The following is a 57,671-nucleotide window of genomic DNA, read 5'->3' on the forward strand; positions in this document are numbered from 1 at the left end:
AAGAGATGAAAGCAATTCGTGCGAATGCGCGAGAGACTATTCTGAAGCGTTATGATTTGGCGAAACTATTACCACAGCATTTGCAATGGATGTTCGCTGGGAAAACTTCTGATAGTTTGAAAAAGCGTCCAAGTTCTAAAGGATTTGGCAAAAATTAGTCATTAGTCACTTGTACTGAGCGTAGTCGAAGTATTGGTCACTTGCATAAATATTTTTTGCCTTAAGCAAAGGTGCAAATAAAAGCCTGAAAAGCAAGACTTTTGCGAGAAGCAAGCATATTAATCATTAGTTATAATTATGGGTCAATAAAAAATGATAAATGACCAATACAACTATTTGAGAGGCTGCGCCAACTACTAAGCTTAGTACAAATGACCAATGACCAATGACCAATGACCAATGACAATTAAATACAAAATCGATATGTAAAATGCGAATTATTTTTACTATTGCCCATTTTTTCAAACCTAGTAATGAGGGTCGTCATGCCTCCCAACGCAAAAACCCACAACCCCGCTTGGAAGCGTTAACTAAAAGCATTACTGCTTTACATCAATTATTTGGCAAATCTCAAAGTATTATCAACATTGCTCAACGACTAGCTTTCCCTGCTAATCAGCCGCAGTCTCACGAACTAGATATTGTTATTTGTACAACTAAAGATAATCATCTTCTGAATCAGCTTCCCTTACCATCCCATTTATATAAGCATCATTCTACTAATGTAGAACCTCTAGTTTTGGGGTTTGAGTGCCAAGCTGTTCTGCAAAGTTGTCTCGGTAAGTATGATTATTACTGCTTTCTTGAAGATGACTTAATTATTCACGATCCTTGGTTTTTTATCAAATTAAACTGGTTTACCCAACAGGCGGGCGATTTAAATTTGCTTCAGCCAAATCGTTATGAAGTCTCTTCCCACGGTTTGGTTCATAAAGCTTATATTGATGGGGATTTGGCTTTGCGAGTAACTGCTCCTTTTCAAAATGTGCAAGAGCAACAGGAACTCAATGGTGCAATTATGAATGCACCAATTACCTTTCGTCGTGCCCTCAATCCTCATGCAGGCTGCTACTTTTTAAATGCAAATCAAATGGCTCACTGGGCTAATCAAACCTATTTTCTTGACCGAGATATTAGTTTTGTTGGGCCTCTAGAAAGTGCTGCTACTTTAGGAATTATGAAAACATTCCTAATTTACAAAACCTCGCCGGAGCAAGCAAGCTTTTTGGAGATTCAGCACTTTGGAACTGGATTTTTGGGGCTAATTGGAGGACAAGTGGGTTTGGCAGACAGGTAAATCGAATTTAAGAGTTTGGTTTTTGTGAGCAAAGTTAATGCGATCGCTATTTCTATTTATAAAAATACATTAGCGATCGCTCAACAATCAACTAATCTTAAATTGTGACTAATGGTTTTTCAACAGGTGTAGGCGTAGTCAGCGGATCAAATCCTAACTGCTCAGTAATCCGCTCTCTGGCTAAAAGGCGGTATTCCCAAAAATGCTCGCCAGCAGCACATAAACCCAAATACATATTCACAAATTGCGGCTTGGTGCGGAGAATAGCCCAAAGCTGTTGCCAAAATTGACCACGAATTTCTTGCCGTTGCCAGCCTTGTCGCCAGAGCAAGTTTGCAAGTAGTCGCAGTCCTTTACCAGGAGGAAAATACATCGTCTGCTGTAGTTGGGGATTAGGTGTAATCTTCAGGCATTGTTCAAAACAACGTCGGAGATAGTTTTTGGGTTCGTACATTGTCCAAATTGCCTCTAAATATTCTTTAGCAACTTCAGCCATCGGACGGGTAGGAACAAAATTCATTAAGGAATTCTGATCCCCCACCTCCGTACCTCCAAATCCTTCTAATAATCGCTCCTCTCGTTTTAGTCTTTCCCAGAGGGCAGTATTGGGAATAGCTTGCAGTATACCTAGCATCGGTTGAGGAATGCTGGTTTCTTCAATAAAAGCTTGAATTCGCTCCCCAGCGCCAGCCTTTTCTCCATCAAAACCAATGATAAATCCTGCATAGATTAACAATCCGGCTTGATTTATGGTACGACAGGCTTCTAACAGAGGATTGCGGGTATTTTGAAACTTGCGAGTGACTTGCAGGCTGTCTTGATCTGGTGTTTCAATACCCAAAAAGACTGAATAGAAGCCAGCTTTAGCCATTAGTTCTAATAGCTCAGTATCTTCTGCTAGGTTGACGGAAGCTTCAGTCAGGAAGGTGAAGGGATAATTACGTTCCTGCATCCACGGAATTAACTCTTGTAAGAGGCGTTTAACATTGCGTTTATTGCCAATGAAGTTATCATCCACTACAAATAGAGATCCGCGCCAGCCTAAATCATAAAGGGTTTGGAGTTCTGCTAGGGTTTGACTGGGTTCTTTAGTGCGTGGTTTGCGACCGTATAGATTGATGATGTCACAGAATTCGCATTCAAAAGGACAACCGCGAGAAAACTGGATTGCCATCATTAAGTAATCATCTCGCTTGAGTAAATCAAAGCGAGGGATGGGGCTTTGGGTTACATCTGGTTTTTCAAGAGCGCGAAAAGTTCCTTGTTCTTCGCCTTTAGCGATCGCATCTAAAAATTGTGGAACTGTAATCTCTCCTTCATCTAAAATCAAATAGTTAGCTCCTGCTTTTTGGGCAGGTTCTGGCACTGATGTTGGATAAGGACCACCCACAGCAACTTTTTTCCCCAGTTGCGCTGCTTTGTGAATTTGGGCAAGAAAATCTTCTTTTTGTGCAAGCATGGCAGAAAGAATCACGATGTCGCACCATTGCCAATCAGCATCCGTTTCTTGGTTAACATTGCGGTCATAAAACCGCACTTCCCAGTCTGTTGGTAGCATAGCCGCAACAGTCAGAATCCCTAGCGGTGGAATAAATGCCTTAAGTCCCGCCATTTTCATGAATTCGTCGTAAGACCAAAACGTTTTAGGAAAGCGGGGGTAAAGTAAGAGTACTTTCATTGCTGTAGTCCTCTAATTAAATTTTGGTTGAAAATTTTTTTACTTTTGACAAATCCGGGTTTTGGATGGTCATTGCAGAGATGATGCTATGATCCCACTACTTTTATTCTTGCTCTATCTATTTTTAGATAGAGATTTGCATCGGCAAAGATAATGTTGTAGTCAGTTAGCAGGATTACCGCCGTTGTCATAAAATCTAATGGCGGATTTGTGCAACGAAAAATTGCCAGACCAATTGTCTGCTATTAAATCCAGAAGTAATTGAGCATTTTTATAGATCAGAGTAAAAGAGCTTTCATCAGCAGATTCTCCTGAGTGAAAAAATTAACTCATAATGTTGAGGTTACTGCTACTTTCTCTGAAAAAAATTTAAATTTTGTCTATTTTTGTAAATCAAAAGTACATAAACTGCTTTGATGAAGAGCAAAAGCTTTCATTACGGCGTTTTGCAGTTTAGTATTTCTATTGTCGTGTTATGTAAACGCAACCTTTTGCAATGCCATTACATCGAGCGGCCATGCCATTACATCGAGCGGCCATGCCATTACATTGAGCGGCCATGCCATTACATCAAGCGGCCATGCCATTACATCGAGCGGCCATGCCATTACATTGAGCGGCCATGCCATTGCATTGGCTTTTTATTTACAACAGACTACAGTCAAGCATTACAATGCCCACTCTATAAGTCGAAAGTAGGGGCGCAAGGCTTTCATTGGTGTCAATTTAACGTGAAACCCGCTTGGTGACAACGTTTTGCCCTCACCCCCAGCCCCTCTCCCAAGAGAGAGGGGAGCTAGACATTCAATTCCCCTTCTCCCAAGGGAGAAGGGGTTAGGGGATGAGGGCGTGAGGGATTTGCAAAACGCCTGTCTGATATAGTTTTCAGCTTAAGTTGATACCAAGGCCTTACGCCCCTAGAAATCTAGAAATAATTTGGGATAATTTATTTTTTGCAAGTCCCTAAGTTATCGTTTTCCTTGAAGAGTTTCTATAGCAATCGGAGTTGAGTTAAAATCTCTCAGCCCACAACGGCGAGTTGACCTGGAAAATGTCAAAATTAAATGAGTTTTGCGTAGGCACAAGCAACTTGTCGCCAGACATCGCCACTTTACACAGCGCGGATTTGAGATAACTAAGTTGGAATTTATGGGCAAGCAACGTGTTCTTTCTGGAGTTCAACCAACCGGCAATTACCATCTAGGTAACTACTTGGGAGCTATTCGCAACTGGGTAGAAGGTCAGAGCGAATACGAAAATTACCTTTTTGTGGCTGATTTGCACGCGATTACAGTGCCACACGACCCAAAACAGTTGGCAGCTGATACCTACACTCTTGCTGCTCTCTATTTAGCTTGTGGTCTTGATTTAAATCACTCCACTATCTTTGTACAATCTCACGTTTCGGCCCACAGCGAACTCACTTGGTTGCTCAACTGCATTACACCTCTAAACTGGCTGCAAGATATGATCCAGTTTAAAGAAAAGGCTGTCAAGCAGGGAGAAAATGTGAGTGCAGGCTTATTAGATTACCCTGTGCTGATGGCAGCGGATATTTTGCTTTACCAAGCTGATAAAGTGCCAGTGGGTGAAGACCAAAAGCAACATTTGGAATTGACACGGGATATTGCAGCTCGGTTAAATCACCAATTTGGTAAACCAGAACAACCAGTTCTGAAGTTACCAGACCCTTTGATTCGCAAGGAAGGGGCTAGGGTAATGAGTTTAGCAGACGGTACACGCAAAATGTCAAAGTCCGATCCTTCGGAGTTAAGCCGGATTAGTTTGCTAGATTCACCGGAACAGATTCAATACAAAATTAAGCGTTGCAAAACCGATCCGATTCGTGGTCTGACTTTTGACGATCCAGCGCGTCCAGAGTGTAATAATTTGTTAACGCTCTATACATTGCTGTCTGGGCAAAAAAAGGAAGATGTGGCAGTTGAGTGTCAGGATATGGGCTGGGGACAATTCAAGCCATTGTTGACAGACACGATAATTGAGTCCCTGAAACCAATCCAAGAAAAATATCACTCGATAACGGCGGATAAAAGCTATTTGGAGTCTGTGTTGCGGGATGGAGGGGAAAAAGCTAGAGCGATCGCAAATCAAACTTTATCACAAGTCAAAGCGGCTTTAGGCTATTCTCTACCTCTATAAGTTTTCACCTTTAGGTGTGATTTGTTATACCATTTAAGAAATTAAAAAGCTTAATGTTATGCATCACACCCACAGCCCCACAGCCTTTAATGACTTTCGCAGAGCTGTACAAGCAGGTGAATTTCTAGTTACCGCCGAGGTAGCACCGCCGAAGGGAGGAGATCCAGCGCACATGATTCAAATGGCGGCGACTCTTAAGGGGAGAGTTCATGCCGTCAATGTAACTGATGGTAGCCGCGCCGTGTTAAGGATGTCTTCGTTAATGGCGTCGGTGATTTTGTCACAGAATGGCATAGAGCCGATTTGTCAAATTGCTTGTCGCGATCGCAACCGCATCGGTTTACAAGCTGATTTGATGGGCGCTCATGCTTTAGGTATCCGCAATATTTTAGCTTTGACTGGCGACCCAGTAAAAGCAGGCGATCATCCAGATGCCAAAGCAGTGTTTGACTTAGAAGCTGTGCGACTGCTGCAACTGATTCGGAAGATGAATCAAGGTGTTGATTGTAATGAAAAACCCTTGACTGATGGAGCCTTAGATTTATTTGTTGGTGCAGCAGTAGATCCGCAATGTAAAAGTTGGTCGGGTTTACAAAGTCGATTTGAACGCAAAATAGAAGCTGGAGCGCAGTTTTTTCAAAGTCAGTTGATTACCGATTTTGAGCGACTGGAAAAGTTTATGGATTCCATTGCTGCTGGTTATAAAAAACCAATTTTGGCAGGAATCTTTCTGTTGAAATCAGCAAAAAATGCCCAGTTTATTAATAGATGTGTTCCAGGTGTAGATATTCCCCAACATATTATTGATAGATTGGCAAAAGCTAAAGACCCTTTTGAGGAAGGGATAAAAATTGCTGCCGAGCAAGTGCAGATAGCGCGGCAATTATGTCAAGGAGTTCACATGATGGCAGTGAAGCGTGAAGATGCGATCGCGCCAATTTTAGATTTGGCTGGGATTGCTCCAGTGAATCAATTGGTATCTATGTAAATTAGAGAATGAATCTTTTATTAAAGCAGATAGTTATTCCTATCTGCTTTTTTTATGCTGAAACAGACGCGTTTACACTATTTTTGATAGACTTTCAATATCCAATGTTCGCTTGATTAAATCTAGGTGCAAACTGACAAAATATTTTATAGCTTATTTCAAGCTTTTCCTAGCATATTTTTTGCCATAATTGGTGATACGACTGCCAATGTCAACGCATATCAATTTGTTTCAGTCGAACTAAAAGAAACTGCTTTTAGGATTGATGGGGTATTCATCCCCACAAGTGAAACTACAAACCAACCACTTTACTTTGTTGAAGTTCAGTTTCAATTAGACGCAAATTTTTATAGACGCTTCTTTGCCGAAATCTTCCTTTACTTGCGTCAAAACGAATCAGTCAATTTTTGGCGTGCTGTTGTCATCTATCCACAACGAAGTTTAGATCCAAACGATCGGCTACCATATCAATTGCTGCTAGACAGTTCACAAGTGCAACGCATTTATCTAGATGAATTAGATACGGGGGAGAACTCACTTCAAGTTGCGATCGTTAAATTAATTATCGAAAGAGAAGAGGCAGCCGTTGACAAAGGTAGAGAATTGATTTTACAAGCAAGGCAACAACTGGCAGATGAATCTACCAGCAAGCAAATTGTAGAATTGATAGAGACTATTCTGTTGTACAAATTTACCCGGTTAAGCCGAGAGGAGTTAGCAGAAATGTTGGGTATAGACGACGAATTCAAAAAAACACGGATGTATCAATCAATCAAGGAAGACGGCTTAGAAGAAGGTCGCCAAGAAGGTCGCCAAGAAGGTCGCCAAGAAGGTCGCCAAGAAGGTCGCCAAGAAGGTCGCCAGGAAGCTAAGTTAGAAGCTATTCCCCGATTGTTGGCATTGGGATTGAGTATAGAGCAAGTGGCGGTGGCTCTCGATTTAACGGTGGCACAAGTAGAGCAAGCAGCCCAGAATTAGTCTATCTGATGGTGGGTAGTGCTTGCGTCTAATTTAATTCGCAAGTGCGACGCCGATAGCGTACTCCTTTCCTGCGGAACGCTACGCGAACGGAGAAGCAAGCTACGCGCAGCGTCTCGTAGAGAAGCGTTAGCGAGTCCGCGTACTCTTTCAGAGAAGCAAGCTACGCTTTTAGCGTCTGTCTGCGACACGCTGCGCGAACGTAGAGAGCGTCATAGCTTGTTTTAGACATCGCCTCTTTTTGTTTTAGCTAAACCAGAAGCGATGTCTACGACGGGCTTACGCCTACGAACTCAAAACTTGGGTTACATCTTACCGTGTTGCAGCACTTGTTGTAGATGTTGGCGAATCTCTTGTGCGTGTTCAATATCAGATTGCCGCAATTTTTGAAATAACTCTACACAAGGTTGAGAACCTACTTTTTCTGCATCTTTGATGTAGGTATCGTAAGCTTTAACAGCTTCAGCCTTGTTGTGCAAAACGGTGACAAAATCATACTCCAAGTCGCTAATCGCTGTTTGAGATTGTCCGTTACCTGTATTTGTAGCCATTGCTTGAACCTCTTTTAGAATTTCTAATTAACGTTATATTCACCCTTAAAGAGCGATTCATCTTCCAAAAAGAGTATATTTCAATACGTCGGAAGTACCTTGCAAAAATAATTTCCTGATACAGCCTCACACAAAGGAGTGGGGAGTGGAGAAAAAGTATTTTCCCCACTCCCCAGTACAGACGCAATTAATCGCGTCTCTCCCACTCCCCATTTTCATAACAATTTATCCAAGCGGTTGATTCTCATCACATTGACGTGAATACTGTAATTCCAACTCGTTTTGACGTTCTCTACCTCCCCTATACACAACCGGACAAAACTTAGTGTTAGCGCTCATACAATCCATGTGTGGTGTCTTAGCGCATACCACGAGTAGTCCACCCAAAACAAATAACAAACCACAAATTGCAAGCGTATTAACCCAAGAAATTTCCAGCGCTCCGTGAACTACTACCTCTCGCAGCAAAGATACTATTGTTACCTCAACTGCCACTCCTACAGAGATACTATGTTCTTGCAAATAGACCATTAATAGTCGAAATAACTCGACTAAAATCAACACAAATAGTATTTTTGCAGTCACATGTTTATAGTCTAGTGGCTGCGTGAGGGCAATAGCTATCCCCCACAATTGGATTAGCATGACGGCGAACAAACCCAAACACAAAACAATCACAATTAAGTCTTGAAAGGCTTCCATGTTGCGAACAATTGATTGCCGATCAAGCCAGCGATCGCTAAATAAAAATCGACTTTTCTGGCGCTTTTGCATGTACATTTTTCCAATCGGGACAAGTTCAGACAACACCAGCGAGTCAACCCAATAGTTTTATGTTATGCAATATTAAGTTTTTCTGCCTCAGCGAGGTTGGTAATTTAAATTTTGTGCTTGTTGCAACAATTGCTCGGCATTTTTCGCCCACTGGGGATTTTTTTGAGCATTGTATAAATCTCTAGCAAATTGCAATACTTGTACTGCATCGCCATATTGCTGTAACTGGATAAAAACTAACCCAGCACCATAATAAGCGTTGGGATAGTTAGAGTTAGCTTCGGCTGATTTTCTAAAAGCCTCTAATGCCTCTTGTAATTTACTTTGTTGGAAAAAAATTGAGCCGAGATTGTAGTAAGCTTCTGGATATTTAGGATTAATTTTTAATGCCTGATAAAATGCACTTCTTGCCGGATCGAGTTTACCTTGCTCGAGATAACACATCCCTATATGGTAAGGAGGTTCTGGTGCATTTTTGCTATATTGTACAGCTTTTTTAAAAGATGCGATCGCTTGTTCACAATTTCGTTGCTGTTCTCGTACTAACCCCAGGTTATAGTGGGCAAATCCGAGTTTGGGATCGAGTTCTAAGGCGCGTTGCAAATAATCGTTAGCTAACTTTAAATTATTCCCTTCTAACAACGCTCCGCCTAAATTAGCAAAAGCTGGAGCAAATTTCGGATCGGCTTGCGTCGCTCGATAAAATGCATCCGCAGACGGTTGTAATTGTCCCGTTTGTCTGAATGCTAACCCCAGATTATAATACGCTGGTGCTAATGCCGGATCTAATTTGGTCGCTTGTTTAAAAGCAGGGATCGCATCTTGTACCCTTCCCGCCTGAATTGCTTGTAAGCCTTGGTTTAACCAGTCTACAGCAGTTTTAGGATTAGACTGTGCTAGCTTTGAGGCGACAGGAGGAGATAGAGCAAGAGAAGGGGAGGAAATACTCATAATCAGCAAAGTTAAACTTACTAACCCTGCTATGCGATATTTAAAGAATGATAATCTCATTGATTTTCTGACTTGCAACACTTTCAGTTAAATTTACTTGATAAAAAGTTTTTTACAAAAGTTTTTGATTCAGCATAAAAATTTTTGATGCTTAACTTTTCTTAAGCTAAATCTTACGACAGGCTACAATTTTTTTAACTTTCGATTAAAAGGAGCATAATAACAAATTAAAGAAGGGGTAATTTTGACTCCAGAGAACCATTTTTTATCCCTTGATATCTACGGAATAATGCGGTTATGAATGAATTACCGCAAGGGAGGTTTTTATGAACGAAAAAGTAAAATCGGGTTCGCGGAACGTTGCAATTGTCGGGCCTTATTTAAGTGGAAAAACCACTTTACTAGAAAGCTTGTTATTTGTCACAGGGGCAATTTCCCGCAAAGGCAATATTAAGGACAGCAATACAGTGGGAGATAGTGCTGCCGAGTCGCGCGATCGCCACATGAGTGTAGAAGTTAGCGCCGCTAGCACTGAGTATAACGGCATTCGCTTCACTTTTATTGACTGTCCGGGAAGCGTAGAATTTGCCCAAGAGACGTACAATGCTTTAATCGGAGTTGATGCAGCAATTGTAGTTTGCGAACCCATCCGCGATCGCGTCCTCACCCTCGCCCCTCTATTTAAATTCCTGGACGATTGGGAAATTCCCCATCTCGTCTTCGTCAACAAAATGGATCGGGCAAATATTCACGTACTAGAAACGTTACACGCCCTAAAAGCAGTATCTAGCCGTCCCCTGGTAGCGCATCAATATCCCATCATGAACGGGGAACAGCTCACCGGCTTTATTGATATGGTGAGCGAACAGGCATATCAATATCATCCAGGCGCACCTGCCGATCCCATTCCCTTCCCCGAAAGTTTAAAAGAAGAAGAACATACAGCACGGGCAGAAATGCTCGAAGCCTTAGCAAATTTTGACGATCATTTACTCGAAGAACTTTTAGAAGACATCGAACCATCCCAAGAAGAAATCCTCAAAGATTTAAAAATGGAATTAGGGGCAGATTTGGTAGTGCCCGTTTTCTTTGGTGTGGCAGAACAAGATTATGGTGTTAGACCTTTATTAGAAGCCTTGTTACGAGAAGCCCCCGAACCAGAAACCACAGCAGAACGTCGTTTAAAAAACATCAAAGGTGATAAACCTCTAGCGCAAGTATTAAAAACTTTCTACACTCCCCAAGGTGGCAAACTTTCTCTGGTACGTGTTTGGCGGGGCAAATTAACTGATGGCATTATCCTCAATGGCATCCGCACTGGTGGAATTTACCGCCTCATGGGACAACAACAGCAGTTTGTTAATGAAGTTGGTGCTGGTGAAATTGTCGCATTGAGCCGTTTAGAAGGAATCAAAACAGGGGATACAATCTCCACAGAACCGCAAGCGGCGATGGAATTAGCCAAAGCTGTACAGTTGGAACCAGTGTATGCCCTCGCCATTACACCAGAAAAGCGCAACGATGAAGTTAAACTCAGCAGTGCCATTACCAAGTTGTTAGAAGAAGACTCTTCACTTGCTTGGGAACAACACGGCGATACCCACGAAGTTATTCTTTGGGGTCAAGGCGAGATTCATTTGCAAGTCACCCTAGACAGACTGCGCCGCAAATATAACTTGCCAATGACAACCCACTTACCGCAAGTGCCTTACAAAGAAACCATCCGCAAAACGGTGGCTTCAGTTCATGGGCGCTACAAACACCAAAGTGGTGGTCACGGACAGTTTGGTGATGTTTTTCTCGAAATCAAGCCTTTACCACGCGGTACAGGTTTCAACTTTAATGAAACCATTGTCGGTGGCGTGGTTCCGAAACAGTACATTCCTGGCGTAGAAATGGGCGTGCGGGAATTTTTGACACACGGGCCTTTGGGCTTCCCAATAGTGGATTTGGCGGTAACTCTGACTAATGGTTCGTATCACAACGTTGATAGTTCCGAACAAGCCTTTAAACAAGCTGCCCGATTGGCAATGCAAACAGGGATATCCCAAGCGGAACCTACCCTATTAGAACCAATTCTGCGGGTAGATGTTATCACACCGAGTGAATTTACCTCCAAAGTGCTGCAACTGTTGAGTGGTAGACGGGGGCAAATTTTAGGCTATGAGGGGAGAAACGATTGGCAAGGCTGGGATAATGTCTCTGCAAACTTGCCACAAGCAGAGATGCAGAATTTTATTGTAGAGCTGCGATCGCTCACCTTGGGCGTTGGTTCCTTCCACTGGGAATATGACCATCTCCAGGAAGTACCGGAAAAGCTTGCCGAACGCGTCATTCATAGCAATGGCAATGGTGGTAACGGCAACGGCAAGTAATTTTGAATTTTGAATTAATTGTAGAGTAGCGTAGGCAATGCCTGTCGTAGGCATCGCTCCAAGGCTAAGATTCCTGACTTCTGAGAAAAGTCGGGAATCTTTTTTAATCTATAAAAGGATTTGTAAATTTCTAACTTATCTGAAATGATATGAGTTTCATAAAAGCGTTTGGGAATTATGTGATTAAGTACATTCGTCTTAACTACACAGAAAAAACTCATGGGCTTTATAGTCTCTCTTGTAACTAGCCTAATTGCAATTCTCGTTTATCTCAATACAGATAGGATATCTAGTGAAAGGTCACGTTTAGCAATACGTGGAATTATGATATAGGACTCCTATTTGATTTTTGAACAAGACTCAGTACGGATCTATGCCTTCTTTCCTGTTCCCTATTCCCTATTTCCTGTTCCCTGCCCACGCAAGTAAATTCAGGAATCAAACCGGATTCCTATATTGATTGGCAGTATTGCAGTACTGAATTCTTTTTCTAGACTTTTAGTGATTGTCCCACCTGGTAATGTCGGTGTCGTCAATTTCTTTGGTGAAGTTTCCGAAACTACTCTTAATCCTGGTGTCCACTTGCTTAACCCCTTTAGCAAGGTGCTGAATTTTTCTACTCGCCTTAAGGATATAAAAGAAAATGTAGATGCAACATCCCAAGAAGGTTTGAGTCTAAATCTTGATGTCAGTCTTCAGTACAAGCTCGATCCGCAAAAGGCAGCTACAGTCTATAAAACAATTGGAACTGATGAAACACAACTGGTAATTTCCAGATTCCGCTCTACTGTCCGCGCCATCACGGCAAACTACCCAGCCAGTGCAATTTACTCTACCAAACGCCAAGAAATCGCCCAAAAAATTGACCAACAACTTACCCAAGAAATACCGGCTTTGGGTTTCATCGTTGAGGAAGCTCTTTTAAGAAACATCAAAATGCCTGATACTCTACAAGCTGCAATTCAAAACAAACTCAAGACAGAGCAAGAAAACCAGCAGATGAAATTTGTTTTAGAGAAAGAGCGTCAAGAGGCAGAACGAAAGCTGATTGAAGCGCGAGGTATAGCTGATTCTCAAAAAATTATCTCTGGTGGACTTAACAACCAAGTGCTACAATTACGAGCGATTGAAGCCACAGAAAAGCTAGCTAAATCTAATAATTCTAAGCTTGTAATTATTGGTTCTGAAAAAGGCGGTATGCCTATTATGATTCAGCCATAAACAGTAACCTCAAAGCCCTAAAATTTTTTCATCGGGTCAATGGCTTGACATAAGTTTAATTGTATGAATTATATACTATGTATTATTTGCTAGTAAGGTACGTAGGCTTTGCCCGCCGTAGGCATCGCTCACTTTGGGCGTTGGTTCCTTCCACTGGGAATATGACCATCTCCAAGAAGTGCCAGAAAAACTCGCCAAACGTGTTATTCACAGCAATAGCAATGGTAGAAGTCCAACGCTTAGGGCATTTCGTCAATGGATAAGAAAGCAAATCAACCCAACTTAATCTAATCCTTGTTCTTTTAACAACAAATTAGCGTTGTAATACTTAATACTATTTTTATCTGCAACATAAGACTCTACGATAAAAAAAAGGAGCCTAACTTAGGCTCCTTAATAAAAAACTGTTAACAGAATTGTGACTACTTAACAGTCACCTTACCGCCAGCTTCTTCGATGCGCTTCTTAGCATCTTCAGCGGCATCCTTAGCAATACCTTCTTTAACTGCCTTGGGTGCAGCTTCCACCAAGTCTTTAGCTTCTTTCAGACCCAAACCGGTCAATTCCCGAACAATCTTCAGTACGGCAATCTTCTTATCAGCTGGGACTGATTCGAGAATGACTTCAAACTCAGTTTGCTCAACAGCTTCTTCAGCAGGAGCAGCACCACCAGCACCAGGCATCATCATCATGCCACCAACAGGTGCAGCAGCACTTACACCAAAAGCTTCTTCAATTTGCTTGACTAACTCAGAAGCTTCCAGCAAAGAAAGAGTTTTTAGTTGTTCTAAAATGTTATCGGTTGCAGCAGACATTGATATAACTCCTGTAATTTTGATTATTTATTTGTCATGGGTCATTGGTCTTTAACTATAGACTTTTGACTTTTGACTGATGAACCACGAAGTCTATTCAGCAGCAGTTTCAGTGCTACTATCACCTTCAGCAGTGCTTTCGGTGCTGCTATCTTGGACAGCAGCGGTTTCGGTGCTACCACCACTTTGCTCTTGGTCGGCCACAGCCTGCAAAGCACGAGCCAGCGAACCAGGAACTTCGTTGATACCCACAGCAATCTTGGTAGCCAAGGCATTGATAGCCCCAGCAATTTGAGCGATGAGTTGTTCCTTAGATGGCAAGTCTCCTAGTACTTTGACATCAGGTTCTTTGAGTAGGCGACCTTCCAGTACACCACCGCGAAGTTCTGTCTTCTTGCTGACTTTTTGGAATTCTTGGTATGCCTTAATTGCCGATGAAAAATCTTCTTTTACCAGCAAAAAGGCGGAAGAACCGTTGAGCAATTCCGACAAAGGCTGCCATTTTTCATCATCTTTAATAGCAATGCCCATTAGAGTGTTCTTCGTCACCTTACAAACGGTGCCACTAGGACGCAGCCGCCGCCGTAAATCTGTGATTTCAGAAACTGTTAGCCCCTGATAGTCAATTACCAGTGCCAGAGTTGACTGACTCAAAGTTTCTTTGAGGTCAGCTACTATCTCTTTTTTGTTTTCTAGTGTTCTACCCATTCCAATCTCACCTCCTTAAAATAATCGGGGAAGTGCCCTACTTGTACGTTTCTTCTAAACCTGAACCCAAACAACAAACCCCAGCTAATTTAGCCGGGGTTGAGTATTAAGACTCTTGACGCCATAGTTATCACACCTTTAGGGGTGGTAATTTTGACTATTAGAGTTTTAACCTCGGCAGGATATTTAAGCTATTAGCACCTGCTGTCTCCGGCTTTGCCTATTTAATTTTGTCATTTGTCATTTGTCCTTTGCCCTTTGCCTTTACAAATGACTAAGGACTAATGACTAAAAATTAACCAGCTTCGCTCAGTTTCAAATCTCGTAGGGCGGTCACATCAATTTTAATCGATGGCCCCATTGTGGCTGACACATAAAATGTGCGCCAATAACGACCTTTAGCCCCTGAAGGACGGTTACGGTCAATCGTCTCTTGTAATGCCTTCAGGTTGACTAACAAATCTTCAGGCGAGAATGTTGTCTTACCAAACATAACATGGACAATGCCAGTTCGGTCAGCTCGGAATTCTAATTTACCAGCTTTGAATTCTGCGATCGCACCTGCTAAATCAAATGTTACGGTTCCACCCTTGGGCGATGGCATCAAACCACGCGGCCCAAGCAACTTACCCAGCTTTGCCACCTGTGGCATTACATCGGGCGTGGCAATCAGCTTGTCAAAATCCATTCTACCTTTCTGGATTTCGTCAATCAGTTCTTCTGATCCGACTATATCAGCACCAGCGTTACTGGCTTCGTTTACCTTTTCGCCTCTGGCTATCACCGCCACCCGGACGATTTGTCCTGTACCTTTGGGCAGTGCTACCGTTGTCCGTAACTGTTGGTCTGTATACTTGGGGTCAATTCCCAACCGGATATGCGCTTCCGCAGCTTCGGTAAATTTAGCTGTTGCTGTGTCTTTGAGAAGGGCTAAAGCCTCTAGCGGATGATAATCTTTTTCTTCTACTTTTGCTTGCAGACCCTTCAAACGACGCGATATTTTTGGCATTTGTTCTCCTGGGGTAATTCCGAAGCCTCGCCTCTCCCCCGATAATTTTTAGTTATTTGTCCTTTGTTATTTGTCCTTTGTCTTTCGTCACTTACCAATACTTCTCTACGAGAGGCTGCGCCAACGACTACGCTCAGTACAAGTGACTAATGACCAATGACCAATGACCAATGACTAATCCGTAACTGTTACACCCATATTTTTAGCCGTTCCTGCCACAATCTTCATTGCCGCGTCGATATCGTTGGCATTGAGGTCGGGGAGTTTGGTTTGGGCTATTTCTTGCAATTGTGCTTTCGTTATTGACCCAACCTTCTTTTTGTTGGGTTCATTCGAGCCTTTTTCAACTTTCGCCGCCTTCCGAATCAGTACTGATGCGGGTGGCGTTTTGAGTACGAATGTAAAACTCCGGTCTTCAAAAACCGAAATTTCTACAGGTATCACCATTCCAGCTTGGTCTGCTGTTTTGGCGTTGTACTCTTTACAAAACATCATGATGTTGACACCATGTTGACCCAAGGCGGGACCAACTGGCGGTGCTGGGTTGGCTTTTCCAGCATTCAAGGCCAGTTTAATGACCGCCACTACTTTCTTCGCCATTTGTATTTAACTCTGTTTCTCTACCTGATTAAATTCCAATTCTACTGGTGTATCCCTGCCGAAAATTGAGAGCAAGGCTTTAAGTTTACTCCGTTCTGGAGAGACTTCAATCACCTCGCCTTCAAAGTCTTTAAATGGACCAGAAAGCACCATTATCTTATCACCAGTAGCCATGTCAATTTTGACAACTGCTTCTTGTTCGCTGGTTTGTTTGAATATACGTTCAACTTCTGAAGAACTCAGTGGTATGGGGTTGACATGACCGCGACCCTTGCTGCTACCACGTTTTTGTTCTGAACCGACAAAGTTAATTACATGAGAGGTGTTCCGTACCACCTGCCAAGTATCATCATCCATCATCATCCGCACTAGCACATAACCAGGGAAAACTTTTTCTTCTGTATGCTGGCGACTGCCATCTTTACGGATTTTCACCGCTGGCGTCTGCGGAATTTCTACCTGGATAATTTTGTCAGCGACATCAAAAGTTTGAATGCGTTGCTCTAAGTTAGTCTTTACACGCTTCTCACAGCCTGAAGCTACTTGTACTGCATACCAGCGTGCTTCTTTGGACGCTGCTTCTGCCGCTTCTGCTGCTTCTGCTGTTTCTTCTGACTGCAACATTGAGTTGCGTGGTTCATCTGTTGCAAAACTCATTAGAACACCTGTTTTGCTGCCCAAGCAAACAATCCATCGACCAAGTATATCAAAGATGCGGATAGTGCCACCATTAACAACACAGCGGCGGATTCGCTCACTATCTGTTTCCGACTGGGCCAAACTACTTTTTCAAGTTCTTCTTTGGTTCCCTGTATGAAGTTGCCAAAGCTAAACCCATTTCCGGTTTCTGGCAATTCTGCTTCACTTTTTTTGGCCACGACCGTTATCCCCCGTTTCTTATACTAGATCCTGTTTAATTGTCATCTAGGTTTGCAGTTTCGACTCTATTTCACTTACTGGAAGCAAAACAACTGCAAATACAATAAGTTTACCCGAAATTATTAGCGCTAACTGCTATATTAGCAGCCGCGTAATTATTTCGGGCTTTGTTTTTTTGCTCTTGAGCGCGCCCTGGAGGACTTGAACCCCCGACATCAGGTTTTGGAGACCTGCGTTCTACCAACTGAACTAAGAGCGCACAAGCTGTTTTTGATTCAGTGATTGCGCTGAACTAAATTTAAGTTTAACGCAATATGCGATTTATATCATACCTTAATTTTGCCCTTAAAACAAGTCAGCGGCAGATGCCGCTTGCAGCTTGAGATTTCTCCCATACTTTTGAAGGACGAATCACAAAGGGCGGTCAAACCGTTGCTTGATTCGGGTTGCCTTACCTACGCGATCGCGGAGATAATATAGTTTAGCACGGCGGACTTTACCGCGACGTAACACCTTAATGCTGTCAATCCGGGGAGAATGCAACAGAAATACCCGCTCAACGCCCACGCCTTGAAAAACCTTACGAACTGTAATAGTTTCGTTGATGCCGCCATTGCGCTTGGCAATCACAACTCCCTCGTAGGGTTGCACGCGGTATTTTTCGCCTTCCTTGATTTTCACTCCCACTTTTACAGTGTCGCCCACATAAATGTCGGGCAGATTCGATTTTATCTGTTCCGCTTCAATGGAGCGGATAATCTCTTGAGCGTTCATAGTCTTTCTGTCTGCTTAAAAAAAACTCACGATCATCAATGATAAATCGATAATCCTATTTCAGTCTACTTGTTAGGATTGATAATTGTACTGATACAACAGCCTAAAGATCAAAGCTATATTGCAGAATGCCGTACTACAAAGGAAAAATTTATGAAATTTAGCATCGTCATCAGTACCTATAATCGCTTGAATTTGCTGAAAAGAGCAATTGATTCGGCTCGTAACCAAACAATCGAGTGCGAGGTGGTTGTTGCTGATGATTGTTCTTCTGATGACACCCAAACCTATCTCAAAAGCTTAGGGGACAAGGTTGTTTATCATCTTAACGAAGTAAACCAAGGTCATGCAGCAACGGTAAATGCTGGAGTTGCCAAAGCTAGCGGTGACTGGATTAAGTTTTTAGATGATGATGACTATTTAGCGCCCAACTGCATAGAAGAGATGGCAAAGGCGATCGCCCTTCGTCCCGAAGCTGTAATCTGCTCTTGTGTGGCGGCTCAGGTGGATGGCAATGAAGTTGAACTCTCTCGCACTCCCCAAGTTGGCCCCGGTTTAGCTTTTTATATCCCACAAGCCGATATTCACTACGGGATGCTTTTAGAGCTTGTACCCTTTGGTACACCTGTACAAGTAGCTTGTCGACGTGATGCTTTCCTCCAAAGTGGCGGTTGGGACTCCACACTCGATGCTAACTGTGATGACATCGATTCCTGGATTCGGATTGCTCAGTTTGGCGATGCTATTTTCTTCAACCAGTGTCTTGCTTATCGCACTATCTGGCCGGGTGCTTATAATCAAAAGTTTTCTTTGCCTCGGCGGTTGGCGACAAATATTTTAATGAAGGAAAAAATTTATGCCTTGGTAAATGAGCAGCATCGCTCAAAGATTCCCGTCTTTCAGGATATAAAAAATTACCTGAAACTCCATTGGATTTTAGTAGCACTGAAGCAAAAAAATCTCAAGAGTTTTCTTTCCATGATAGATCCATCTATACTTTCTCCTCGGTCTTGGAAGTTTTTGCTAACTGCTATTTCATCACGCCGCTCTCAGGGAAACAATTCTCAGGTTCGTAAACTTGTATTGATTGAGTTTTACTATGATGTCTGGCAAAATTCCCAGAATAAAAGCGCCAGTCTTCAAAATTTAGAATTAGATTCTGTAGCACTGGTGGACTTGCCCATGAGCGCCCAGTCGAACTCTCAGCACTAGACGAGGACGTTACTACCAATTACCAGATTTGTCGCGGTGAAATTATCCAAAGTTGCCAAGATGCCAGAATAACCCTTACCGTAATTAACTTGTGTATAAGTACCCGATTGCACAAACTGTAGGTAGCCATCTAAGATGGGATTGCTGCCAGTGTAGCCCTGACTCTTAAGCACGTCAGTAAGGACTAATTTATCTTCGCTCTGATTAAAATCAGTAATCGTACTAAAACTATTAGAGGCTTGGCAGACGAACCGATCGTTACCGCTACCGCCAGTCAGGGTATCCTGATAATAATTACCACCAACAAAGAGAATGTCATTACCAGCACCTCCGATGAGGCTATCCTCGCTATCACTACCAATGAGGGTATCATCGCCAGCACCACCAATGAGGGTATTCTGGCCAGCACCACCAACAAGGATATCATTGCCAGCACCGCCAATGAGGGTATCTTGATCGTAACCAGCACCACCGCGTAGAAGGTCGTTGCCACTTAAGCCGTCAATGCGGTCATTACCCCCCTGACCATTAATGACATCATCTGAGTTGTCAAAACCATTGACATTATTGTTTAGGTCATTGAGAAAGGTGACTGTGTTTTTGTTGAAGATGGTGTTTTGAGTAGAGTTGGCATTGAAGACATCAAAGCTGTCACGAATGCTGCTTTGCCCATCAAACAAGATATTGCCCACCGTCCATAGATTGTCTAGGTTTTCCAGGGGAAAATTTTGCAGGATAATTTTGTCATCAGCCACCCCTTCAAAGGTGATTTCTAGATTGTTACTATTTTGGGTGAGTAGCAGATTTCGGACAGTCAATCCAGCACCTTGGAATTTCAGGGTATCCAATTCGCCAATAACTGCTGCCGAGGGATTTGAGCCTTTACCTAACCCATCGAAATCAGTGATGATATCAACACCGTCACCTAAATTGTAAACAAATTTATCTTTGCCATCGCCACCAGTTAAGATGTCATTGCCTTGATTACCTGCGATCGTATCATTCCCAGTTTGAGCATTAATTATTTCATTAGAATTGTTGCCCACTAGATTATCAGCGCTATTGGTTCCATTCACCCCGTTAAACTCTAATGCACCAATATCAACCGTACCCTCAGATATTCTGTCAAATCCAGTGCCGCGCTGGTCGGTGGTAATACCCTGTGGAATCAGGGCATTATTGCCTGCATTAATAGCGGGACTATCCCCAATTAAGGCATTAGTAAAGGTTGCACCGTCGTTATTTTGCAGGGGGCTGAGTCTGGGGTCGATAGGATTAGCGTTGGTGCCGACGAGGGTGCTGGTAGTAAAGCCAGTGCTACCAGTATTATCGCCAATCAGGTTATTGCCGAGGTCGGTGAAGTTTCCTTCAACATCGATTAAGTTGCCTGCAATGATGGTATTTCCAACGATAACACTACTATCAGATTCATTGAAAATGCCCCCATTCTCAGCATAAGTGTTGTAGCCAGTTGTTGCCTTGTTATTGGTAATAGTATCGTTAATGAGGGTGAGAGTGCCGTTGTTGTTATAGATGCCACCGCCCCTAGAATTTACATTATTATCAGAGACAGTGCTGTTAGTCAGGCTAAAAGTACCATCATTAAAGACGCCACCACCGTCTCCTTATCTTGCCGTATTACCAGAGATAGTGCTTCCTGTTATATCGACGGTGCCTGAGTTATAAATGCCGCCACCGCTGGAGGTTGCCGTATTGTCAAAGATGCTGCTTTTAGTTAGGCTGAGGATGCCTTGATTAGCGATACCGCCGCCGCTAGAGGTTGCAGTATTCCCAAAGACATTAGTATTGGTAAGCTTAAGGGTTCCTTTGTTATTGATACCGCCGCCGCTGGAGGTTGCCGTATTATCAGAGATATTACTGTTGGTCAGGCTAAGAAGGGTATTGGTATTAACCAAAATAGCGCTATCATTGCCATTAGCAATTTTTAAACCATCAATACTGACATCTCTCCCTAATCCTGCTATCTCAAATACTTTAGAGGCGTTATTTCCACTCACGGTGAGCTTTGATGCCCCAGTTCCAAGAATGGTGAGATCATCGGTAATTGTCAGTTGCCCAGAGGTGAGAGTAATGGTATCGGGTGTGGTATCGCTGAATACATCACCAAAGGCGATCGCATCATCCCCAGCAGTCGCATTAGCTAAATTAATTGCTTCCCGGAGTGTGGTAACGCCGTTGTTGGCATCACCATCATCAGCGTCCCCGGTATTGTTCACTGTGAAGATCGCCAGTACTCCTGCGTAAGCTTTCTGAGTAGTTTCTGTAAACGGTAGAGTAACTTCCATCTGGGCAGTGCGTATTTCCAGTTCCCAGTTACCTCCTAATGCCGCATTGCCTATCAGCTGACGGGAAGCAGCAATATTTGCTCCTGTTAGTTGATGCAGTTTGGTAACAAATTCTGCCCCCACATCACCGTCAGCGACGTTGCAACCATATACGAGTAGGTTGGTTACTGTTGTAGCAGATGTAACTAATGGTTTAGCAGTTTTGGATGAGGTGGAAAATATCTTCTGCCATTGTTGCAGTTGCTGGCTATGGTATTCGAGGGTATCGAGTCCCAAGTGAGTGTTGCCAAGTTGCAAGCTACCGGGGGCACCGTGGCAAACAATATGAATGCTGTTAAAATTCTGGTCAGCGCGAGTTGCCAAAATCTTGGTAATTTGCTCAACACCATTCTGTGTCGGCTGAATAACAAATACTTCAGTGTTGGGAATAACGCCGTTAATTAAACTCTGATAGTCTTCTACTGCTGTGTCGATGAAGACTAGGTTATGTGTATATGAGGTGGGAATTACGGAATTTAATCGGAAGTGTGGAGTACGTAACGTTGCCATTTTGTCACCTCAAACTAAGGTTATGAGTTCAACTCAAATTGACTGAAGCTTTATCATTACTGGGCTTTCACACAATTACTAACAGTAATAATGAATTATTTGTTACCGTTAATTTCCTTCTTTATAATCAAGTAAATTGCTGTTTTTGTAAAGCAGTATTTCAAAAAGGCTTTTATTCTCTGTTTTGGCTGCTGTGCTGTACTAGAGTTTCGATACCAGCTATTGGGAAATAGAAAACTTGAAATAGCAGATTCAGTCTTCAGAATTTTGGAGTTTTACCCCGATTTATTGAGCCGTTACTGAATAAGTCTTTAAGCTAAGTAACTGGTTAGAAGCGCTCTTAGTTAGTAGAAAGTGGTCAATTTTACCCACTACTGACTACTTTTTAGTTGTCGCTGAAGATCTCAATAATTATGTTGATTTCTATTCAGTTACTTATCTTTATTTTTTATACACATCTCAAAGCTTATGCGAATCATACATATTTTGAACCACGTTCAAGAAATAGGTAACGGTATTGTGAATGTGGCTGTGGATCTGGCTTGTCTACAGGCAAAATCTGGTTATGAGGTAGCGGTTGTTTCTGCTGGTGGAGAATACGAGGCTTTACTAGAGCTTTGTGGTGTCAAACATTACCACTTAGACCAAAGCAGGAAACCGCTAAATACGATTAAAGCAGCTAGACGTTACCGAGCGATCGCAGCTGAATTTCAGCCGGATATTGTTCATGCCCACATGATGACGGGGGTAATATTAGCACGTATTTTCAAAGGAAACAAATATGCTTTAGTTTCTACAGTCCACAACGAATTTCAGCGTGCCAGCCTACTAATGGGTTTAGCTGACAGAGTAATTGCTGTCAGTAAAGCTGTATGTGATTCTATGATTAGGCGTGGTATTCCAGAACACAAGTTGCGGATAGTATGTAATGGCACTTTAGGCAGTCCCCGCACCCGACAGATACAAGATTATCTACCTTTACCATTACAGCATCCAGCGATCGCCACTGTAGCCGGGATGTATCAACGCAAGGGAATTGCTGAGTTAATTGCTGCCTTTGAACAAATTGCCTCAGATTTTCCCCAAGCCCATCTTTATTTGGTCGGAAATGGCCCTGATAAACAGCTATTTGAAGCGCAGGCACAAGCAACTGCTGTAAAAGAACGCATTCATTTTGAAGGCTTTCAACCGGAACCTCAACGCTATCTGATATCTTGTGACATATTTGTGCTGGCTTCCCACCGTGACCCTTGCCCTTTGGTACTTTCGGAAGCTAGAGAAACTGGAACTGCGATCGTCGGCACTCAGGTAGACGGGATTCCTGAAGCTTTAGACAATGGGCGAGCAGGTCTTTTAGTGCCAGCAAAAGATAGTCATGCTTTAGCTGGGGTTTTAGTGCAATTACTGAGTAATGCCGAGATGCTGCAAGAGTGGAAACAGCGGGCAAAGAAAAACCTAGAAAGGCTGAGTGTTGCCCGCGTCCATCAGGAAACAATGACAGTGTATCGTGAGTTAATTACAGAATGAGGGTATGGGCACAAGAGGCAGAGGAGCAGAGGGGAACTTATTGCAACTTCTCCCCTGCTCCCTGCTCCCTGCTCCCTGCTCCCTTGCTTTTTTCCCAGTCCCCTTAACAGAGCGATCGCTTTAATTTTAAAGCTATGCCTAAAGCGCCAAAAACCAGTACACCCAAAACGTTAGTTGATTCAGGAACAGCCGTGTAATAAGAAGCGACTCTGATCGGCCCATCTTTATCTTCTTGGTCTGCTGGAATTGGTGGAATGATTCCAGCACCCGGCGCTAGATTAGGCAGGCTAGCGAATGGATTGTAAAACAGGGTTCCGTTTGGGATGACGCCACCACTAAAAGTGATAGTACTACCAGCAATGGTAATGTTTGTAAAAATATCCTTTAGATCGGCGTTAGCAGAGTTACCAATCTTGCCATCTCCATTAACATCTCCCCACTGCACTGTTTCATTATCCAATGCTGGAGTAGAATTCGGATTACTATAGGACAGGGTTTTTAAATCAAAGACCAAGCTATTTATATCGTATCCGGTAGCATTTACAAAGTTATTAGCTACATCTGGGACACCATATTCTATTACTTCCCCTGGTAGAAACCCTGTAAGGATTCTTGGTTTTTTTGCCTCGAATACTGCTTGATTTTTAGTCGTTACAATGGGTTCTACAAAAATGACGGCTCTTGCTGGTGTCCAAGACAAAAAACTAATTCCTGCTGCTCCGAGAACAGACAAGGCTATTTTTGTGGCAATTCTAGTCATATTTGTGTCCTTTGGATATTGATTAACAGAGTGCTATACCGCATGGTTTAAATCAAACAGCAAAAACTCACTTTGAAACTGCTATCTACCAGCTAGATAAATAGTGGTTAATGTGTGCTTGCTCACTGAGTTGATATCTACTCATAGGTTGATTTATAAAGCAATTCTTGTAATGCTTTATCATGATAACTAGTAATTTCACGCAATCTTTATAAAAAATCCAAATTATAACTTATCCATTGACAGATGAGACAATGTGTGATTCATAAGTAATTACCCTGACTGCTAATGAACTGTGGTTCATTCTGTCTTAACGGGACGCTACAACATAGCAGGTTTTAGATGAAATGGTTATAAGATTTAGAGACTATGGCAAACGACTTGCTGATTTTGAGCAAGAAATTTTAGTACGTTGTCCCCAATGCGATAGCATTGCCAAGATATTGACTGTAAAATCTGAGCAATCAAATCTCAGTTCCATCAAAAGAATTACCTGTCAGCACTGTAGCTATACAAAACAAAAGTCAAAGGATGGCAATCGAAAAGCCGCATTGCTAGTGTGGCAGAACAATTACAGGGATAAAAGAAATTCCAGCGATGGAATATTAGACCATTTTTTTGGCTTACCCCTGTGGCTACAAATCTCTTGTTGCGGTCAATTGCTATGGGCATATAATGAAGCACATTTGAACTTCTTGGAAAGCTATGTTCAATCGAGGTTGCGAGAACGCTTGCCAGATGACTCATTAGGCTGGCACAATGGCAGTCTTGCCAGTCGCCTACCGCGATGGATCAAGCTGACGCAGCATCGGGAAAAAGTTTTACAGAAAATTCAACAGTTAAAGCACAAGTTGTAATCAAGGCTTTAATCCTGTTGATGAGCAAACTTATAACCACCCCAGAGAGAAAGAGCGATCGCAACCACCAGCAAAATCGGTATACTGTACCAAGGAAACTGAGACAAGGGTAGATGTGCAACTGCACGCAATCCAATGCTGGTGTAGGTTAGTGGCAAAAGGTAAACTACAACTTTGAGAGCTGCTGGTAATGTCGCAGGGTCAAAGAAAGTCGCTCCTAAGAAGGACATGGGGATAATGATAAAATTATTGTAGAGTCCAACTGATTCGAGCGATCGCACACTCAACCCTATAATCACCCCTAATCCAGCAAATACCGAACAATTCAGCGCCACCAAAAGTAAAAATAGTGGATTGAGAAAATTCCAGTTTCCAGTCAACAGCAGCGCTACCAAAATCACGGAACCGGAAGTCATCAAACCCCGCACGACTCCCGCCAGCATTTTACCCATGTACAAAGCTAAGGGGTTTATGGGAGTTAACAACAATTCCTCAAAGGTTTTGGTAAATAGTCTATCTCCACAAATTGAAAATGTCGTTCCAGCAAAGCTAACCGTCATCGACGACAGCGCCACCATTCCCGGTAATATAAATTCCAAATAGTTGTCATAGTTGCCACTAATTCCTGAACCGGGTTTGATGGAACTACCCAAACCCAAGCCAAAAGCTAAAATATATATCAGTGGCGATATTAAGCCTGATGCCGCAACAGGTAAAATTCTCGCGCGTAAATCTAACCAATCTCCCCAAAAAATAGTCAGACTATCAGCCAGAAAGATTTGAAGTTGCGAAGTTTTGAACCTCTTGCCCGAAGATAGCGCTCTTGGAAATGTCACGTGCTTTTAATTACTTGTTTAAATTTCATTAAATGTTAATTTACATTGTTTTACACACTCAACTGAGAACCGCTATATGGTATAATTAACAAAATAAATTCATACAGTTATTAATCAAGTCAAGTAGTGCAAAGCTTATAACTAATAACAATTAGTTAATGAGCAAATAAAGGAAAAGACTCACTAATTGTTCCAGATGGAAACAATCAGCGGCTAGTACGGCTTTGCATAAATTCAGCTATCATTTCAATTAGCCAAACAAGTTGCTTGACTAACTTGTATAAGGTAGGCAAACTTTCGCCACAGTGTACGATATTGAAATTCTGCCCAAAAATCTAGATAAACTCGTATTTTTGTCATTTAACAAGAAGATCGCAGAGAAAGTCACAGGCAATTATAGTCAAGAATAGGCATACTGAAAGAGGGAGAAAAAACTTTAGACCACTCCCTCCCAAATCGGCGTGAAGGTGATTAAGCAACAATGAAACGTAAATCTACTGGTAGACCGGCTACTACTTCTAAACCCTCTATTTTCCAATCCCCTCTATTTAACTTCACCACCATCGCAATTATGGGAGGGGTGTTGATTTTGGGAATTGGGATTGGCATTGCTTTTAGTTCTACAACCACATTGGCTCCATCAAATGTAGCTTCCCGTGAATTCATTGACACCAAAGCACCAAACCCGGAAATTTGTGTGCAATACGGAGCCAGCGCGATGGTGATGGACGCTAGACTGTTCGTCACTCTTAACCCCTTCAATGTCTATGTTGCCCAGCCGAGTATGCGTCCTGGATGCGTGATCCGACAAAATAACTGGGCGCTTTTAGAGCAACGTAAGCTGGTGACATCTGATCAGGTAAATGAGTGCAAAAATCGCCTGAACACCTTTGGCTTTACAGGTAATTTGGACAGTGACAAACCTGATATTAGGTGTATATATCAGAATGAAGCTGCTCAAAACTTCTTTACGGCTCAACCAGGAGCAGTTGGAACTCCTCAAGAAACGGACAGATTTTAGATTTGGGCATTGGGTATAAGAGGCAGCACTTCGGCTACGCTCAGTGACCGAGGGGCGGGGTGCGGGGGGCAGAGGGGAAAATTCTCCCTTGCTCCCTGCTTCTTCTCTAGTCCTCAGCGATCGCATCTGCCTTCATCAGATCATTCGTATTCTTCACGTATAATGGTCAAACCTAAAGCTTTGTAGGCACTCAGCATATTATTAGATACTGTTGGTGCAGTTACTAGGTAAGTCAGGGCATGAATAGACTCCACTAGATAAGGAGCAGCCGTGTCTAATTTTTCTGCTGTCACTAATCCCACTACCTCAGCCGATCCAGCAATCATCGCTCGTTTTACGTGGGCTTCGTCTAGGTTCGGTACACTAATCCCAACTTCTGGATGCAAACTGCAAACTCCCAACATACACAAATCTGCACGAATCATCCGTAATGTCTCAATTGTGACAGTACCCACGTTCACCAAAGCTTTTTTGTAGAGTTGTCCACCTAACATCACAACCTCTATATGCGGATGTTCTGCTAAAGCAACTGCTATTGGCGGACTATTTGTGATCACTGTTGCGTGCAAATCTAGGGGCAAATGACGGGTTACTTGGAGAGTTGTTGTACCTCCATCTAAAATCACTACTTGTCCTGTACAAACTAATTTTGCTGCTGTCCGAGCGATCGCTTCCTTTTCTTTTGGCGCTTGCTTTTGGCGATCGGCATAACTAGCGGTGGCTGGAGATTTGAGGAGCGCTCCCCCATGAACGCGTTGCAATAGTCCAGTTTCTGCCAGTTCTCGCAAATCCCGGCGAATCGTATCCTCTGAAACTTTGAGAACAGCACTAAGTTCTGTCGAAAGTACCTTTTTATCACGACGCAGAATTTCTAAGATGAATTGTCGTCGTTCAGCAGTTAGCATAATTAATTTTCCTGAAATTGCGTTTTTGGACTTGAAATTGCGTGTTTGTGAGTTTATACTTATTGATATGCAAGTTTTTGTACGGTAATCCGTAACTTCAATTGAATTCAAGCATATTCATGCACAAGTGAATTTATTGATTTTGGCATTTGATGAAATCACATGGTTCCACAACGGTTCCGAGTGGTTAACTTGAGCTTGGATAATTGTTGCCCAATCTGGGTTTTAACAATTTTTTTTGTAGTGCGATCGCGCTTCCCATCTGTTCAAATTGTTTTTTATTCAATCAATAAACCATGACTACTATTAATACCCAATTTCCGATCGATCTCGGTGCTTACAAACCTTTAGCGCTCAATCCCGCAAATTCCAGCCTCACCGCCCAACAGCGAGAGACTCTCAAAGCGAATATTCAACTTTGCCGGGATGCGATCGTCTTTTTTACCGCGACTGGCGCTGCTAGCGGAGTCGGGGGTCATACTGGGGGGCCTTATGATACAGTGCCAGAGGTAATGATTCTCGATGCCTTTTTCCGGGGAGCATCGGAGCAATTTGTACCGATTTTCTTTGATGAAGCAGGACATCGAGTTGCCACTCAATATCTGATGGCAACATTGCATGGTGATTTACCTGCCGAGCAACTTTTACGTTATCGACAAGCACATTCCAATTTACCGGGACACCCAGAACTAAAACTAACTCCTGGTGTGAAATTTAGTTCTGGCCGCCTGGGTCATATTTGGCCTTACATCAATGGTGTGGCAATGGCGAATCCAGGCAAGGCTGTTTTCTGTCTCGGTTCTGATGGTTCGCAGCAAGAAGGTAACGATGCTGAAGCTGCTCGCTTGGCTGTTGCTCAACATCTCAACGTCAAGCTGCTCATTGATGATAATGATGTAACGATCGCCGGACATCCTTCTAAATATTTACCTGGTTTTAGTGTCGCCAAAACCTTAGAAGGGCACGGGTTGAAAGTACTTCAGGGAGACGGCGAAGACTTAGACGATTTATACCATCGTATTTGCGAAGCTGTAAATACTCCCGGAGCGATCGCTCTGATTAATAAACGCCCGATGTGTCCTGGTATTGAAGGCTTAGAAGGTTCCATTCATGGCCATGATGTAATTTCTGTAGATTTAGCAGTTAAGTATCTAGAATCTCGCGGACAAACTGCGGCTGTCGAATACCTTAAAAGTATTGAGAAACCGAAACAAACATATACATTTCTGGGTTCCAGTGACAAATGGGGCGCTAACCGCAGTGTGTTTGGTGAAGCCGTGGTGGGTGTCCTCAGTCGCATGAGTGAGGCGGAGCGTAAAGAAAAAGTCAAGGTCATTGATAGCGATCTAGAAGGCTCCTGCGGTTTGAAGAAAATTCATGAAACATACCCAGAAATATTTATTTCCTCCGGCATCATGGAACGGAGCAACTTCTCTGCTGCGGCTGGATTCGGGATGGACGAGGGCAAGCAAGGTATTTTTGCCACCTTCAGCGCCTTCTTAGAAATGTGTATCTCAGAAATCACGATGGCACGGCTGAACTATTCCAATGTTCTATGTCATTTTTCCCATGCGGGTATAGATGACATGGCAGATAACAGCTGCCACTTTGGTATAAATAATATGTTTGCCGACAATGGCTTGGATGATGGCTACCCAACACAGTTGTACTTCCCGGCAGATAATAATCAAATGACAGCTTGTGTAGAAGCTGTGTTTTTTGACCCTGGACTGCGGTTTATTTTCTCCACCCGTTCCAAAGTGCCCAATATTCAGGACAGCAACGGCAATGACTTCTTTGGAAGTGGCTACAAATTTGTTCCTGGTAAAGATGAGGTTATACGAGAAGGGACGCAAGGCTACATTATCAGTTTTGGCGATGCTCTCTACCGTGCCGTTGATGCTGTAGAGCGTCTGAAACAAGAAGGACTGGACGTTGGTTTGATTAACAAAACAACTTTAAACACCATTGATGAAGAAATGATTACCAAAGTTGGTAATGCTCCTTTTGTGCTTGTAGTAGAACCCTTCAACCGTCGCACTGGCTTAGGTAGTCGTTTCGGCTCTTGGCTACTAGAGCGGGGGTTGACTCCCAAATATGCCCATCTTGGAACTTATAAAGAAGGTTGCGGCGGTTTGTGGGAACAGTACCCATATCAAGGTATCGATCCAGTCGGCATCATCAACAAGGTAAAGGAGTTAATTGGAGGAAAGTAATTCATTTATTAGGGCATGGTGTATTGGTTCGATTTTCCATGCCTCATTGGTGTAAACTTAAGCCGAAAACTATATCGGACAGGCGTTTTGCAAATCCCTCACGCCCTCATCCCCTAACCCCTTCTCCCAAGGGAGAAGGGGAATTGAATGTCTAGCTCCCCTCTCTCTTGGGAGAGGGGCTGGGGGTGAGGGCAAAACGTTGTCACCAAGCGGGTTTAGCGTTAAGTTGACACGTATGCCCATGCCCAATTCCCAATTTTTTTTATTTAGTTTTGGGTAAAGGTTGACCAAACTCGATTACCTGGGGTTCGGGATCGTTGGGGATTGTTGGAACTGGAAATTCCGACATCCCGAATGGAGGAATGTTATTTAAATTGCCGGGTTGATTTGGGAAAGAAGGAGGGGGAAGACTCAAAGCAGGTTGTTGAGAGGATGTATTTGGATTTAAAGGGGGTACGGTGACAAAAGGTTGCCCTGAGTTAGTAGTAATTGTTGAGGGCAGTTCATTGGATGGAGGCGGAGCTGTGAGTGAGGGGGATTGTGGGTTAGTAATTACGGGTAAGTTACTAGGCGGCTTTTGAAGTGTTTGAGGTTGTTTCTTGGCTGAAGGAGGGGAACTTCCTGATTTTACGGCAGTAGTTTTAGCAGAAATAACCGGACGTAATACCCAGCGAGTAGAGTTTTTTCGAGAAACGGGTTGCAGTTGTACCTTTTTGGGATTAAAAACAGTCCCTGCTGCTAAATCTAGGACAATACGTGTATCGTTTGCGTTTAGTTGAGAAATGCGAATGCTTTTGATTGCTCCAGAATAATTTTGTTGCGTGCTAACTTTGCCCAACTTAGTATTCGGTAAATCTACAACCAAACGAGAGGGTTGGGCCAAGTAGAAATAACGAGGGGTTGTGGCTGCTGAGAGAGTGATTTCGAGTTGCTGTGTCTTGGGAGAAAAACGCCAATTATTTAGCTTTGCCCCTGGTGTAGCAGCAGTAGTGAAAGTTTCGAGAGCGATCGCTGCATAAAAACTTAATATACTGATGCTAAATAACTGCTTGCCCCATTGGTAATATTGCTTAGTTTTTAGTACCTGATCCATTCTGTTTATTTGCTCCATAAAACCCATACAATGCGCTGACATTGCTGTTTACTTCGCGCTTTTAATCCTGTAGACGCGATGAATCGCGTCTCTACAAACGTGATAAATCGCGTTTTTACCCACTCTCCAATTCAATTAGCTTTTTGAGGCACAGCAGTAAATTTCAGAGTTTGTGGAATACCATTTATGGTTAATTGACCTGTCATATTACCTTTATCCACAAGTTGCATTTGAATTGTGACTGAGTTCAGAGGATCGTTTTGGGGGCGAGGAATATTACAAAGGATTGATTTACCAACTTTTCCAGATAAATTTAATTGTTGATTTCTGAAGATGCCTGCCAGAGAGTGCTTTTCGTCAGTGTCGGCGTTAGCATTTGCCGGTAATACAGAGGCATTTAAGTAAATACCTGACTGCTCAATGTTTAACGTCAGAGTATCCGATTTTTCACAGTTAGGCAAATTCTCCGCTAGGGTTAGACGATAGCGACCGTTAACTGGCGGAGGAGCTTTGAGTTTGTTTTCTCCGTAAGCACTGACAGTTTTAAACAACAGTAGCACTGAAATTATTGCTACTCCGTAAAAAGCTAAAGATTTGAAGTTGAAATGATTCATGTTCTCAGTTCCTAAGTGTTGGCTCTTGACTGCTAACATCAGGAAGCATGGAAGCCAGATGAGCGGTGACTTGACTGTAACGGCGAGCGATCAGCAGGGAAGAAGAACATTGAATGGCTAGTTGATCTGTATATCTTCCCAAGGTTTGACGCTGGATACCCCAAGTGCGGCTAGTGCCTGCAATTGTTAGGTCTACATTTTTTGAGGCTTCGACTACAGCTTGGATTGGATCTGGAGCTTGAACAATTTTGATTTCGATGCGATCGCGTACACTACTCGGTAATTGCTCCATCATCGTATTTAACTCGTAACTCAATTCATCCTTGAGGTGATTTTCAGCTACAACCTGTAAAACCTGTAATATACAAGTTTCACGGTTAATTAGCAGTCTTAGAGCCAGTGTTAATGCCAAATCATCATGAATATTTGCCGAATAAGGCACCAACAAGCTTTCTAAGCGATCGCTTCCCCTATCCACAAACACTGCAACATCAACTGGCGCAGTAGTGAGCATTTGACCAACTCTTCCACCTAAGCGGTTGCTACTAAAAGCTGGGCGATGCCATCCTACAAGAATTAAATCAACTTGTTTGAGTGCGGCAATCTGTGCGGTTTCCCGTGCAACATTACTAGATATGCGAACGATGGGATGTACATGAGAGCGTGTTTCTACTGGTTCGAGAGTATTAATCAATTCTTCTAGCTGCTGGCGGCGCTGGGCAATTAATCGGTCTGCTTCAACTGGCGTACTTTCAAAGGCATAATCTTCTTCAAATTCAATCAGGCTCAGAGGGTTAACAATAGCGGGATATCGGGAGTTAAGGGCAATGTTTGCTGCCAACTGTAACAAGCCTTTTTGGGTACTCGGATTCGCCACGGGCACCAAAATTCGGTAAGGACGAATATAAGTTTCGGCATCAGTAGCGCTGGTAGCTGTTTCTGCTTCTAACTCCGGTTCCACCACATCTAACCTGATCAGCTTTTTAGGATATGTCCATTCCAGCAGTGGCGAGGTCATGAAGGTAGTTACCAATGCCATAATTACCAGCATGGTAAATATTAAGGGGGAAATTACCCCTAACTCTAAACCAATGTTTAGCACTATCAGTTCGGTTAAACCGCGAGTATTCATTAACCAACCAAGTGCCGAGGCTTCCCGTTTACTAATGCCACTAACACGCGCTGCTACATAAGTACCAACATATTTGCCTGCGATCGCTACAGCTAAAACCAACGCACACAAAAGCCACAATTCGGGACGGTTAAGCAAGCCAATCTGCGTTTTTAAACCACTGTAGGCAAAAAATATAGGCAGCAAGAAAATGAGGACAAAATCTTCCGTTTTTATTGCCAATTCCCGCACTAAATCTTCATTTTTGGGCATGGCTGCTCCCAGCAAAAATGCTCCAAAAATTAAGTGAATCCCAATTAGTTCGGTGATTAGTGCCGACGCAACTACACCCATATAAATCCCAGCTAGCAGCAATTGGCTGAGTCGCCCCGCACGGAGGTAGTGTTTGGCAAGGCGTTGCAGGAACCAACGACCTGCTGTCAACATCAAGCCGATGTAAACTATACTGGCGATAATTGTGGGTATAGCACCAGCAAAGTCACCAGTTCGCGCAACTGCGATCGCAACTGCCAACAGACACCAAGCTGTGACATCATCCACTGCTGCACAAGTTAACGCCAACGTTCCTAAACGCGTTCCTTGTAAATTGTTTTCAGTAATGATTCGCGCCAACACTGGGAAGGCAGTAATCGACATCGCCGCCCCTAAAAATAAAGCAAAGGCGGTGAACGATACACTTGCATTAGAAACTAGGGGATAAAGTATCACCGCTAGCAATGTTCCTAGAGAGAACGGCACCAAAATGCTGACATGAGAAGTTAAAACTGCTACTTCTAATTGTCCGCCGAGGTATTTGGGATTTAGTTCTAGCCCAATCAGAAACATGAAAAATATTAGTCCCACCTGAGACAAAACATTCAGAAAAGGAAAAGTTTCTGGTGGAAACAAGGTAACTGCTAGATGGGGAGCAACTAAACCAAATAAAGATGGGCCGAGCATAATTCCGGCGACAATCTCACCAATTACTAGCGGTTGCTTAATAGAACGGAATGCTAGACCTACTAGCCGTGAAAGCCCAATAACAATCAGCACCTCAACCAGAACGAGAATAACTATGTGCATGGTTTCCTCAAAATTAACTATCTGGTTTCCCTAAGATAATTCTTTAAAATACTGCAAAATGTCAAGCTTGTTAGATACAACCAATAGTAATTTGTGCTTCCTTGTTATATTAATTATTGTTACGATGCAGTTGCAGTCGTTATGGGTAAGCAAGTTCGTAGTAAGGACTTTAGTCGTTAATTTTCTCAGCACTAAAACGCTTACTAAAAACCCTCAAAACTAGCTTGGATATTGTACTAGATACTTAATTAATCTAATATTTAATTTTGCTTAAGTAGAAGATTTCTCATAGCTTGTACCGTGCAATAAAAAGGCAAGCAGTGGTGATGCCATAAGAGTAGTAATGACCGCCATAATCACCATTATAGTGAATAAAGTTGGGGTAATTATACCTTGCTCCAGACCAATATTTAGGATGATTAGCTCCATCAAACCACGAGCATTCATCAGAGCGCCGATAGTTGCAGATTCGCGCCAATTTTCCCCCGCTAATTTTGCAGCCAACATACAAGCAACACCTTTACCGAGAATTGCGATCGCAATAATTAATAGCGTCACTCCCCATAAAGTAGGTGTGTTTACCAATCCAATTTGAGTGTTTAATCCAGAGAAAACAAAAAATATTGGTAACAAAAAAGAAGTAGTTAAAAATTCCGTATATTGGCGAATTTGTTGGGCAAATTCTCCGCGTGGTGTCACTGCTCCTAACACAAAAGCACCGAATATTGCATAGATACCTGTAACATCAGTAAACCATGCACAAAACATCAAAATTATCAACATTAAAGTCAAGGTTTGTCTGTTCACACCTTCGCGTTTTGTCATGCGTGTGAATGCTTTCAGTAGAGGTTGTCCGAGAAAAATCGCAAATAGCACATAGCAAATGCCACCACCAATTGCTAATATGGCTATGCTTAGAGAATTTTTCACGCTAGCCAGCACAATCGCTAGCAAACACCAAGCAACTGCATCATCTACTGATGCTGCACCTAAAGCCAAAGTACCGAAGCGAGTTTGTGCAAGACCGCGTTCGTAAAGAATACGAGCTAACATTGGAAAAGCTGTAATAGTCATCGACGCACCCAGATACAAAGCGGCTGACCAAGGCATGACTTTTGGTTGAAAGAAATCGCCATTGTGATAAAACCAAAAAGATGCGATCGCTCCTAAAATAAAAGGAGTGATAATCCCAGCCGCAGATAGCAAACTTGCACTTTTGATATGATGTTTTAAGAGTTTGGTATTAAACTCTAAACCAATCAAAAACATATAAATTGCCAACCCAATCTGGCTAATAGCATATAAAATCGACATCGATGGATTGGGTATCTTGAGTCCGACAGCAGTGATGATGGGAAGCTTAGGAAACAACCATTGCTGAAAATCTGGTGCAATCAATCCTAAAAGTGATGGCCCTAGCATTACACCTGCGATCATTTCGCAAACAACATCGGTTTGACCAAGATAGCGGCGTCCTATAATCGTGACAATGCGACAAGTAGCTAAAATAACTGTGAGTTGCAGAAATAGCTGAATAACTAGATCAAAATTTGACATTGCACTTCCTTAATTTACGTCTCTGCATTGAAGAATCTCTCCAGACTCTAAAGTTTGTCCTGTTTTACTCATATATGACTACATCAGCACAAATGCCAATTTTATAAACATAAGATAGCTGTTTGCAATTTGATGAGATACAACAAGCAATGCGTTGCTTTGTTTCCAAAATCATCTTATTCTTAAGAACGCACACAACTGTACGTCAATACAACATATTGCATCCAAACTAAAACCGCCATATATAATTTTTTATGATTTGTTAATTTGCGATTTATAGCCTTTTTTATCTATTTGAGGCACAATCAACTGTAGGGACGTACATTTGTGCGTCCCTACCTTACGGTTGAATTACCTGAAAATTGCTATAATTTTTGATTAAATTAGTTTTAATAGACTTCTTTCATAAATCAAAAAAAGAACCCCACCCCGCATTTGACTTACGTCAAATTCTCACCTCCCCGCAGGCGGGGAGGGGTTGGGGGTGGGGTGTTAAGGGACTTTTGCAAGAGGTCTAATGATTTCAGGTGTTACAACCACTCCCCACCCCGGAAACGCCAACGAGGGAAGATAATTCGCATCAGGCTTTGGGAACTAATAAAAACTGCTAGCCACACGATGCTATAGTGCAATAAAAAAGCTCCTGGTGAAAGTTCTTCCTTCGGTAAAGGTATTGGCAAGAAGCCAAATAGCTTAACTCCACAAAATATAAATATTAATTCCCATATACCAGCTAAGAGTTGATAAGCTGCGGGCCAATCTCTATCCCAACGGGATTTTTGTAGATAGTCATAAAGTACATCCCAACCTAAGCCAAAAATGGCGACATAACCAAGTATCCAAAAATAAACCGAGTTAGCACCAGGGCCAATCCAACCTATTGCAAATGGCAAAGATACGAGTACGCCGACAGTTGCCAGTAATAATAATCGTGTTTGCCAGCGACCAAATAAGGTTGGTGTCATAGGAGTGCTGAGTGCTGAGTTAGGAGTAATGAATAATATAGAGAAATTAGAGTTTTTATAAATAGATTTTGAATCGCTTTATTAAAAATGCAGAAAGATTGTGGTGCTTTTTGCGAGGATGGCAAATACGAGAATATCGGCTAGCCCCAAAGCACCAACACATCTATATTATTAGGATGGTTTTAGGTGATAATCAAATTTAGAATGGTAAGCTGCATTGGCAAAGTCCATTGTTCGCGTAGCGTCTGTCTGCGACACGCTGCGCGAACGTAGAGAAGGTATGGCATCCCAATTGATTACATCTTCTAACAAAGCTTGATAACCTAGCGTATTGGGATGGAGTCCATCTTGACTCAAGCGTTTGAGTCGCCAACTTTCACCGCGTTCCATCCATTGCTCAAAAATATCCAAATAGGGAATCTGCCGTTTGCTGCAAGCAATTCGAGTTGCTTCTTTGTAGCGGTACTGGTCGGCATGATTATAGTAAAAACAATCTAAAAACGGCATCTTGGCTTCATCCACTGGCACCATGCCCACGAATAACACAGGACAAAGTTGCTGTGCTAAATCTAGCAGAGACGCAATTTCCTTTTCAAACAATGTAAAATCTGTGTAACTTTTACCATCGGGACGCGCCAACCGGGCTGAGTCATTCACGCCTACGGATAAAATAATCAAATCAGGAACACGATTTCGGAGTTCGCCCCGGTGGCGAAATTCAACTTCCAGTCTTTGGGCTACTTGTTGCGTGCGATCGCCTCTTACCCCTAAATTATAAAGAATATGACCGGCACTATCCGGCAACATCCACCATCGCCGTAGTTGCTCAATCCAGCCTCCTTTTTCCGGGTCGCCGAATCCATAAATTAAGCTGTCCCCCAGTGCGACAATCTTCATAGGCTGAAAGTGATTTGGTGGTACAGACAGCTGCATTGAGGAAGAAGCGAGAAATGTGTGCATTTAACAACTATATTTTATATCTTTACAAGATTCTATACATTTCTATACCATAGATGGCTATCTTTAGTGTTCAAGCATCTATGGAGTTTTTACTTGTTGATATAGTTGTAAGGTTAATATTGCCGCAGTTGAGTCTCTGTACGATGGGCTACGCCTACGCAATTTAACAATCAGCATGAGAATCGAACCGCAGAGGCGCTGAGGACGCTGAGGAAGAGAAAAGAGGGAGATTACCTCAAAATTTCGCCCTTGTGTCATAAATTCAAATGGGCAAAAATTTTATTTTGGGGATATCAGGAATTCTGCTGGGCAATTCCACGGACATGATATACAGCAGAATTCAGGAGTCAGAATTCAGAATGGGCTTACACTCCGCTCATAGGTGTCAACTTAACGCTAAACCCACTTGGTGACAACGTTTTGCCCTCACCCCCAGCCCCTCTCCCATCCGTGAGAGGGGAGCTAGACATTCAATTCCCCTTCTCCCAAGGGAGAAGGGGTTAGGGGATGAGGGCGTCAAGGATTTGCAAAATGCCTGTCCGATATAGTTTTCGGCTTAAGTTGACACCAATGCGCCCCGCTGCGCTAACAGAAGTAAAACAAGCTTTGTACCTGGCTTTGAGACTAGCTTGTGTACTTCATCAACTTCAAATCCGCTGTCAGTCCTCATCTATAGACGGATAACCAGTGTCGGTACATCAATCGCTAAAAGTAAACACTCACTTACCAATTGGTTTGTCAAAAAAGTTGACACAAGTAGTTGTTATGTAATACAGTATATTACAAAGGTAATGAGTTAGATTAAAAAGACTTCTTCACCACTACAGTGGAAATAAAATTACCATTTGTATGCAATTAGTTGATATTACGAGAAAAAATTTTCAAAACTTCCTACTTAACACAAAATAACTTAATTAACGCTGCATAACCGATAAATATGGTTTTTGACTATTTTAGAAGCAACGAAGGCACTCCTACAAATAATACTCGGCAAAGCTTAATTGCTTGCGGTTGGCGACCGTTTAATCGAGAGTTAGACTGGGAATTTTTATGGCAACTGTTGTACAGTGACTCCCGCGAATTAAGTCAAAAGAGTTTGAATCTAGCGAGTAATGTTGCTGATGTTTTAGGACGAAATAATTATGCTTGGTGGGCTAATTTATTAAGTGTTGTATCTGATAATACCCGCTACGAAGTTGAAAAGTTTTGGAATTACATCACGCCAGATCCTCAATCACCAGATCATCGCTACAAAGATGTTTTGAGTACGGAAACGCCCATCGTCCAATTTGTCAGTCGTAGTAGTATTCCTATTGATTATGTTCTTAATCGACTGCAAGAAATTACTGTACTGCGAGTTTTAGGCGTGTTGGGTAATCCTGATATTATTACCCAGTATTACTCAGAAAGAGATTTTTACTTTCCTATAGATAAATTTGTTAGCTGGGAACGCTTAGACGTTATTAATACTGTTTACGCTTACTGGTCGAAGTATGACATTTGGTTGCAAATTGAACCCTACGATCGCGGACGACGAGAATATAGTTTAATGGCAAAAAATCTCGCGCCACTAATTAACAAGGCAACTTACGACTTAGCAGTGATGCTGAGTGGATATCAAAGTCGTGTAGGCAAAGTTCATAGTCAATTTAAGATTCGGACATTTCCCGCAGATATCCAAAACTTTACTGATTCTGTACAGCAAGCGATTCTCAATCAAAACCAGTTAGCGGTTGTTGTACATGGACAACCAGGTACTGGTAAAACAGTCTGGACACAGGCAGTAGCAAAAGAAATTCTTGTACCTTTAGGGTATGTAATTTTTATTTTAGATCATGATGCGATCGCTAATTTTGTCCCCCCGACTTACATAGAGCGTATTTGTATCGTTATTAACGAAGCTGATAATCTAGCGCAAAATCGTGCTTCGGAGGTAGCGCAATACAATAACAAAACCGAACACATTCTGAGTTTGCTGGATGGCACTTTGTATCAGAGTGTAATTGATGACTCTGGTATTCAGATGCAGCAACGGTTAGTTATCTTGATGACTTGTAACACTACTGAAAGATTAGATCCAGCCATGTTACGTAAAGGTAGGGTGGATTTAATATATGAGTTTACACAACTATTTGTGTCAACTTTTTTGACAAACCAATTGGTAAGTGAGTGTTTACTTTTAGCGATTGATGTACCGACACTGGTTATCCGTCTATAGATGAGGACTGACAGCGGATTTGAAGTTGATNGGCAGGAGGCAGGAGGCAGGGGGCAGGAGGAACCCACGCTTTTAAGGGTGGGATTGGAGCACGTAGCACTTTCCGCTCAACACAAATCTTTTTATACTAATGCAGTTCTATACTCACAAATAAAGTTTTTATTAATACTTTTTTCCTCCTGCTCGCTTCGTTCTGCCAAATCTACTTTCACCACAGTTTCACCTGTTTTTGCGATACAAGCTGATGCTCTTTGCGCCAAGCTTGGGGAGGTAAACCGTGATGTTGGCGAAACTGGCGGGAGAAATGAGACACATCCTGATAGCCCAATGCTTTCGCTATCTTCTCGACTGTCTCATTATTATTTTGGAGTAAAAAACAAGCTTCCGCCATCCGGCGTTTGACAATCCAGCAGTTTACAGTCTCTCCACTTGTCTCCTTTACTCGGTTAGTTAAGTAAGCCGATGAGTAACCAACAGCAACAGCCACATCACACAAAGTAATTCCTTGATGATAATGGGCTTCAATAAAATCGAAAACTTCTTTTAATTGCGGAATACAGGGAAAGATTGACTTAGGACGAATGTTGACTTCTTTCTCAGAGGCGATGGCAACACCGACAGCGATCGCTGTAGTATTATCTGTAAATGCTGATGATTTTGGAGCTTTCTCGAATTTCATCGCACACCAGTACTGGAGATTAGCTTGCTTTTCCAAGCGAGTAGCGATCGCTCTGAGCAATTCCTCTAGTGTCGAAGGTTTGGTAAGATAATCATCTGCTCCCAATTCCATAGCTTTGCGAACATCTGCTTTAGTACTACTGCCAGTCAGAAAAATGAAAGGAATAATTGCTGTCAGAGGATCTTGGCGTAGGGTATTTAAAACGCTATAACCATCCATATCGGGCATTGTAATATCGCAAATCACTAAGTCGGGTACATCCTTTTGTGCTTGTTGGATACCAACACGACCGTTTTGAGCGCCTATCATATCAAAACCTTTAGCCTCAAGACCCTTTAAATAGAGATTGCGGGTAACGCTATCATCTTCAATAACGAGAATTTTCTTTGATGATTCGTACATGATTTTCTATTACTATAAATGTGAAAGAAGGTACTTACTAGACTCTTTGGTGAGTATCTAAATAGCAATGAAATTAATTAACTCGTTCCGAGAGTTATGATTGTTAAATTTTTAATTAACAACTATCTTCATTTCAACACTCATAACTCGGAACAGGTCAACTCTGATTTGATTAATGGCAGTATTACAGTAAATGTAGTGCCAACATCAACTTCACTTTCTACAGAAACTTGACCATGATGTAAATCTACAAGGGTTTTAAGAATCGATAGTCCTAGTCCAGTACCAGGTATATGATCGATATTACTACCACGGTAAAATGGCTCAAATATTCGTTGTTGATCTACTACTGAAATACCGATCCCTCTATCTTTTACTTGGAAAATTAATTTTTCATTTCGGCAAGATAGTTCTAAATTAATTGCCTGATTTGAGAGAGAATACTTAATCGCGTTATCAAGTAAATTTTTCAAAATAGGCTCTAACAGTTTTTTATCTATATAGGCTGTTAGAGAGTTATCTTGACTTACAAAATTGATGGGATTCTGGTTAAGATTCATCTGCATTTGTGCAACTAAATCCTGACAAAATTGAACTAACTCAATCGGTTTTGGTTCAAAATTTAATTTTGCTGATTCTGCTTTAGAGAAGAACAAAATATCATCCAACATTAGACTCAGTTGTTCAGTAGCTTTTTGAATGTGATCGAGTAATGGCTGGATTTTCTTTTGTGTACGTTTGTCTACTTCTTCTTTAAGTAAACTATTAGAAAATGAAACAATATTCAGTGGGGTTCGGAATTGATGGCAAACCATAGCAAGAAAACGCGCTCTAAGTTCGCTAAGTTGTTTGGCTTGTTCTAAAGCTTGGTTAAGACCTAATTCTGCATATTTGTAATCGGTAATATCGATACCTGCAATCAGTTCGACTGGGTTTCCCCCAAAATCCAGCCCTCCATCAAGCTTGGCAACTGCACAGGCTAGCCAGCGCTCCGTGCCGTTTTTTGTTAAAATATTCATCTCCTGATATTCAAAGTTAGCCGCTTCATCCGGGTTACGTATTTGCCTGCGTTTTTTGCTCTTAATCAGTCGGCGAAGATCAAAACCTGTTAGTAGTTCCTCTTTTGTATAGCCAGTGAGTTGTTCTACTGCCGGATTTACATAGCAAAGCCGCGTACCTTGAATCAGAAAAGTGCCGGCATCTGTGGTTTCTGCTAAAGTCCGAAATCTAGTTGCGTTCAGACGTAATGCTTCTTCAGTCTGTTTCGATTCAGTAATGTCCCAAATACTCCACACTCTCCCAATAATTTTACCCTCAAGCAACTGAGGTTTAGAGTAATGTGCAAAAACTCTTCCATCTTTCAACTCCAGAATATCGTAGCTCTCGAAATCAGATTGGCTAGATACTTCCCAAATCAGCCGACTAAAGGCTTGTGGATCTTTAAGTTGGTTCTCAAAAAATGCTTTGCATCGAGGACATTTTTTAGATAATATTAGGGATTCTGGGATCTGCCACATATCCACAAATTTCTGATTCAAGCTTAGAATATCTCCCTCAAAGTTAACTGCAACAATACCAATGGCAGTAGACTCAAGAGTAGAACGAAGTAAAGAAAGAGATGTTTCTAGTTCTACTTCTTTGGACTTGAGTTGAGAAAATTCTTGTTGCAAATTATCTTTGGCATCTCTTAATCCATCAGTCCATTTTTGCACGCTCAATTCTACTATTTCATCAGTTTTCTCACGAGCAAAGGCACAGCCAAATTCCATATCTTGATGTTTTACATAGTTCATGGATATTTCTACCAGAAATATCCGACCTCCTTTTGTTCGATAGCGAGATTTAAAGGTAAAGGAACCCTGTGAGCTAATATCTGACCAATTATGCCGCGAAAAATCTACATCTATATCATGCAGCCTCATAGAAAGTAATTCCTCACGGGAATACTCAGTCATCAGACAAGTGGCATCGTTAACGTAAAGAAACTGCGCGTTTGCTCCTAAACAGAACGCAGCATCTACAGCGTGATTTATTAGAAAGTGAGCAAACTTCATCTCTATTTCTGGTTGTAGTGCCCATTGATTGTTCGATCTAGCTAGTGTATATTCGCCAGAATTCATATTCATACTTCCTCTTGGTAATCAATCAGCACCATTCCCATTAATGAGTTAATAGTCATAACTTACTAAAATCTTTGGTGTACTGTTCGGCTGTGAAAAAATAAAATTAGTTAGGATATTAAAATATTACTAATTGCCTTAACAAAACTTATCATACCAATAAAATGTAAATTATTGAATCAAATATTCCTAAAAAACTAAATATTTTCAAAAATTATTCTTGACCTAAACAGCTTTTTCTAGCAGCACAAGATTTAGGCAAATCAAATCTAGATTAGCCAATCAACCTTATTAGATAAGAGTTCAAAACTCTTAACCTATAAGTAGAAAAGATATTTTAAATTTAAACTCGTTCTGCACCAGAACTAATTCATAGACATCTCCACAAATTAATTATGCGTTATCAATAACTCTTGTAGAGACGTAGTATTGCTACGTCTCTACAAGAGTTCATCAACCTAAAATTCCTGCATTTCCACTGGGGAAAGGTTAAAGTATAAAAATTTTTATCCTTTAACATTTTCCCTTCCAAGGACTTTGGCGAACCACTTGTGTAGAGTCGTTTGATTTTCAACATAAATGAATTTGCAGTGCTGAACCTGGTTTAAATGAATAAACTTCAACTCATCAACTCATTTTCTTAATTTATCTTAACTTACTCTCTCAGGGATTTAACTATAGAAGAATATGCTTAGTCATCCGTCGCAAGAAGTACATTTGTATTAAAATAATACGTATATTTTTACGTATAGTATTGTGTTTGTTTTATCCTCAAAAAACGCTGCATTCTTATACTAAGTATATATTTATCGTTTATGTATACAAAACACACTTCAAGCTACTTGTATACTGAATACTTTGTCATCCCTCAAAAGAACTATAAAAAGTTAAAAAATGATGTCTTTATCGTTACAAATAATTGACTCAAAAAGTTTTTGCTGGCAATATAAAGACCGCTAAATCTCCTCATACTTAAATTCGGATAAAAAATTGTGTAAGTTCTAAAGCGAAAGAATTGACACCTACATCAAAAGATTTCCTATTGTAAATTGATTAGTGTACCATTTGTGCAATCGCAGAATATCAATCTTTCCGGTGACTAAGTTGCAAATATCACAATCACCAAAAAAGCGAAAGAATTGACACCTACACCAAAAGATTTTTCATTGTAAATTAGGTTTTCATTGTGGTGGATAAGAACCTCACCAGGGGTTTATTAATTAGATCGGTGCTATTAAAGCTAGCTATATGAAGTTTTCTAAAGATTCTGAGACACGCTTAACTTCGGGTTAATTGCTAGTTTATATATCTTTACACCATTTAGTTTTTCCCCGCTAATCTACTTAAATACTGTAGTCACCACCCTAGAAGCGAAAAATTTGACATCTCCATCAAAAGATTTTTGATTGCACGACAGTCTTCATCTCCTTTATTGTGGTGACAAGAAGCACAGCCTCAACTGTTGTATGCTTTCGGTAAAAATTTTTTGGTAACTGCGCTCACAAGCATCAATCAGCAGCGATCAGCCATTTCTACTCTTGACCAAGCTAGATCATAGCTGTGAGAAACAACAGAGTTGTTTGTATTAAATATTTCTAGCGCTGTGATTGTAAACTAAAAAACCTTTATGTAACTTTCTGAAATTACGTGAAACCAATGAGTCAAAACTATACTGGTTCAAATCCTCTCATCACCACTGAGCCATACAAGGAACTTCCAGAGAACAGATATGTAGAATCTGTGTCTGACTCCCGTCAGCTTGATGAATTAGAGAAGAATGGGGGCATTCAGCCTTTTTTAAACGATGAAATCGCTCCAACGCTCTCAGTTGCCGATGCGATCGCTCAAATGTTGGAAAATTTGGGAGTAAGCTACGCATTTGGTGTCGCTGGTGGTGCAATGGCCAGCCTTTGGGGTGCGCTATCCAATAGCAGTATAGAGGTGTTGAACTTCCGCCATGAAGCTGGAGCCGCATTTGCAGCCACCGAAGCTTACTTTGCTAATAATCGCCCCACTGTAGTTTTTACTACAGCAGGGCCGGGGATCACCAACGCCCTCACCGGATTATTTGCGGCTCGTGGTGAAGGTGCAAAGGTAATTTTACTGTCGGCTTGCACTTCAGCACCGCAGCGTGGACGTTGGGCAATTCAAGAAACCAGTACTTATACATTGCCAAGTGGAGGGATTTTTACTCCAGGAGCGTTATTCAACTATGCAATCACGATTGAATCTGCGGCTCAACTACCGCAGATTTTTCGTAAATTGGCTTTGGCTATGGCGCAACCAGGCGGATTTGTCGCCCATTTGAGCATTCCCACCGCTGTGCAGACAAGTTTAGTTGAGGATATAGCCTTACCTCAACTAGATGTTACTCCCTTTCCGATGACTGCTTCCAAAGAAGCGATCGCTAAATCTGTAGAGTTATTATCATCTGGCCCCTTTGCTATCTGGGTTGGTTTCGGTGCGCGTGATGCAGCAGCCGAAATCCTTGAACTCGCTGAAAAAACTGGAGCTGCCGTTATCTGCTCACCCCGTGGTAAAGGTATTTTCCCTGAAGATCATCCCCAGTTTGTGGGTGTCACAGGTTTAGGCGGTCATGCTTCCGTCTTAACTTATATGGAAGAACAGCCTCCACTACGCACACTCGTATTAGGAACCCGTCTTGGCGAACCGACTTCCTTCTGGAGTTCGGCGCTAGTTCCAAAAGGAGGTTTTGTCCATGTAGATATTGACCCGGAAGTTCCAGGTGTAGCCTATCCCCACGTTGAAACTTTCGGAGTTCGGTCTGACATCAAAGCTTTTGTGAAAGAGTTGTTGCAGCAATTGCCGGATGCTCCTGATTCCACAATGCCGCTACCTCGTCCAGAACACAAAGCAATTGAACCGGCATCAGACGTAGATTATCCAGTACGTCCAGAAGTATTGATGGCAGCAATTCAAAAGATCGTTGTTGAGGGTAGCGATGCTGTAGTGATGGCAGAGTGTGGTAACTCCTTTACTTGGTCAACTCATTTACTGCAATTTGCCGAAGCCAATCGTTACCGAGTCAGCACCGGAGTCGGAGCAATGGGTCACGCTGTCACCGGAGTGTTGGGTGCAGCGTTAGCGAACAATAGTAAGGCTGTGGGTATTGTCGGCGATGGAGCAATGCTGATGAATAACGAAATCAGTACAGCCGTGAAATACAAAATTCCGGCAATCTGGATTGTACTTAACGATGCGCGTTACAACATGTGCCATCAAGGGATGAAAATCTTGGGGTTAAAGGGCGCAGATGCAACACTTCCACCGACGAACTTTGCCATGATTGCTCGTGGGATGGGAGCAGAAGCGATCGTCGTCGTCAGAGAGTCGGATATTGAAGCCGCATTAGAACAAGCGATCGCATCAACCGTTCCCTTTCTCATTGATGTAGTGATTGACGCCGATCGCCCAGCACCTTCTGGTGGACGTAATAAGAGTTTGGCAGCACAAGGAGTTAAATCAAGTGCCGCTAAAAATGGAGTCAAGCAAGTTTCATTTCCAATGGTTTGATTTTACAACCTGGGAATCGAATGAGATTTTTCTAGACATTACTCTATTCCGGCTCGAAGATTTTTTTAACGAACCGCATACCCCTTCGGGGAAGCAAGCTACGCGCAGCCTCTCGTTAGAGAAGGACGCAAAGGAAGAGAGTAAGACACAGCATCCCAATGCAAAAATCCTTTACAGCTTTCTTACCTTTGCGTTCTCTGCGCCCTTTGCGGTTCGTTTACTCATTCTCTTATTCCAGCTAATAACTACACTCACCGAACTGGAATTTTAAATGTTTTTTTGAACACAAAAGTCTCTCTTACTTCATCCAATCTTAATCTTCAAGCGTGATTTTGTGTTTGTATCTTTACATTTTGTAATGTTCATTACTTTCTCTAAGCAATCCCAAACAATATCGAGAGATCAAGATGCTGCTATTTGAAACTGTTAGAGAAATGGGTCACGAACAAGTTCTGTTTTGTCATGGTAAAAATCCCGAAATTAAGGCAATTATTGCCATCCATGACACCAGCTTGGGACCAGCGATGGGAGCGACAAGACTCATGCCTTATATTAACGAAGAAGCTGCTTTAAAAGATGCACTTCGTCTGAGTCGTGGGATGACATATAAAGCTGCCTGTGCCAAAATTCCGGCTGGTGGAGGCAAAGCAGTAATTATTGCTAATCCTGAAAATAAGACAGATGATCTGTTGAGAGCCTATGGACGTTTTGTTGATAGCTTGAATGGGCGTTTTATTACCGGACAAGATGTCAATATTACCCCTGACGATGTGCGGACAATTAGTCAAGAAACGAAATATGTTGTTGGGGTATCAGAAAAATCTGGCGGGCCTGCTCCCATAACATCACTAGGAGTTTTTCTCGGAATTAAAGCCGCTGTAGAATCTCGTTGGCAGAGCAAAAGACTTGATGGCATGAAAGTTGCAGTTCAAGGCTTAGGAAATGTCGGTAAAAATCTCTGTCGGCACTTACATGAGCATGATGTCCAGCTTTTTGTTAGTGATGTAGATCCAGTCAAAGCGGAAGAAGTAAAACGGCTTTTTGGCGCAACTGTTGTAGAACCAACCGAAATTTACTCACTTGACGTAGATATATTCGCTCCTTGTGCTTTAGGAGGAATTCTGAATAGTCATACAATTCCTTTTCTACAAGCTTCGATTATTGCTGGTGCAGCTAATAATCAATTAGAGAATGAGCAACTACATAGTCAAATGCTTGCTAAAAAAGGGATTCTTTATAGTCCAGATTATGTAATTAATGCCGGAGGTTTAATCAATGTTTACAACGAAATGATTGGTTATGACGAAGAAAAAGCTTTCAAGCAAGTGCATAACATTTATGACACGCTATCAGCAATTTTTGAAATTGCGAAAGAGCAAGGAGTTACTACTAACGATGCTGCTAGACGATTAGCAGAAGACCGGATCAACAATAGTAAGCGAAGCAAAACTACAGCGATCGCAGCTTAATTATTATTATCTTCAGGAGTGAACAATGGAAAAAAATACCTTTGCTACATCAGCATATATTGCTACTTCACCAGAAAGCGCTTTTGACTACCTTTGTAGTTTAAAAAACTTGGATGAATGGACGCTTTATAGCCGGATGAAAGAACAAATTGACGAAGATACCTGGCTGGGAACTGCGTCTGGTTATCACAAAAATCTCTATTATCATGTTAAAAAACTAGAAAATCCACTTTTCTACGGCATTGAGTGGCACTGTGGATTAGAGTATCAAAAATATTTTCAGGTTTACCCTGTATTGCTGTTTCCTACAGACTATATCGAGCCGGGAACAGATGAAAAAGGTGTGTATTTTCACTGGTTGAGCTTTGTCGATCCCAAACGGCAGACTCAGATGATTATGCAGGGAATTCATACAGTACACACTTCTGAATGTCGTTCTCTCAAAGGTAATTTGGAACGCAAAGCTGGTCTGACCTCAGCAGCCAAAGGAAGCCACTTTATCGATACAGACACCATTTATGTTGATGCCCCAATTGAAATCGGCATTGAATACTTAAAAGACTTAAAAAATGTAGATGAGTGGGCGCATTTGCTACGACCAAATGGTGATATCACTGCTGAATCAGGTGAATTCAAAGATGAATATGACCAAAAAGTAAAAGTTTCTGTGCGAGTTCATTCTTTGAGTAAATACTACTTGCTTGAACAAGAACATTTTTATCCAGATTACGAATATTATCAGCGTTCTGTAGCGTTACTGATCCCAACCGCATACTCTTTCGCCGATCCCGAAGCTTCTGGTTTCATTCTGCATCGAATTACATTCTGGAAAACAGATGGAACTGTAACCCACGGCAAACTTCAGATTGAAGACTATGGCGCTGAGAGCATGAACATCAAACGTTTACTCGAAGCCAAAGCTGGCAACCTCAAATCATTTGACCGAGGAATGAGCTATCTACCAAAAATTCAAGAACCTCTAGTTACCAACTAAAACCTTAGCGCTCCTCTGCGCTTCCCTTTGCGCCCCTCTGCGTTTAAAATTCCCCCTCAATTCCTCAAGATTACCTGTATTGCAACACATGAAACAGAAACAACTTACTATTACTTTCCTCACCTTTTGTGTTGCCGCTTTTTCAGGAATGAAAGCTGCCTCAGCTGCATCCTTTTCAGTAATCGCCGACGGTCTATATAATGCCGGTGGTCTGAGTTTTAGTCCTGATGGTAGTCTCTATGTTACAGAGGCGGGAATCGGGGGAAGTGGCGGTTGTGTTCCACCAGCAAGTGGTCAAGGTGACTCTTTATGCTATGGCACAAGTGGGGCAGTTACCAAAATTGAGAATGGTAAAACCGAACGCATACTTACAGGACTTTCTTCCATAGCATTACCAGATGGGACTGGAGCCGGTGGCCCTCGTGATATCCAATTTGATGCTACAGGTAAACCTTATGTTCTGATTGGGTATGGGGCAAATCCAGCCTTTCGCGATCGCAATTTAGGTGACACGGACCTCGGTAAAATCATTGCTCCCGACTTTAAGACCAATTCCTGGACGAGTGTTGCTGATTTAGCAAACTATGAACTCGCCAATAATCCCGATGGTGGTGATGTCGGTAGCAATCCTTTGGGCTTTGTCATTGATGGCAATAAGTTAGTTGCAGCTGATGCGGGTGCAAACGACTTACTCAGTGTGAATACTGGTGGCAGTAATCTGCAAGCTATTACTAGCTTCCCCGAAGATATCTTGACGAATCCAGTCTTTCCACCTTCTGATACCCCATCCAATGAACCGGCACAGGTTCCATCTCAAGGGGAAGTGGTGCGATCGCAGTTTGCAGCTCAACCAGTACCTTCAGGTGTGGCAAAAGGGCCTGATGGTGCTTATTACATCAGCCAATTTACTGGTTTTCCTTTCCCAGAAGGTGGGGCAAAAATCTATCGAGTCGGTGCTGATGGTACATCAGTCTTCGCCGATGGTTTTACCCAACTCACAGACTTGCAATTCGATCCTGCGGGCAATTTGTATGCTTTGCAGTACGCCAATCAGTCAGCTTGGAAGGGTGATTTTGATGGTTCTGTCATCAAAATAGCTGCCGATGGGACACGCACAACTCTGCTGAGTGGCAATGGCTTAGAGTCACCTAGCGCCCTGACTATCGGTGCTGATGGTGCAGTATACGTTACCAACCGAGGCGATCGCCCTGGTCAAGGACAAGTTCTCAGAATTGAAAATACCAAGTCTATTCCTGAACCTGATTCTGCTTTAGGTGTATTAGCGATCGCTGCCTTGGGCATTGGTTGGTTGCACAAAAAGAGAGAGCTACCAAACCTCCCATAAATAGAGTCGTGGCGCTCAAATAAAGAGTTTCAAACCAATATCACTGCCTCTCAATAAAGGCATTATTTGCCCTGCGTTTTTTAAAGACTAGGATTCGTTGTCTTTAAAACCATAAAAGTTTCCACAAACAAATTATTTAACTCTCAATCTCCAAAGGTATGAAACTCAAGTCATTTGCTCTTACATCTCTTACATTTTGTTTTGCTGCTATTTGTGGAACACCATCTGCACAAGCTGCAACGCTAACGACAGTTGTTGATGGAATCAGTAATGCACGGGGTGCTAGCTTTGGCCCTGACGGCAGTCTCTACGTAGCAGAGCCAGGTATCGGCGGTAACGGAAATTGTCAACCATCTCCGAGTACGTTGTTTCAGCCTATCTGTGCTGGTAACACTGGTTCACTGGTGAAAGTTTCACCAAACGGCACAAAACAGCGTCTACTTAATAACTTTCAGTCTCTAGCAGAACAACCTAGTGGCAACCAAGGCGCTGGTATTCAAGACATACAATTCGACTCTAAAGGGAATGCTTATCTGCTAACTGGGTTTGCTGGTTATCCAGGAAACCGCGATCTAGCAACACTTAACCTTGGTTCGCAATCCCCACTCCCACCACAGCAACTTGCTACTTTCCCGCCATCAACACCCGATAAAGTTTTGAATACGCCGCTTCTAGCACAACTGTACCAAGTTGACTTGAACACCGGATCTCTCAATAGTATTTTTGACTTTGCCAAGAATGAAATCACCAAAAATCCAGACAAAGGGGATGTAGTTACCAATCCCTATGACCTGGCTATTAGTGGCGATAATGCTTATGTGGTTGATGGGGGCGGGAACACTGCTTACAAAATCAAGCTTGACGGAAGTAAGTCCGACGCGATCGCAATTCCAAAAAATACCATTAGTAAGTCAGATTTACCACCAGGATTACAATTACCTCCTGGGCTATTAGAGGAGCTTCCAGGAGGAAAAATAGCGATTCAATCAGTACCCACAGGTGGCGCAATTGGCCCCGATGGAGCTTTATACGTTGGTGAATATACGGGTTTTCCTTATCCAGAAGGTAAATCACGAATTTTCCGTATTGGCGATGATCTCAAACCAGAAGTTTTTCTGGACGGGTTTACGCACATCACCGACCTAACCTTTGATGAGAAAGGTGATTTGCTGGTTTTACAGTTCAGCGACACCTCCCAGTTAGGAGGTGATATCACAAATCTACCCGGATCTCTCATCCAAGTTGCTCCTGACGGCACTCGTACAACGCTTGTTGCAGCAGGTCAAGGGCTTGATTCGGCTGATGGAATTGATATTGGCCCTGACGGCAAGATTTATATTACCAATCGCGGTGTCGGCCCAAGACTAGGCGAGGTTGTTCGGGTGGATGGTGTCGTTGTTGAAAAAGTCCCCGAACCTGGTTCAGTAGTCGGCTTACTAGCACTTGCTAGTGTAGGCGCAACTGCTGCTTTCGCCAAGCGCAAACGCCAAGAAAAGTTGGGTGAATTGCTAACCGAAGCAGAGACTGTCTAATCCCTCTTTACCTGACACCAGGTAAAGCTTACAGAATAGGCTGCTGCCTCACAGAGAAAGTTGCATTTCCAATAAGAGGCAGCAGCCCAAATTTCAAGGTTCCCAAACTAGGACGGGGAACAAAATTAGTCTAGGAAAGAGTATACCTTATACAACCAGGACTTAAAACTCATGGGATTAGTCAAAAATTTGTCAATTGGCATTCTCGGTACTGGATTGATGGTCTTGGCAACAGCAGCCCAAGCCAAAGCTGTAACATTAACTTACGACAGAAGTATCGGCAGTCCTGGCTTCGGCCCTGGACAACTATTTGTTCCCCAAGGTATAGCGGTAGATAGCCAAGGGAATACCCTTATATCTAACGGACGCGGTGTTAACCCGGATGGTACTCCTAACTACAACCTCGGTGACAAAATTGAAAAATTTAGTCCAAGCGGTCAGTATATTGGAGCAATTGGCTCCGGCGGCACAGGACCCGGACAGTTTGACGAGCCAACAACTGTAGACTTTAATCCCGTAACAGGGGATTTGTATGCAGGTGATGTTTACAACAACCGCATCAATCAATTTGATTCTCAGGGTAAGTTTATTAGATCCTTTGCCAATGGAGAATTTACCCCTCTCATACCAGGTAGGTTTTTCTTTGGACCATCTGGCGTAACATTTGACAAAACTGGCAACGTTTACGTTGGTGATTTTAACGGCGAAAGAATCCTTAAATTCACATCAGACGGAAAGCAAATTGGTGTCATTGGTGGCACCACCGGCACTGCACTTGGAGAATTCCAAGGTGTAGCAGGTACAAGAATTTCCCCAGTTAGTGGAAATATCTTTGTAGCTGACCAGTATAACAATCGCGTTCAGGTACTCGATCCAAATGGTAAACCTCTGTACACATTTGGTTCAGCAGGTAGCGGCCCTGGACAGCTTCTTCAGCCAATTGGCATCGAAGTGGACGACCAAGAGAATGTTTATGTAGCTGATTCTATCAACAGCCGCGTTCAGGTATTTGATAAAAACGGTAAGTTCTTGACTTCCTACGGTAAACCAGCCCTAGATGCATCAGGCAACCTAGTCCCACCTCCAGGATTAACTGACCCCCCTTTTGGCAATCCCCTCGACCTCACACCAGGCAGATTTAACTGGACGGGTGGCACAAGCCTCAAAGATGGCAAGCTTTATGTGGGCGATTTCTTCCAAGGTCGCGTCCAAGTGTTAAACGTAGAAGGCAGAAGGCAAGTGCCGGAACCTAGCTCAGGATTGGGTTTAGGATTGCTTGCCCTTGGAGCTGCTACCGTTACATTGCGGAAACGCGGGCAACAAAAGCCAGTCTTCAGTTTAGAGAAATAACTGCAAAAACAGTGCTGAGTTCTGATGCTTAAGTAACAGTTTTGTAGAGTGCGTTAGCCAAGGGCATAATGTACCATCTCAATAAATTCGGTGCATTAGGCTTCGCGGTAACACACTCTACTGGCGTGTCAAGGCTAAAATGTTGCAATAAATTTTCTTGTGGGGCGGGCATCTTGCCCGCCAATTAGGACGGGCTAGAAGCCCATCCCACAAGAGTTTGCTAATGCACAAATTTAGTCTTGACACGCCACTACCAAAGTTTTTACGGAACCTTCAGGTTATTAAATCTGGAACTAGGGAGATTAAAACTGGATAACACAATAAAGCCAACATTATCAAGGTGCTTTCAAGTTCATGCGCATTCTGATTTATTCATACAACTATCATCCAGAACCAATTGGTATTGCACCTTTGATGACTGAACTAGCAGAAGGGCTGGCGAAGCGAGGGCATCAAGTGCGGGTAATTACAGGTATGCCTAACTATCCTCAACGCCAGATTTACGATGGGTATCGAGGTAAGTTATACGTTACTGAACAAAAAAATGGTGTCACCATTCAGCGTAGTTACCTGCGGATTAAGTCTAAACCTAACCTCGTAGACAGACTACTGCTAGAGTTGAGCTTTATTTTTACAAGTTTGCCACAAGCTCTTAAGGGTAAGCGACCTGATTTAATTCTCTCAACAGTGCCGCCGCTACTAGTTTGCTTACCTGCCACCTTAATAGGTTGGTTATACAATTGCCCAGTAGTACTAAACGTGCAAGATATCCTCCCAGAAGCTGCCGTGCGTGTTGGGCTAATTAAAAATAAGTTGATGATTTTCGCTCTGGAAGCTTTAGAGAAATTTGCCTATCGAACTGCACATACTATTAGCGTAATTGCCGATGGCTTTGTAGATAATTTAATAAATAAAGATGTACCTGCTAATAAAATTGCCTGCATTCCAAATTGGGTGAATCTAAATTTTATCCGCCCTTTAGCAAAAGAGAATAACTCTTGGAGAGCTACCCATCAACTCGATAATAAATTTGTTGTACTTTATTCAGGAAATATTGCTCTAACGCAAGGTTTGGAGACAGTCATAGAAGCAGCCGTTCGCTTGCGTCATCTAAAAGAAATTGTCTTTGTCATTGCCGGCGAATCCCAAGCTCTCGAAAGGTTGCAAAAACATTGTCTTGCTTGTGGTGCAGATAACGTTTTGCTGCTGCCATTGCAACCACGAGAAGAATTACCGCAAATGTTAGCCGCCGCTGATGTCGGGTTGATTGTGCAAAAGAGCAATGTGATTTCTTTCAATATGCCTTCTAAAATACCACTATTGTTAGCCAGTGGTCGCCCAATTGTCGGTTCAGTTCCCGCAATTGGTACTGCTGCGAAAGCTATCAAAGAAAGTGGCGGCGGTATTATCGTTGAGCCAGAATCAGCAGATGCTTTGGCAAGTGCGATATTAGATTTATATAATCAGCCAGAATTAGCAGCGAAATTAGGGTGTGAAGGAAGAAAGTTTGCGGTAGAAAATTATTCCTTTGAGCAAGCGCTAGATCGGTATGAAGAGTTATTTACTGATGTGATTTCCAAACGGGCGACAACTTTGGATATCTTGCCCGAATTGAGTTCTCAGGAATCACTTGTTGATATTTGAAAATTGGGGTCAGGAAAAATGCCTTTAAAATCCTCTTATTCAGATCGGCTGAAAAAAACTGACCAGAGGTTGATCGCCTTATTGAGCGATCGCATATCATTATTAGCAGCATCAGAACCACCTTCTTTAGATGAGCAACTGGCTGATGTCGCTCCCCTACTCGCTGAAGCTGGTATTCCTGAGTCTGTTTGGGCAGGTGTGCTAAATAGTTGTCATACTACTCTGATTCCTAAATATGCAACAAATCATGTCACTCCCCGACAAATTACCATCATCGGTGGATGCGGCAGGATGGGAAAATTATTTAAAGAGCAACTTTCGCTAGTAGGTAATAATGTTAGCGTCCTTGAATCTGATGATTGGGAATATGCAGATCAACTATTAAGTCAGGCAGAATTAGTTTTAGTCAGCGTTCCTATTGAACATACAGTTGATGTTATCAAGCGTGCAGTGAAATACCTTGCTCCCAATACCGCTTTGTGTGACATTACGAGTATTAAAACACAGCCAACTCAAGCAATGCTCGAACACCATTCCGGGCCAGTCATGGGTTTGCATCCAATGTTTGGACCAAATGTAAAATCGTTTTCTGGACAAAAAGTAGTAGTGTGTCCGGGTCGAAACGATGATTCATTTCAATGGTTTTTAGACTTGATTAAAAGTCAAGGTGGAGAGTTAATTGTTTGTACACCTGAAGAACACGATCAAATAATGGTGATCGTTCAAGCAACGCAACATTTCTGTAGATTTAGTCTTGGTGTTTTCTTAGCCCAAGCAAAAATTGATATACAACAGACTTTAACCATGTCAACTTCTAACTACCGTCAAGAAATTGACATAGTTAAACGTTTGTTTTCCCAAAACCCTCACTTATGTGTGGATATCATGCTAGCTACAGAAGAAAGATGTGATGCAATTAGTTTTTTAGCTGATACTTACAGTCGTTTGGCAAAACTAGTAGCGATGAAAGACAGAGACGCATTAATTCAGGAATTTGAAAAGGCTCAAAGCTTTTTTGAAGAGAAAATTAATACTTTCATGCAGCCTTTAAATACAATGGCTATCCAACGAGATTTTCAACCCAAGATCCACACAAATATTAGTCTTTAAAGAGCAAAATCATGGTAGTTGATATTAAGCAAAAAAGTAGATTACTTAATCAACGTGTTTCGGTTACTTTTAACTACGAAGTTCACTTCACCCAAAATTTATTTGAGTTGAAAAATCCCACCTTAGCCCAAGTGATTGGTGCGGATGAAGAGGCAAAGCCGAAGAAATTAGTGGCAGTGATAGACGCAGGAATATTAAAGTATCAACCTGAATTGGTGAAGCAATTAGTCGCGTATACCAAGTTTTATGCAGAGGTACTAGCGATCGCAGCTGAACCGATGATAATTTCGGGAGGAGAAGCTGCTAAAAATGATGAAACTTTAGTAGAGCAAATCCAGCAACAGATTGAAGCCGCCGGATTATGTCGCCACTCTTACATATTAGCGATCGGGGGCGGGGCGGTATTGGATTTGGTAGGATATGCAGCCGCAACTGCTCACCGGGGAATTCGTCTCATTCGGGTTCCAACAACGGTGTTAGGGCAAAATGATTCTGGGGTTGGTGTAAAAAACGGCATCAATGCCTTTGGTAAAAAGAACTTTCTTGGCACATTTGCGCCACCTTATGCAGTTATAAATGATTCTGCGTTCTTGACAACTTTAGACGATCGCGATTGGCGTTCTGGGATTGCAGAAGCAGTGAAAGTGGCGCTGATTAAGGATGCTAGCTTTTTTGATTTTATCCACTCTCACACCGCAGCTCTGAGGCGGCGAGATATGGATACTATGCAAGAGGTTATCTATCGTTGCGCTCAGTTGCATTTAGAACATATTGCCAATGGCGGCGATCCTTTTGAAATGGGTTCGTCTCGTCCTCTGGATTTTGGACATTGGGCGGCTCATAAACTGGAGCATTTGACAAATTATCGCTTGCGTCATGGCGAAGCAGTTGCGATCGGTATTGCTTTGGATAGCACTTATTCTTATTTGGCAGGATTGCTGGATTGTTCGGAGTGGCAACGGATATTAAATAGTTTATCGGCGTTGGGTTTCACGTTGTATGTGCCCGAACTGGCTGATAAGTTATCACAATTGGAAGATCCTCGTTGTTTGTTTCGGGGTTTGACTGAATTCCGCGAACATTTGGGGGGGGAGTTGACTTTGACGCTGTTGAAAGGGATTGGAAAAAGAATTGAGGTTCATGAGGTGAATTTGTTGTTGTATAAGCAAGCAATATCGCTGTTGCGGGAATTGAGGGGGGAATTTTAAACGCAGAGGTACGCGGAGGGAAGCGCAAAGGAACGCTGAGGTTTTATGAGACGATTTACTACTTTTGGGGGAGGCGGATTTTTTTAATAGGGTTGTTGGTAAATTTACTAGAAAAGCAGTATAAAAAGCGAATAAATTGACACCCAATCGAAAAATTATTCAATGTATTATCTGCTTGATATCTAGTATTCTTAAATAAGAAGCAAAAAGTTTTTGATTACATCTTTTAAAAAGAATATGTTGACTTAGATTGATAGAAAATTATCTAAGTTTTTTCTAGGTTTGAAAATAACTACTAATAATGATTTATGGTTGACTAACAAATATTCTAGAGAAATTACTCATGGTTTTTGATTCGCGTTCTTATAAAACCCTTGGCGGTGTCAGTGTTTCTCGCTCCATCACCGAAGTGAAGATGGACACTGCCCTCGATGATATTCTGTTCCATTTAAATTCTCAGCGTGGAGGTTTACTAAGGAGTAGCTACGAATATCCAGGCAGATACAAAAGATGGGCGATCGGATTTGTCAATCCACCGTTGGAGTTGACTACACAGGATAAGGCTTTCACTTTGATAGCGTTGAATGAACGCGGTCAAGTACTTTTGCCATTCCTTTTAGAGAGACTATCCCAGTCAGAACAACTTGAGAACGTCACCCAAGAAAATAACTGTATTGTAGGCTTTATTAAACCTTCAGAAAAATTATTTGCTGAAGAAGAACGTAGTAAACAGCCT

The 57,671-nt window shown here is 42.2% G+C and carries 48 protein-coding genes, 1 tRNA gene, 2 pseudogenes and 1 other annotated feature (2 of these 52 running past the window's edge); of the genes and pseudogenes, 24 read left to right on the forward strand and 27 right to left on the reverse strand.

What is annotated here, in order from left to right:
- Nucleotides 1–158, forward strand: partial view of a glycosyltransferase family 4 protein gene (locus CDG76_RS10080; RefSeq protein WP_094348905.1) — the 3' end only. 1,102 nt of this gene lie to the left of the window's left edge; the window shows 158 of its 1,260 coding nt (coding positions 1,103–1,260); its start codon lies beyond the left edge, outside the window; its stop codon occupies nucleotides 156–158.
- A 272-nt stretch (nucleotides 159–430) separates the two neighbouring features.
- Nucleotides 431–1,297 carry a hypothetical protein gene (locus CDG76_RS10085; protein ID WP_094348906.1) on the forward strand — a complete coding sequence of 289 codons (867 nt, stop codon included), beginning with the start codon at nucleotides 431–433 and terminating at the stop codon, nucleotides 1,295–1,297.
- 97 nt (nucleotides 1,298–1,394) lie between these two features.
- Here the strand turns inward: CDG76_RS10085 and CDG76_RS10090 are convergent, their stop codons facing one another.
- Nucleotides 1,395–2,975: a B12-binding domain-containing radical SAM protein gene (locus CDG76_RS10090; protein WP_094348907.1), complete on the reverse strand. Its 1,581-nt coding sequence runs from the start codon at nucleotides 2,973–2,975 to the stop codon at nucleotides 1,395–1,397.
- A gap of 473 nt (nucleotides 2,976–3,448) precedes the next feature.
- A complete protein-coding gene (locus CDG76_RS37215) occupies nucleotides 3,449–3,604 on the reverse strand; it encodes a hypothetical protein (protein WP_190240811.1) in 156 nt (51 codons plus the stop codon).
- Nucleotides 3,605–4,124: 520 nt separating this feature from the next.
- On the opposite strand from CDG76_RS37215, the gene trpS reads away from it, so the two are divergent.
- From trpS to CDG76_RS10105, 3 genes are all read left to right on the forward strand, one after another.
- On the forward strand, nucleotides 4,125–5,135 hold the full coding sequence (gene trpS, locus CDG76_RS10095) for a tryptophan--tRNA ligase (protein WP_094348908.1): 1,011 nt from the start codon (nucleotides 4,125–4,127) through the stop codon (nucleotides 5,133–5,135).
- A gap of 58 nt (nucleotides 5,136–5,193) precedes the next feature.
- The gene (locus CDG76_RS10100) at nucleotides 5,194–6,123 is read left to right on the forward strand and encodes a methylenetetrahydrofolate reductase (protein WP_094348909.1); all 930 of its coding nucleotides are present in this window, start codon (nucleotides 5,194–5,196) and stop codon (nucleotides 6,121–6,123) included.
- 126 nt (nucleotides 6,124–6,249) lie between these two features.
- On the forward strand, nucleotides 6,250–7,101 hold the full coding sequence (locus CDG76_RS10105) for an Rpn family recombination-promoting nuclease/putative transposase (RefSeq protein ID WP_094348910.1): 852 nt from the start codon (nucleotides 6,250–6,252) through the stop codon (nucleotides 7,099–7,101).
- Nucleotides 7,102–7,406: 305 nt separating this feature from the next.
- On the opposite strand, the gene CDG76_RS10110 is transcribed toward CDG76_RS10105, so the two are convergent.
- The 3 genes from CDG76_RS10110 to CDG76_RS10120 form a co-directional block, all read right to left on the reverse strand.
- Nucleotides 7,407–7,652 (reverse strand): hypothetical protein, encoded by a 246-nt coding sequence (locus CDG76_RS10110; RefSeq protein WP_094348911.1) that lies wholly within the window; start codon nucleotides 7,650–7,652, stop codon nucleotides 7,407–7,409.
- 225 nt (nucleotides 7,653–7,877) lie between these two features.
- Nucleotides 7,878–8,432: a phosphate-starvation-inducible PsiE family protein gene (locus tag CDG76_RS10115; protein ID WP_190240812.1), complete on the reverse strand. Its 555-nt coding sequence runs from the start codon at nucleotides 8,430–8,432 to the stop codon at nucleotides 7,878–7,880.
- Nucleotides 8,433–8,513: 81 nt separating this feature from the next.
- On the reverse strand, nucleotides 8,514–9,437 hold the full coding sequence (locus tag CDG76_RS10120) for a tetratricopeptide repeat protein (RefSeq protein WP_094348913.1): 924 nt from the start codon (nucleotides 9,435–9,437) through the stop codon (nucleotides 8,514–8,516).
- A gap of 266 nt (nucleotides 9,438–9,703) precedes the next feature.
- On the opposite strand from CDG76_RS10120, the gene CDG76_RS10125 reads away from it, so the two are divergent.
- From CDG76_RS10125 to CDG76_RS36045, 3 genes and pseudogenes are all read left to right on the forward strand, one after another.
- Entirely contained in the window at nucleotides 9,704–11,752 is a 2,049-nt protein-coding gene (locus tag CDG76_RS10125; protein WP_094348914.1) for an elongation factor G, read from the forward strand.
- Nucleotides 11,753–12,199: 447 nt separating this feature from the next.
- Nucleotides 12,200–12,973, forward strand: a pseudogene (locus CDG76_RS10130) (prohibitin family protein); the annotation flags it as partial.
- 77 nt (nucleotides 12,974–13,050) lie between these two features.
- Complete coding sequence (locus CDG76_RS36045; RefSeq protein WP_143854066.1) at nucleotides 13,051–13,236, forward strand: hypothetical protein; 186 nt, start codon at nucleotides 13,051–13,053, stop codon at nucleotides 13,234–13,236.
- A 159-nt stretch (nucleotides 13,237–13,395) separates the two neighbouring features.
- Here the strand turns inward: CDG76_RS36045 and rplL are convergent, their stop codons facing one another.
- The 8 genes from rplL to rplS form a co-directional block, all read right to left on the reverse strand.
- Complete coding sequence (gene rplL / locus CDG76_RS10135; protein ID WP_094348915.1) at nucleotides 13,396–13,788, reverse strand: 50S ribosomal protein L7/L12; 393 nt, start codon at nucleotides 13,786–13,788, stop codon at nucleotides 13,396–13,398.
- A gap of 93 nt (nucleotides 13,789–13,881) precedes the next feature.
- On the reverse strand, nucleotides 13,882–14,496 hold the full coding sequence (rplJ, locus tag CDG76_RS10140; protein WP_094348916.1) for a 50S ribosomal protein L10: 615 nt from the start codon (nucleotides 14,494–14,496) through the stop codon (nucleotides 13,882–13,884).
- Between the two features lie 63 nt (nucleotides 14,497–14,559).
- Nucleotides 14,560–14,728, reverse strand: a sequence feature (ribosomal protein L10 leader region).
- Nucleotides 14,729–14,791: 63 nt separating this feature from the next.
- A complete protein-coding gene (gene rplA, locus CDG76_RS10145; protein ID WP_094348917.1) occupies nucleotides 14,792–15,505 on the reverse strand; it encodes a 50S ribosomal protein L1 in 714 nt (237 codons plus the stop codon).
- Between the two features lie 174 nt (nucleotides 15,506–15,679).
- Nucleotides 15,680–16,105 carry a 50S ribosomal protein L11 gene (gene rplK, locus CDG76_RS10150; RefSeq protein ID WP_094348918.1) on the reverse strand — a complete coding sequence of 142 codons (426 nt, stop codon included), beginning with the start codon at nucleotides 16,103–16,105 and terminating at the stop codon, nucleotides 15,680–15,682.
- Nucleotides 16,106–16,111: 6 nt separating this feature from the next.
- Nucleotides 16,112–16,762, reverse strand: coding sequence for a transcription termination/antitermination protein NusG (gene nusG, locus CDG76_RS10155; protein WP_094348919.1), 651 nt, complete (start codon nucleotides 16,760–16,762; stop codon nucleotides 16,112–16,114).
- Nucleotides 16,762–16,983 (reverse strand): preprotein translocase subunit SecE, encoded by a 222-nt coding sequence (secE, locus tag CDG76_RS10160; RefSeq protein WP_094348920.1) that lies wholly within the window; start codon nucleotides 16,981–16,983, stop codon nucleotides 16,762–16,764. The genes nusG and secE overlap by 1 nt, the downstream gene beginning before the upstream one ends.
- 187 nt (nucleotides 16,984–17,170) lie before the next feature.
- Nucleotides 17,171–17,243: transfer RNA gene (locus tag CDG76_RS10165), tRNA-Trp, on the reverse strand.
- Between the two features lie 152 nt (nucleotides 17,244–17,395).
- Nucleotides 17,396–17,758, reverse strand: coding sequence for a 50S ribosomal protein L19 (gene rplS, locus CDG76_RS10170; protein ID WP_094348921.1), 363 nt, complete (start codon nucleotides 17,756–17,758; stop codon nucleotides 17,396–17,398).
- A gap of 153 nt (nucleotides 17,759–17,911) precedes the next feature.
- On the opposite strand from rplS, the gene CDG76_RS10175 reads away from it, so the two are divergent.
- Nucleotides 17,912–18,970, forward strand: a complete 1,059-nt coding sequence (locus CDG76_RS10175) for a glycosyltransferase family 2 protein (protein WP_223265197.1) — start codon at nucleotides 17,912–17,914, stop codon at nucleotides 18,968–18,970.
- Here CDG76_RS10175 and CDG76_RS10180 read toward each other — a convergent pair.
- From CDG76_RS10180 to CDG76_RS10185, 3 genes and pseudogenes are all read right to left on the reverse strand, one after another.
- Complete coding sequence (locus CDG76_RS10180; protein ID WP_094348922.1) at nucleotides 18,967–20,046, reverse strand: calcium-binding protein; 1,080 nt, start codon at nucleotides 20,044–20,046, stop codon at nucleotides 18,967–18,969. The genes CDG76_RS10175 and CDG76_RS10180 overlap by 4 nt on opposite strands.
- 15 nt (nucleotides 20,047–20,061) lie before the next feature.
- Nucleotides 20,062–20,556 (reverse strand): annotated as a pseudogene (locus tag CDG76_RS39400) (choice-of-anchor Q domain-containing protein); the annotation flags it as partial.
- A 39-nt stretch (nucleotides 20,557–20,595) separates the two neighbouring features.
- Nucleotides 20,596–21,825 carry a DUF4347 domain-containing protein gene (locus CDG76_RS10185; protein WP_094348923.1) on the reverse strand — a complete coding sequence of 410 codons (1,230 nt, stop codon included), beginning with the start codon at nucleotides 21,823–21,825 and terminating at the stop codon, nucleotides 20,596–20,598.
- 468 nt (nucleotides 21,826–22,293) lie between these two features.
- On the opposite strand from CDG76_RS10185, the gene CDG76_RS10190 reads away from it, so the two are divergent.
- Entirely contained in the window at nucleotides 22,294–23,352 is a 1,059-nt protein-coding gene (locus CDG76_RS10190; RefSeq protein WP_094348924.1) for a glycosyltransferase family 4 protein, read from the forward strand.
- Between the two features lie 103 nt (nucleotides 23,353–23,455).
- On the opposite strand, the gene CDG76_RS10195 is transcribed toward CDG76_RS10190, so the two are convergent.
- Complete coding sequence (locus tag CDG76_RS10195) at nucleotides 23,456–24,112, reverse strand: hypothetical protein (protein ID WP_094348925.1); 657 nt, start codon at nucleotides 24,110–24,112, stop codon at nucleotides 23,456–23,458.
- Nucleotides 24,113–24,459: 347 nt separating this feature from the next.
- Between CDG76_RS10195 and CDG76_RS10200 the strand changes: the two genes are divergently transcribed.
- Nucleotides 24,460–24,969 carry a hypothetical protein gene (locus CDG76_RS10200; RefSeq protein WP_094348926.1) on the forward strand — a complete coding sequence of 170 codons (510 nt, stop codon included), beginning with the start codon at nucleotides 24,460–24,462 and terminating at the stop codon, nucleotides 24,967–24,969.
- 8 nt (nucleotides 24,970–24,977) lie between these two features.
- Here CDG76_RS10200 and CDG76_RS10205 read toward each other — a convergent pair whose 3' ends face one another.
- Entirely contained in the window at nucleotides 24,978–25,805 is an 828-nt protein-coding gene (locus CDG76_RS10205) for an ABC transporter permease (protein ID WP_094348927.1), read from the reverse strand.
- A gap of 481 nt (nucleotides 25,806–26,286) precedes the next feature.
- On the opposite strand from CDG76_RS10205, the gene CDG76_RS10210 reads away from it, so the two are divergent.
- Nucleotides 26,287–26,826, forward strand: coding sequence for a DUF3172 domain-containing protein (locus CDG76_RS10210; RefSeq protein ID WP_094348928.1), 540 nt, complete (start codon nucleotides 26,287–26,289; stop codon nucleotides 26,824–26,826).
- Between the two features lie 140 nt (nucleotides 26,827–26,966).
- Here the strand turns inward: CDG76_RS10210 and CDG76_RS10215 are convergent, their stop codons facing one another.
- Nucleotides 26,967–27,731 carry a DeoR/GlpR family DNA-binding transcription regulator gene (locus CDG76_RS10215; protein ID WP_094348929.1) on the reverse strand — a complete coding sequence of 255 codons (765 nt, stop codon included), beginning with the start codon at nucleotides 27,729–27,731 and terminating at the stop codon, nucleotides 26,967–26,969.
- 296 nt (nucleotides 27,732–28,027) lie between these two features.
- Here CDG76_RS10215 and CDG76_RS10220 point away from each other — a divergent pair, with 296 nt between their 5' ends.
- On the forward strand, nucleotides 28,028–29,947 hold the full coding sequence (locus CDG76_RS10220; protein ID WP_094348930.1) for a transketolase C-terminal domain-containing protein: 1,920 nt from the start codon (nucleotides 28,028–28,030) through the stop codon (nucleotides 29,945–29,947).
- 262 nt (nucleotides 29,948–30,209) lie between these two features.
- Here the strand turns inward: CDG76_RS10220 and CDG76_RS10225 are convergent, their stop codons facing one another.
- From CDG76_RS10225 to CDG76_RS10250, 6 genes are all read right to left on the reverse strand, one after another.
- A complete protein-coding gene (locus CDG76_RS10225; protein ID WP_094348931.1) occupies nucleotides 30,210–31,040 on the reverse strand; it encodes an AMIN domain-containing protein in 831 nt (276 codons plus the stop codon).
- 131 nt (nucleotides 31,041–31,171) lie between these two features.
- A complete protein-coding gene (locus tag CDG76_RS10230) occupies nucleotides 31,172–31,654 on the reverse strand; it encodes a hypothetical protein (protein ID WP_094348932.1) in 483 nt (160 codons plus the stop codon).
- A 4-nt stretch (nucleotides 31,655–31,658) separates the two neighbouring features.
- Nucleotides 31,659–33,848: a cation:proton antiporter gene (locus CDG76_RS10235; protein WP_094348933.1), complete on the reverse strand. Its 2,190-nt coding sequence runs from the start codon at nucleotides 33,846–33,848 to the stop codon at nucleotides 31,659–31,661.
- 270 nt (nucleotides 33,849–34,118) lie between these two features.
- A complete protein-coding gene (locus tag CDG76_RS10240; protein WP_094348934.1) occupies nucleotides 34,119–35,405 on the reverse strand; it encodes a cation:proton antiporter in 1,287 nt (428 codons plus the stop codon).
- Between the two features lie 530 nt (nucleotides 35,406–35,935).
- Nucleotides 35,936–36,370, reverse strand: a complete 435-nt coding sequence (locus tag CDG76_RS10245) for a hypothetical protein (RefSeq protein WP_094348935.1) — start codon at nucleotides 36,368–36,370, stop codon at nucleotides 35,936–35,938.
- A gap of 171 nt (nucleotides 36,371–36,541) precedes the next feature.
- Complete coding sequence (locus CDG76_RS10250) at nucleotides 36,542–37,330, reverse strand: GDSL-type esterase/lipase family protein (RefSeq protein WP_190240813.1); 789 nt, start codon at nucleotides 37,328–37,330, stop codon at nucleotides 36,542–36,544.
- Between the two features lie 937 nt (nucleotides 37,331–38,267).
- Between CDG76_RS10250 and CDG76_RS10255 the strand changes: the two genes are divergently transcribed.
- Nucleotides 38,268–39,548 (forward strand): AAA family ATPase, encoded by a 1,281-nt coding sequence (locus tag CDG76_RS10255; protein WP_223265198.1) that lies wholly within the window; start codon nucleotides 38,268–38,270, stop codon nucleotides 39,546–39,548.
- Nucleotides 39,549–39,756: 208 nt separating this feature from the next.
- Here CDG76_RS10255 and CDG76_RS10260 read toward each other — a convergent pair whose 3' ends face one another.
- Together CDG76_RS10260 and CDG76_RS10265 are read right to left on the reverse strand one after the other, a co-directional pair.
- A complete protein-coding gene (locus CDG76_RS10260; RefSeq protein WP_190240814.1) occupies nucleotides 39,757–40,629 on the reverse strand; it encodes a response regulator transcription factor in 873 nt (290 codons plus the stop codon).
- Between the two features lie 140 nt (nucleotides 40,630–40,769).
- Nucleotides 40,770–42,749 (reverse strand): scytonemin biosynthesis sensor histidine kinase, encoded by a 1,980-nt coding sequence (locus tag CDG76_RS10265; protein WP_094348938.1) that lies wholly within the window; start codon nucleotides 42,747–42,749, stop codon nucleotides 40,770–40,772.
- A 1,656-nt stretch (nucleotides 42,750–44,405) separates the two neighbouring features.
- Here CDG76_RS10265 and scyA point away from each other — a divergent pair.
- From scyA to CDG76_RS10320, 10 genes are all read left to right on the forward strand, one after another.
- Entirely contained in the window at nucleotides 44,406–46,283 is a 1,878-nt protein-coding gene (gene scyA / locus CDG76_RS10270; RefSeq protein ID WP_094348939.1) for a scytonemin biosynthesis protein ScyA, read from the forward strand.
- A 407-nt stretch (nucleotides 46,284–46,690) separates the two neighbouring features.
- Nucleotides 46,691–47,752, forward strand: coding sequence for a tryptophan dehydrogenase ScyB (gene scyB, locus CDG76_RS10280; protein WP_094348941.1), 1,062 nt, complete (start codon nucleotides 46,691–46,693; stop codon nucleotides 47,750–47,752).
- Nucleotides 47,753–47,777: 25 nt separating this feature from the next.
- Nucleotides 47,778–48,746 (forward strand): scytonemin biosynthesis cyclase/decarboxylase ScyC, encoded by a 969-nt coding sequence (gene scyC / locus CDG76_RS10285; protein ID WP_094348942.1) that lies wholly within the window; start codon nucleotides 47,778–47,780, stop codon nucleotides 48,744–48,746.
- An 88-nt stretch (nucleotides 48,747–48,834) separates the two neighbouring features.
- Nucleotides 48,835–50,091, forward strand: coding sequence for a ScyD/ScyE family protein (locus CDG76_RS10290; RefSeq protein WP_094348943.1), 1,257 nt, complete (start codon nucleotides 48,835–48,837; stop codon nucleotides 50,089–50,091).
- A gap of 158 nt (nucleotides 50,092–50,249) precedes the next feature.
- Nucleotides 50,250–51,623, forward strand: a complete 1,374-nt coding sequence (locus CDG76_RS10295) for a ScyD/ScyE family protein (protein ID WP_094348944.1) — start codon at nucleotides 50,250–50,252, stop codon at nucleotides 51,621–51,623.
- A gap of 171 nt (nucleotides 51,624–51,794) precedes the next feature.
- Nucleotides 51,795–52,973 (forward strand): scytonemin biosynthesis PEP-CTERM protein ScyF, encoded by a 1,179-nt coding sequence (scyF, locus tag CDG76_RS10300; RefSeq protein WP_094348945.1) that lies wholly within the window; start codon nucleotides 51,795–51,797, stop codon nucleotides 52,971–52,973.
- 354 nt (nucleotides 52,974–53,327) lie between these two features.
- Entirely contained in the window at nucleotides 53,328–54,617 is a 1,290-nt protein-coding gene (locus tag CDG76_RS10305) for a glycosyltransferase family 4 protein (protein ID WP_094348946.1), read from the forward strand.
- A gap of 18 nt (nucleotides 54,618–54,635) precedes the next feature.
- Complete coding sequence (tyrA, locus tag CDG76_RS10310) at nucleotides 54,636–55,727, forward strand: bifunctional chorismate mutase/prephenate dehydrogenase (RefSeq protein WP_223265199.1); 1,092 nt, start codon at nucleotides 54,636–54,638, stop codon at nucleotides 55,725–55,727.
- A gap of 11 nt (nucleotides 55,728–55,738) precedes the next feature.
- The gene (locus tag CDG76_RS10315; RefSeq protein ID WP_094348947.1) at nucleotides 55,739–56,935 is read left to right on the forward strand and encodes a 3-dehydroquinate synthase; all 1,197 of its coding nucleotides are present in this window, start codon (nucleotides 55,739–55,741) and stop codon (nucleotides 56,933–56,935) included.
- A gap of 343 nt (nucleotides 56,936–57,278) precedes the next feature.
- Nucleotides 57,279–57,671: the 5' portion of an anthranilate synthase gene (locus CDG76_RS10320; protein ID WP_094348948.1), read on the forward strand. 1,818 nt of this gene lie beyond the right edge of the window; only the first 393 of its 2,211 coding nucleotides appear in the window; it begins with the start codon at nucleotides 57,279–57,281; the stop codon falls past the right edge of the window.

The sequence above is a fragment of the Nostoc sp. 'Peltigera membranacea cyanobiont' 210A genome, from assembly GCF_002246015.1.
GTDB lineage: Bacteria > Cyanobacteriota > Cyanobacteriia > Cyanobacteriales > Nostocaceae > Nostoc.

Excerpts from the sequence above, each read along its gene's own strand:
- rplA (WP_094348917.1), bottom strand. The coding sequence starts at position 15,505 with ATGCCAAAAATATCGCGTCGTTTGAAGGGTCTGCAAGCAAAAGTAGAA.
- CDG76_RS10110 (WP_094348911.1), bottom strand. The coding sequence starts at position 7,652 with ATGGCTACAAATACAGGTAACGGACAATCTCAAACAGCGATTAGCGAC.
- CDG76_RS10125 (WP_094348914.1), top strand. The coding sequence starts at position 9,704 with ATGAACGAAAAAGTAAAATCGGGTTCGCGGAACGTTGCAATTGTCGGG.
- CDG76_RS10215 (WP_094348929.1), bottom strand. The coding sequence starts at position 27,731 with ATGCTAACTGCTGAACGACGACAATTCATCTTAGAAATTCTGCGTCGT.
- CDG76_RS10200 (WP_094348926.1), top strand. The coding sequence starts at position 24,460 with ATGGTTATAAGATTTAGAGACTATGGCAAACGACTTGCTGATTTTGAG.
- CDG76_RS10100 (WP_094348909.1), top strand. The coding sequence starts at position 5,194 with ATGCATCACACCCACAGCCCCACAGCCTTTAATGACTTTCGCAGAGCT.
- CDG76_RS10250 (WP_190240813.1), bottom strand. The coding sequence starts at position 37,330 with ATGCACACATTTCTCGCTTCTTCCTCAATGCAGCTGTCTGTACCACCA.
- scyA (WP_094348939.1), top strand. The coding sequence starts at position 44,406 with ATGAGTCAAAACTATACTGGTTCAAATCCTCTCATCACCACTGAGCCA.
- CDG76_RS10230 (WP_094348932.1), bottom strand. The coding sequence starts at position 31,654 with ATGAATCATTTCAACTTCAAATCTTTAGCTTTTTACGGAGTAGCAATA.
- trpS (WP_094348908.1), top strand. The coding sequence starts at position 4,125 with ATGGGCAAGCAACGTGTTCTTTCTGGAGTTCAACCAACCGGCAATTAC.
- CDG76_RS10295 (WP_094348944.1), top strand. The coding sequence starts at position 50,250 with ATGAAACTCAAGTCATTTGCTCTTACATCTCTTACATTTTGTTTTGCT.
- scyF (WP_094348945.1), top strand. The coding sequence starts at position 51,795 with ATGGGATTAGTCAAAAATTTGTCAATTGGCATTCTCGGTACTGGATTG.
- rplK (WP_094348918.1), bottom strand. The coding sequence starts at position 16,105 with ATGGCGAAGAAAGTAGTGGCGGTCATTAAACTGGCCTTGAATGCTGGA.
- CDG76_RS10210 (WP_094348928.1), top strand. The coding sequence starts at position 26,287 with ATGAAACGTAAATCTACTGGTAGACCGGCTACTACTTCTAAACCCTCT.
- rplL (WP_094348915.1), bottom strand. The coding sequence starts at position 13,788 with ATGTCTGCTGCAACCGATAACATTTTAGAACAACTAAAAACTCTTTCT.
- CDG76_RS10260 (WP_190240814.1), bottom strand. The coding sequence starts at position 40,629 with ATGTACGAATCATCAAAGAAAATTCTCGTTATTGAAGATGATAGCGTT.
- CDG76_RS36045 (WP_143854066.1), top strand. The coding sequence starts at position 13,051 with ATGTATTATTTGCTAGTAAGGTACGTAGGCTTTGCCCGCCGTAGGCAT.
- CDG76_RS10245 (WP_094348935.1), bottom strand. The coding sequence starts at position 36,370 with ATGACACCAACCTTATTTGGTCGCTGGCAAACACGATTATTATTACTG.
- scyB (WP_094348941.1), top strand. The coding sequence starts at position 46,691 with ATGCTGCTATTTGAAACTGTTAGAGAAATGGGTCACGAACAAGTTCTG.
- rplJ (WP_094348916.1), bottom strand. The coding sequence starts at position 14,496 with ATGGGTAGAACACTAGAAAACAAAAAAGAGATAGTAGCTGACCTCAAA.
- CDG76_RS10290 (WP_094348943.1), top strand. The coding sequence starts at position 48,835 with ATGAAACAGAAACAACTTACTATTACTTTCCTCACCTTTTGTGTTGCC.
- CDG76_RS10220 (WP_094348930.1), top strand. The coding sequence starts at position 28,028 with ATGACTACTATTAATACCCAATTTCCGATCGATCTCGGTGCTTACAAA.
- CDG76_RS10235 (WP_094348933.1), bottom strand. The coding sequence starts at position 33,848 with ATGCACATAGTTATTCTCGTTCTGGTTGAGGTGCTGATTGTTATTGGG.
- scyC (WP_094348942.1), top strand. The coding sequence starts at position 47,778 with ATGGAAAAAAATACCTTTGCTACATCAGCATATATTGCTACTTCACCA.
- CDG76_RS37215 (WP_190240811.1), bottom strand. The coding sequence starts at position 3,604 with ATGGCATGGCCGCTCAATGTAATGGCATGGCCGCTCGATGTAATGGCA.
- CDG76_RS10240 (WP_094348934.1), bottom strand. The coding sequence starts at position 35,405 with ATGTCAAATTTTGATCTAGTTATTCAGCTATTTCTGCAACTCACAGTT.
- CDG76_RS10085 (WP_094348906.1), top strand. The coding sequence starts at position 431 with ATGCGAATTATTTTTACTATTGCCCATTTTTTCAAACCTAGTAATGAG.
- CDG76_RS10090 (WP_094348907.1), bottom strand. The coding sequence starts at position 2,975 with ATGAAAGTACTCTTACTTTACCCCCGCTTTCCTAAAACGTTTTGGTCT.
- nusG (WP_094348919.1), bottom strand. The coding sequence starts at position 16,762 with ATGAGTTTTGCAACAGATGAACCACGCAACTCAATGTTGCAGTCAGAA.
- rplS (WP_094348921.1), bottom strand. The coding sequence starts at position 17,758 with ATGAACGCTCAAGAGATTATCCGCTCCATTGAAGCGGAACAGATAAAA.
- CDG76_RS10195 (WP_094348925.1), bottom strand. The coding sequence starts at position 24,112 with ATGACTAGAATTGCCACAAAAATAGCCTTGTCTGTTCTCGGAGCAGCA.
- tyrA (WP_223265199.1), top strand. The coding sequence starts at position 54,636 with ATGCCTTTAAAATCCTCTTATTCAGATCGGCTGAAAAAAACTGACCAG.
- CDG76_RS10265 (WP_094348938.1), bottom strand. The coding sequence starts at position 42,749 with ATGAATTCTGGCGAATATACACTAGCTAGATCGAACAATCAATGGGCA.
- CDG76_RS10255 (WP_223265198.1), top strand. The coding sequence starts at position 38,268 with ATGGTTTTTGACTATTTTAGAAGCAACGAAGGCACTCCTACAAATAAT.
- CDG76_RS10115 (WP_190240812.1), bottom strand. The coding sequence starts at position 8,432 with ATGTACATGCAAAAGCGCCAGAAAAGTCGATTTTTATTTAGCGATCGC.
- CDG76_RS10185 (WP_094348923.1), bottom strand. The coding sequence starts at position 21,825 with ATGGCAACGTTACGTACTCCACACTTCCGATTAAATTCCGTAATTCCC.
- CDG76_RS10190 (WP_094348924.1), top strand. The coding sequence starts at position 22,294 with ATGCGAATCATACATATTTTGAACCACGTTCAAGAAATAGGTAACGGT.
- CDG76_RS10305 (WP_094348946.1), top strand. The coding sequence starts at position 53,328 with ATGCGCATTCTGATTTATTCATACAACTATCATCCAGAACCAATTGGT.
- CDG76_RS10225 (WP_094348931.1), bottom strand. The coding sequence starts at position 31,040 with ATGGATCAGGTACTAAAAACTAAGCAATATTACCAATGGGGCAAGCAG.
- CDG76_RS10175 (WP_223265197.1), top strand. The coding sequence starts at position 17,912 with ATGAAATTTAGCATCGTCATCAGTACCTATAATCGCTTGAATTTGCTG.
- CDG76_RS10120 (WP_094348913.1), bottom strand. The coding sequence starts at position 9,437 with ATGAGATTATCATTCTTTAAATATCGCATAGCAGGGTTAGTAAGTTTA.
- CDG76_RS10315 (WP_094348947.1), top strand. The coding sequence starts at position 55,739 with ATGGTAGTTGATATTAAGCAAAAAAGTAGATTACTTAATCAACGTGTT.